This is a genomic window from Kribbella sp. NBC_01484 (assembly GCF_036227145.1).
Lineage (GTDB): Bacteria > Actinomycetota > Actinomycetes > Propionibacteriales > Kribbellaceae > Kribbella.
This window is the reverse complement of the sequence record NZ_CP109437.1, coordinates 8,383,126-8,439,617: the sequence shown is the minus strand read 5'-3', so window position 1 is coordinate 8,439,617 and position 56,492 is coordinate 8,383,126. Positions and strand designations below refer to the sequence as shown.

Sequence of the window (56,492 nt, the reverse complement as noted above, 5' to 3'; positions counted from 1 at the left end):
GTCCCGGACCTGTCCCGGGCCCAGGAGAGCTGGGGTTGGGTCCTCAATCGGCTGGGCTGGAAGGACGGTGACGGCTGGCCCGGCGGGATGACCTGGGCGGCTCCCGACGGCAGCTATGTCGTGGTCGAGCAGAGCCCGGCGATGTCGGCCGGCGAGCACGACCGGCTCCGGCCCGGGATGAACCATCTCGCCCTGAACGCGGCCGACCGGGCCGAGGTCGACGCGATCGTCGCAGAGGCGGGCCGGCATGGCTGGACGCTGATGTTCGCCGACCGGCACCCGTACGCCGGCGGCCCGCAGCATTACGCCGCCTTCCTGCACAACACCGACGGCTACGAACTCGAGATCGTCGCTCCCGATTAGCAGGTGAGACTACTGATGCCTTGAGTGACGGTTGGGATTACCCATATGACATGGTTACTCCAGGCAAGCAGTGGTCGCGGGGCAAGGTGGAAGGACGGTGCTCGTGACGGAGAAGCCTGACGGGGGAAACACGCCCGGATCGGCTTCGCGCTCCGCGCGGACGACAGAATCAGCACCGGAGCTCCTGGAGGCGCGGATCCGGGGTCTCCAGCATGCGCTCGGGCAGCTGCTGGACAACGCACACCGGCTGACGTACGCCGAGCATCAGCGGGCCGTGCAGCTGCATCGTCAGCTACAGGAGCAGACCGCGATCGCCCGGCGCGAGTCGCGCTCGCTCGTCGACGCCAAGACCGCGGAGGCGCTGTCCACCGCCGAGCCGAAGGCCCGCCTGCTCGCGGACCGGCTCGCGCCCGGTCTGGCCGCGATCCCGCCGAACGACGCCCGCTGGCGTTCGCGTCAACTGGTCGGCGCCGGAGTCTCGTCGTACGTGCGGGTCGGCGAGCTGGACGGCGGTACGCCGGTCGTCGCGCCGCTGCTGCGGACGAACGGCTGGAAGGTGACTGCGGATCGCAACGAGTTCGCCCGCAGACTCCTGCAGAGCGTGGCGTTGCGGCTGGTCGCGGCCGCCGAACCCTTCCGGCTCAGGATCGATGCGTACGACCCGCGGCTGACCGGCATGATGGGCCTGCTCGGTCACCTGACCACGAAGTATCCGCAATTGGTGCCTAGGGCAACACACACCCCGGAGCAGCTGCACGCCGTGCTGTCCGGGCTGGTCGACGTCTCGTCGCTGCGGGCCAGCCGGCAGGCACAGCTCGGGCACGAGCGGTTCGAGGATCTGATCCGGGAGACCGGGCGGGTCACCGAGCCGTATCGGCTGATCATCCTGTTCGACTACCCGACCGGCATCGACACGCTCGCCCAGCGCGACCTGCTCCGGCTGGCCGCGACCGCCGGCCGGCGCGGCATCTGCTTCCTGGTCCATCACGACCCCTCGACGTCCGCCGAGCTGGACGTCGACACCAAACAGTTGCTCGATCTCCTCGATCCGGTGGCCATCACCAGCGAGAAGGTCGAGGTCGCGCAACTGCCCGGCGTCCCCGCGAAGCTGGATGCGCCGTTCGACGCGAACATTGCCGCCGGCATCTGTGACGTGGTGGCCGAGCTCGCGGAGATCGCCGTACTCCCGACCATCGACTTCGAGCGGACCCTGCCGGACCGGTCGACCTGGTGGCAACCGGTCACGGACGAGATCGGCACGGTGATCGGGTACGACGATCGCACGCCGGCGCTGGTGCGGTTGCGCAGCGGCAACCCGGCCCTCCCGCACGTCCTCGTCGGCGGCGCCGTCGGCCAGGGCAAGTCGAACCTGCTGCTCGTGATGATCCACGGTCTCGCCGCGCGCTACGACCCGGCGGATCTGGAGATGTACCTGCTCGACTTCAAGCATGGTGTCGAGTTCTCCGCGCTCGGTCCGGCCGGGGAGCGCGAGCATTGGCTGCCGCAGGTGCGGGTGCTCGGTGTGCACAGCGATCGCGCGTTCGGTCTCGCCGTACTGCGTCATCTGTCCGACGAACTGGCGCGGCGCAGCGAGATCTTCAAGTCGCACGGCAACGTCGCCGACATCGCGGAGCTTGCCCCCGGCCCCGGTCGGCCGCCGCGGATCCTGGTCGTCCTCGACGAATTCCAGGTGCTGCTCGAGGACGACGACGAGCTCGCGGACGAGGCGGCCAAGTTGCTCGAGCGGTTGGTCCGGCTGGGACGCGCGTACGGCGTGCATGTCGTACTGGCGACGCAGACGATCGAGGGCGTCAAGCGGCTGGCGACGCGGCGGGACTCGATCTTCGGCCAGGTTCCGTACCGCATCGCGCTGAAGACGACGCCGGCCGACTCGCAGGCGATCCTGCGGAGCGGGAACACGGCGGCGGCCGAGCTGCAGTTCCGCGGCGAGGCGGTACTGAACGCGAACTTCGGCTCGCCGGACGACAACCAGCATGTGCTGGTCAGCTTCGCGGACAAGGCGGTGCTGGACTCGCTGCGGCGTGAGTTGTGGCAGCGCGCGGGTACGGCGGTCCACCCGCCGCGGATCTTCCATCTCGCCGAGCCGGCGCGGTTGACGGACACGGCGGCCGCGGTGAGGCCCGAGCTTGGGCGGCCGTGGACCGGGTTGCCGATCGCGGTGACGGAGGAGCCGGTCCAGGTCGAAGTACGGCCCGAGCCGGGTGCCGGCGTACTCGTGCTCGGTGACGGCCCGGTCGACGCACTCGGCGTACTGAGTGGGCTCGCGTTGTCGACGGCGGCCGCGGCTGTGGATCCGCCGCGGTTCGTGTTCCTGGACGGGACGGACTCGTCGCCGGCTGTTGCTGAGGGCAAGGATGCGCTGGTGCAGGCATTGCGGCAGCTCGGGTGCGAGGTCGAGACGGTCGACAAGCACGCCGACATCGTGCCGCGGCTGTTCTCGCTGCGGGAGTCGGTACGCAACGGCCACCTTGGTGAGACCTATCTGCTCGGGTTCGGGTTCCATGGCGTGCCTCGGATGCAGCTGCATGCGGAGGGATTCTTCGAGAGCCCGGCGAACGCGCTGCAGGACATCGTGCGCGACGGACCCGCGCAGGGGCTCATCACCTTCGGGTGGTGGAACCGGCTGCACGTGTGCACCGAGCAGCTCGGGTACGGGCGCGCCAACGTGGCGACTCATCTGTTCCTCCGGCACCCGCAGGACGGCGTACGCGCGGTGGCCGGTCCGCTGGTGCGATGGGCTTCGGAGCCACACCGGGGTCTGCTGTGGGACGGACTGCATCCTGAGGCCCAGGTCGTCGTACCGTTTGCCGCACTGCGATCCGACGAGGTGGATCGCGCGGTGGAGTTGGTACGGCGATGAAAACTGAAGCGCAGGAGTGGGCTGAGTACGCGCGGGCGCTGCGGACGGTCGCCGGAGCCCGTGCGGACGCGCAGCAGGCGCAGGACCGGCTGACGGCACACAAGTCGAAGGCTGAGGCCACTGCGATGGCGGAGGCCGACGCCATGGCTGAGCGCGGGCGGCAGTTGGAGCTCCGGCTGAACGCACTGGCCGAGAAGGCCGCTGCGAGTCTGCAGCGAGCCGGACTGCCGGCGGAGGGGAAGCGGGCGAACCATGCGTTGCCCGAGATCCGCGTACTGAACGACATCGAGACCGTCGCGGCCGGGATCACCAAACAGCTGAGTGACACCGTTGAGCAGTTGGAGGAGGTCCGTGCAGCGGCCCGGGCCGAGCAGGAGCGACGGAAGCGACGTACCATCAGCGCGGCCTTGATGCTGGTCGGGTTCGTAGTGGTGTGGGTGGTGACCGGGTCGTTCCTGGCCGGAGTGGAGACGGCCGCGATCGCCGCCGTCACGATGCTGGCCGCGTCGCGGGCGCTCGGCCTGCCGCGGCTGCCGGGCGCACGGTGGTGGGGCTGGGGTGGTGCGGTCGCGGTCGTCGTCGCGATGGCGGCCGGTCTGCCGTGGTGGCTCGCGATCGCCGTACCGGTGATCGTGTCCGGTACGGCGATCGTGCTGCCGAAGAAGCGCAACTAGTTTGGGAGTGGGTTAGGTGTCCGACGTACAGCGACTCAAGGAACAGCTGCACCAGGTCTCGATGGAGGCCAAGCAGGCAGCGGGGGGCCTGGCCGGGTTCAAGCTACGGTTCACCCAGCACAGTCAGCTGGTGGAGAGCCTGATCGCCGGTACGGCGACCGGCGTCGACCGGGACATCACGGAGATCCTGGACGCGGCCGGCAAAGCGGTCGAACAGGCCGCCGAGGCGCTGGAGATCGCGTCGGCCGGATGCAAGAGCTACGCCGACCAGATCTGACCGGTCGTGCCGTCTGAGCTGCAACGGGTCGCTCGGGGCCTGGTGGATTGCCTCGACGAGGTGCCTGCCGTGGTCGCCCATCTGCAACGCACCGCCGCCCGCTGCCGCGAGAACGCCCAGGTTGCGCTGTTGGCCTCCCAGGGCCGGGCGACCGCCGCCGCTCAGCAACTGGACGCGGCCGCCCGCGCCTGCGAGGCCGCCGCCCACTACCTCTCCCTGGCCCCGCCGAAGGCCCGGGCCTGGGCCGAACACCTCATCGGCGACGGCTTCACCACCAGCCGCCCGTCAGCCAACTCCGCCGACCGCAACAAGACCACCGGCGGCACCGGCGGCACCGGCGACATCGCCGAACGAGACTCCCAAGGCCGCACCAAACGCCTCACGGCCACCTTCGAAGACCTCGAGGTTGCCGAAGACAACGAACCGCCTCTCATCACGGTCGCCCGCAAGGCCTTCGAGAAGTTCCGCAAACGTCATGAGAAGGACGAGGACGAACGCGACCTCCCCGAGGACCCGCTGGAGATCGAGATCACCGTCGCCGAAACCGGCGAGCCGCAGATCGACGAGCGCGACGAAAAGGAAGAGGAGAAGCGCGAAGAGCGCCTCCTCCAAGGCTTCGAAATCACCGTAGACCTCGCTGAACCCATAAAGAACCTCCTGGCCGCCATGGCCGGATCCGCTGGCCGGAAGTGGCAACACGCCACCCTCACCATCACCACAGACCGCGTAGAAGCCACCTTCGACTACCCCGACGACAAGCACCCGATCGTGGTCGACATCGAACTGCCGGAGGTCGACGAGCCGGCCTTCGACCCCGCCTTCGATCAGCGCCCGCTGACGGTGGACTTCGCGCCTCTCGTGTTCGATCCGCACAATTCGTTCAATCCGAAGGAGCGGCTGATCGCGGACCGGCTCGCCGGGGAAGGATGGCGCGTCGACGCCAGGCCGCCGGACCACACCCGGGACAAGGTGAAGAATCCGGATGTCATGGTGCGCAAGGGCAGGCACGATTCGGGCGTGATCATCGAGTTCAAGACCCCGCAGAGTGGTAGCTCCAATGCGATCAAGCGGAACATCCACGAGGCCAGCGAGCAGGCTGGGGAGCTGGGCGAGATTCTGATCGACGGTCGACCGGTGCGGCTGTCCGAGGACGTTGCCTGGCGGTCATTCCGGAGGGCGTGCGGCCAGCCAGGTTCGACGGTCGCACGCGTTGTTCATGTCATTCTCGGTGACGGGCGTTTGGTCACCTACACAAAGGAGCAGTGATGTCCACCAGCGACACCATCTTCCTGGCCTCGCGTGAGCCCCTTGACAGAACGGCCGGCTGGTTGGCGGATGTCCTGGGACTGGAACGGCTGGATGATCCGGAGTTGAAGGAGAACGAGCACTTCTTCCGGGGGCGTGCACGGACCGCCGACGGGAACGTACTGCTCGTGGTCGGGCCGAACATTTATGGCGAAGTCGATCCGGAGCCCGAAGACGTCTCGGCGATCGACCATTACACAGGTGTGGTCGACGTACGCCTCTCGGGCCGGAAGAACGAAGAGGCACAGGCCCGGGAAGCCCGTGCCGTGTTCGATGAGCTAGCTGCGACCCGGCCCGACGTGGCCCTGGTCCTGGACCACGCGATGTCCTGGATCGTGGCGGCGTACTTGCCCGGTGCCGGGACCTACGCTTTCCCGCCTCGCACCTCCCTCGACGCCGACGCCATCGACACCTGGCGCCCTTGGGTCGTCACCTGAGGCCGAGCGGCTGATGTCGGTCGCCTGACCTCCCGATGCTGCTTGTGCACAACCCCGACATCCCTGAGCAGAAAATTTCTGCGGAATCGCGTCATGAAGTGGGGAGGAGGCCGTCACTACCTGTGAACGCATTCTCACAGGGAAGTGGATGTGATTGACGTGAAGGGTTGTTCTTCGAGGTTGCTGATGGGAACTGCACCGATCCAGGCCCGGAGCGTTGGCTGCCGGGCGAGCGGCTCTGGGAGGTAGCGCCGAAATGAGTCCTCGTCGCTTCCGGCTGATCCGCCATCATGACGTCTCCGGTGTCAGTGGCACCGGTCCGGTCGCCGAGGGCGTGCAGTTCACCGACGGGGCGGTCGCGCTCCGCTGGTACGGCGACTATCCGACCACGACCGTCTGGGACGGGATCGAGTCCGTCGTCGCCATCCATGGTCACGGCGGAGCCACCGAGGTCGAGTGGATCGACCCGGACCCAGGCCCCGATCCCGACCTGAAACTGCCACCCCGCGAAGTCCTCCCACCCCGACCGTGGCCGGATCTGCACTCCGCCACCGAGCCACAGGATCCCGACCCCCTGCACAGCGATCGTGAACTCGGTTCGTACGGCGGTGCGCCGCCGGCCGGGTCGTCGTCGTACCGGGTGTTCCGCTGAGCCGGCCCGGGTCCGGCGCCGCGGACCCGGACTGATCGTGAGCGGGCCGGTGCCGAACCTCCCGCACGGTGCCGCCCACCCACTGACCTCGGGCGAAGGCCGTGTCTGACGGTCCCGCGCCTACTGCGCGGCACTCGGCACGGCACCTCGCCGCACTGGCGCAAAGGCCACGATGCTCCGCATCGAGACCTTCGCTCCAGCACGCCGATGCACCATGCCGAGCACCTGCTCGCTACGGCGTGGGACCATCAGACACGGCCAGTCGTATCGCGAGTCCGGCTCGGCCCGAGCCCGCCCTGGGGTCAGCTGTACTCCATGGTCTGGACCAGATCGAGGTTGTAGAACGCGCCCGGTCCGTCGCACAGTTCCATCATCTTGGCCGAGAACTCGGTCGTGTCGGCCCGCTGCGAGTTCGCCATCGCCTCTTCGTACGAGCTGAACTCGACGATGGCGAAGTAGCGCCCCGGCTCGTCCCGGTCGGCGCAGGTGATCCCGCGGACGGGGGCGGGACCGTCGCCCTCGGCTGCCCGGTTCTTGCTGAACTGTTCCATCAGCGCCGCGATCTCGTCCGGCTTCGACGTCCGGTACTCGATGATCTGAACGAAACCAGCCATTTCTCCCCCTTGTCCATGGCACCAATTCTGAGGTGCCTCCTGCTGCCGACACTGCGCCCGGATCGCCCGCGCCGCAAGGGGTCGACGCTTACGGTGACGTGACGCTGGCGCGAGATCACGGCGCGTCGATTCTGCCGTCCGCAGAGGTGGCTGGGTTTTGTCCGCCGGGCCTGATTGGCTTGCCTGCATGGAGATTCTGATCCTCGGTGGGACAGCATGGCTCGGTCGCGAGATCGCTACGCAGGCGTTGGCGCGCGGGCATTCCGTCACCTGCGTGGCCCGTGGTGAGAGTGGCGCGATCGCGGACGGCGCCACGCTGATCGCCACCGATCGCAGCCGTCCGGATGCGTACGACGCTGTGCCCGAGCAGGACTGGGACGCGGTGTTCGAGGTGTCCTGGCAGCCGGGGTTCGTGCGCGGCGCGCTGGCGGCCTTCGGTGCGCGGGCCAAGCATTGGACGTACGTGTCGTCGGGCAACGCGTACGAGAAGTTCGACACGCCGGGTGCCGACGAGTCCGCCGTACTGCGGGAGCCGACGGAGCTGGACGTGGCCGAGCGGGAGCAGTACGGGGAGGCGAAAGTTGCGAGCGAACTGGCCTCGCGGGAGGTTGTCGGGGACCGGCTGGTGATCGCGCGGGCCGGGCTGATCGGTGGGCCGGGGGACACGAGCGATCGGGCCGGGGCGTGGGTGGCGCGCGCGGCCCGGGCGCCGGAGGAGCCGCTGCTCGTGCCGGACACGCCTGACCTGCCGACGTCCGTGATCGACGTCCGCGATCTCGCCGCCTGGTTGCTGGACTGCGCGACCGAAGGGCGGACCGGGACGTTCAACGCCGTCGGCCCGGTCGTGCCGTTCGGGGAGTGGATCGAGCTCGTGCGCGAAGTGGGCGGCCACACCGGACCGGTCGTGCTCGCACCGCAGACGTGGTTGGAGGAGCAGAAGGTCGAGCAGTACATGGGTCCGGATTCGTTGGCGATGTGGCTGACCGAGCCCGGGTATGAGGGCTGGTCGAACCGCAGCGGCGCGGCGGCGCTCGCGGCCGGGCTCACGCATCGCTCGCGGCGGGACTTCCTCGTGGACACGCTGGCCTGGGAGCGGGAGCTCGGTCTGGACCGGGGGCGCCGCGCCGGCCTGAGCCCTGCGAAGGAGAAGGAGTTGATCGAGTCGCTGCCGGAGTAGACAGTGGGCGGATGCGGTTGGTGCTGATCTCGGACACTCATCTGCCGGGGCGGGCGAAGAAGCTGCCTGAGCCGGTCTGGGAAGCGGTCGAGCGCGCCGACGTGGTCATCCATGCCGGGGACTGGGTGAGCGTCGCGTTGCTGGACGAGTTGGAGTCTCGTGCGGCCCGGTTGGTCGGGTGCTGGGGCAACAACGACGGCCCGGAGTTGCGGGCGCGGTTGCCGGAGGTCGCGCGGGTGACGCTCGACGGGTTGTCGGTCGCGGTCGTGCACGAGACCGGGCCGGCCAAGGGACGCGAGGAGCGCTGCGAGAAGGACTATCCGGGCGTGGATCTCCTGGTGTTCGGCCACAGTCACATCCCGTGGGACACGACGGCTCCCGGTGGATTGCGGCTACTGAACCCTGGGTCGCCGACGGATCGGCGCCGGCAGCCGTACTGCACCTACCAGACGGCGACGATCACCGCCGGCAGCCTGAAAGAAGTTGCTCTTCACAACCTTTGAGATGGTTGCGGCCGACAACGACTCTCGGCCGGCCGTGCGGGAGCATACGCCGTACCACCGAGTTACGGCGTACCCGCACGACCGGCCGAGCGTCGTGCCTGAGTCAGGCGTTCGCTGCTTCCTTGGCTCGGGTCTTGAGCCGGTCGCGCACCTCTTCCGGCGTGTAGGCGCGACGCTTCCGCTCGCCTCGCGCGACCACCACGCCCGTCGCGGCCACGCCGACGAGCCCCGCAAGTCCTACCACCTTCCATACCTTCATGCGGTCTAACCTAGCGATGTGGACAGCCGGATTGCACTGGATGACGCTACGGAACTGACACGAACAGGTGACATTTGGCTGTTCCGTGGTGACAAAGCCGCCGACCGCGCCATCCAGCTGACGACGAACAGCCCGATCAACCACGTCGGCATGGCGATCGTGATCGAGGATCTGCCGCCGCTGATGTGGCACGCCGAGCTGGGTCGGTCACTGCCGGACGTGTGGAGCGGCACGCACCACCGCGGTGTGCAATTGCACGACCTGCGGGACGCGGTCCTGGTGTGGGCGCGCAAGTACGGCCAGCGGGCCTGGCTGCGGCAGCTCGAGCACCCCGTCACGCGGGAGATGGAGGACGCCGTACTGCGGACTGTCGCCCGGCTGGACGGTACGCCGTTCCCGTCGACGGCTCGCCTGGCGACCAGGTGGGTGCGGGGCCGGGTGCCGGCGTTCCGGCGCGGATCGCGGGAGCTCGAGCTGGAGTCGGCGTACTGCGCCGAGGTGGTGGCGGTGACGTACGAGGAGATGGGGTTGCTGTCCGGGCGGCGGCCCAACTGGTACGACCCGGGACGCTTCTGGAGCGGAGACGAACTCGAGTTGGCCGATGGCGCCCGGCTGGGCGACGAGATCGCGGTGGAGATCCCCGACGAATGAGGTCGGGTCGCTGACGCCGATTCCGGATCGGACGGAAACTGTCGGTGACGTGTGATTGGGTTGTTCCAGTCGGTCATCGAGCCGGAGGAGGCCCGCGGATGTATGCCGTCATCGACACCGAGACGACCGGCCTGCTGCCGAGTCATCGGCATCGGGTGATCGAGGTCGCCGTCGTGCTGCTGGACGCCCGCGGGCAGGTCGAGCACGAATGGGTGACGCTGCTGAACCCGCAGCGCGATCTCGGTCCGCAGCACATTCACGGGATCCTGACCGCCGATGTGCTCGCCGCGCCGGAGTTCGCGGATGTCGCGCGGCCGTTGGGTGAGCTGCTGGCGGGCCGGATGGTTGTCGGGCACAACGTCGAGTTCGATCTCGGGTTTCTGCGGGCGGAGTTCGCCCGGCTGGGTGTCGCCGTACCGCTGATCACCGAGCGGTCGATGTGCACGATGGCGTTGGCCGGTTATCTCTACCCGGGCGCGAAGCGGACGCTCGGTGCGTGTTGTGCGGCGGCGGGCATCTCGATCGAGGGGTGGCACTCGGCGCTGGCCGACACGCGGGCCACGGCCGAGCTGTTCGGCCGGTATCTGAACGCCTTTCCGTCACCGCCGCCGTGGCAGTGGGCTTATGAGGAAGTCAGTCGATTGCGGTGGCCGGCGTTGCCCTCGAGCAACGTCGCGCCGACCGTGCGGCCGGTGCATGCCGGCGGGCGGCATGGCTGGATGAGCAGGCTCGTCGATCAGTTGCCGCGCGTCCCCGAGCCGCCGCAGGCCGACTCGTATCTCGCGCTGCTCGACATGATCCTCGCCAATCGGGAGATCACCGCGGCGGATGCGGATCAGCTCGTCCAGGTCGCGACCGACCTCGGCCTGACGCGTTCGCAGGTGCACGACTTACATCAGTACTACGTCTCGGCGCTGGCGGAGGCGTCGTGGGGCGGAGGCGAGATCACCGCGCATCAGCGGAGCGATCTCGACCAGGTGGCGGTGATGCTCGGGCGCCGGGCTTCCGATGTGGACGAGGCGCTGGTGCGGGCGAGCGACGGGCGGTACGCCGTACCGGCGCGTCCTGGGGCGAGGGGCTTCCCACGGGGGAGCACGATGGTCTTCACTGGCGACATGGTCGAGCCACGCGAGGTTTGGTGGGACCGGGCGGTGGCGGCCGGGTTCGTGCCGCAGGAGGTGGTTCGCCCGGACACGACGTTCGTCGTAGCCGCCGATGTGGACAGCCTGTCAGTGAAGGCACGCGCCGCCCGTGAGCTGAACATCCCGATCATCTCTGCAGAAGACTTCCGCCGCTTCCTGCCCGTCCAAACCGAACGCAAGGCCGGCTAGCGTCCACCGGCAACCGGGCAGCGCGACCGCTGATGCGGCCCGTTAGGGTGCTCGGGTGGAGCTTGCGGAGTTGGGACGGCGGATTTACGCGGCTGCTCATCTGACCGGGGAGTTCGTGTTGCGGTCGGGGCAGACGACCAGCGAGTACTTCGACAAGTACCGGTTCGAGGCGGATCCGGTGTTGCTGGATGCTGTGGCCGAGGCGATGGTGCCGCTGGTGCCGGCTGACACCGAGGTGCTGGCGGGGTTGGAGATGGGCGGGATCCCGGTCGTGACCGCGCTCGGCCGGCACACCGGGTTGCCGTGCGCTTTCGTCCGCAAGCAGGCCAAGCCCTACGGGACGCGCCGCCTGGCCGAGGGCGCCGAGACCGCGGGCCGGCGGGTCACGATCATCGAGGACGTCGTCACCACCGGCGGCCAGATCGTGCTCTCCGCCAACGACCTCCGCGCTCTGGGCGCTCACATCACCGATGCCCTGTGCGTCATCAACCGCAACTCGACCACCCCGGCCCCGCTGACCGAAGCGGGCCTGACGCTGACCGCGCTGCTCACCCCAGAACACCTCGGCTAGCGCCGGCGCCACTCCTGCGGCGTCATGCCGTACGCCTGGCGGAACCGGCGGGTGAAGTGCGCGGCGTCGAGGAACCCCCAGCCGGCAGCGATCGAGGCGATGGGGCGGCGCCTGCTCGCCGGTTCGGCGAGCTGGCGAGCGGCGCCCTTGAGGCGCTCGCTGATCAGCCACTGCTCGAGGCTGAGGTGGTGCTCGGCGAACAGCCTGTAGAGGTAGCGGAGCGAGATGTTGTGCTCCGCCGCGATGCGGGTGGGGCTGAGCCCTGGATCGGCGAGACGGCGGCGCGCGTACCAGGTGATGCGAGCGAACAGTACGTCGCTCATCGCCGGCGGCTGGGTGTCGCGAGCCGCGGCCGAGGTCAGCAGGGCGCGGACGAGTTGCGTGGTGGCCGTGCCGACCAGGTCGGCCGACGGTGTTCCGTGCAACGACTCGAGGATGCTCGGCAGCACCGTGAGATGGTGCAGCACGAGGTCGTAGAGCGGGCTGCTGGGCAAGCGTTGAGCGGCCGCGCGGACCGATTCGACACTCAGCCCGAGGTCGGCGTAGTCGATCTGGAAGGCCTGCGACGCACCATGCTCACTCCAGGCGAAGTCGTACGGCGCGGTCAGATCGACCAGCATCAGGTCGCCGGTGCGGACGCGCTGATCGACGTCACCCTGGCTGAAGACGCCAGACCCGATCACCTGCACGGCGAGGGCCAGGCGCTCCGGGCCTCCGATCCGGACGTGCTTCGGCGTCCGGACCAGGCGCATCCCGGATCCCTCGTTGCGGAACAGGTCCGGCGTGCCGAGTTGCCAGAAGTCCATCCTGGCGTGCACATCGCCGTGTGGATCCTCGTGCTCGACACGGGCCGGCACACTCGCCGACATCATCGCGGCGTAGAACGCTTCGGGCCGGTCCCGCCGTGGTAGCGCGGCGGTGTCGAGCAACACGGCCATGCCCACCCCCTAGACCCTGGAGTCTGGTGGGCGAACTGTGCAGACACAGCCCAGATCCGTGCAGGCACATCCTACGGAGCGCGCCGTACGGACAGCTACGGTTTCGGCCAACATCCCCGACGGAAGGGACGCGATCATGCCTGCTGACACCGTCGTACTGGTGCACGGATTCTGGGTGACGCCGCGGAGCTGGGAGCACTGGATCACCCACTACGAAGCGCGCGGGTTCCGGGTGCTGGCGCCGGGCTACCCGGGGTTCGAGGTCGAGGTGGAGGCACTCAACGCGGACCCGGACCCGATTCGGAAAGTGACCGTGCCGGCGATCATCGAGCACCTGGAGTCGGTGATCCGCGAACTGGACACGCCGCCGATCATCATCGGGCACTCGGCCGGCGGGGCGTTCACGCAGATCCTGCTCGACCACGGCTTCGGAGCCGCCGGGGTGGCGCTGAACTCGGCGCCCACCGAGGGCGTCCGGGTGGTGCCGTTCTCGCAGGTGAAGTCGACGTTCCCGGTGCTGAGGAGCCCGGCGAACCGGCACAAGGCGATCCCGCTGTCGTACGACGAGTGGAAGTACGCGTTCACGAACACGTTCGGCGAGGAGGAGGCGCGGGCGCTGTACGAGCGCTACGCGATCCCCGCGAACGGCGGGATCCTGTGGGGGAGCGTGCTGTCGAACTTCCAGCCCGGTCACCAGGACACCTGGGTCGACTACCACAACGACGCGCGCGCGCCGCTGCTGTTCGTGTCCGGCTCCGAGGACCACATCATGCCGCCGGAGATCCAGCGCTCCAACGCCAAGCATTACAAGTCGCAGACCATCACCGAGATCCGCGAGTACGACGGGTACGCGCATCTGCTGCCGGCCCAGGCTGGGTGGGAGAAGATCGCGGACGAGGTGCTGGACTGGGCAGTGAAGCATTCGTGAGCCAGGCGCGCATCACCCACATCGGCGGCCCGACGACGCTGATCGAGGTCGACGGGTGGCGGCTGCTCACCGACCCGACCTTCGACCCGCCGGGGCGGCACTACAGCTTCGGCTGGGGTTCGGGCTCACGCAAACTGACCGGGCCGGCGATCGCGGTCGACGAGCTGCCGCCGATCGACGCCGTACTGCTGACGCACGACCACCACGCCGACAATCTGGACGACACCGGCCGGGCTCTCCTGCCCAGGGCGGGCGCCGTGGTCACCACCGCGGCTGGTGCTTCGCGGCTCGGCGGCGCGACGATCGGCCTGGTGCCGTGGTCGGTTCACACGCTGCGGGAGCCTGGACGGCCACCGCTCGAGATCACCGCGACGCCGTGTCGCCACGGGCCGCCGTTCAGCCGCCGGATCACCGGCGACGTGATCGGCTTCGCCTTGCGCTGGCCGGGGCAGGAACACGGCGCGCTGTGGATCTCCGGGGACTCTGTGCTGTACGACGGAATCCGGCAGGTCGGCGGCCGATGCGAGGTCGGCACTGTACTGCTGCACCTCGGCGCCGTGCAGTTCGGCATCAGCGGGCCGGTTCGGTACACGATGACCGGTCGCGACGGCGTGGAGCTGTGTTCGCTGCTGCGGCCGCGCACGATCGTCCCGGTCCACTACGAGGGCTGGAGTCACTTCCGGCAAGGCCGCGCCGGCATCGAGTCGGCGTTCTCGTCGGCGCAGGCGGACCTCACCTGGCTGGAGATCGGGACGCCAGGAACCCTGCAGGTCTAGGGACCTGCGGCGTCACTCGTTGTCGTCGGTTTCGCGTTCGATCTCGAAGCGGAGTTGCTTGCCGGAGCGGATGCGTTCGATGGCGGAGAGGCAGGCTTCTTCGCTCATGTCGACGCCGATCTCGGCGAGTTTGTGGCGCAGCACGCGAGCGGCGTCCTCGGCCGACCGGGCACTGGTCTCGTTGATCGCCTCGATCGTGGTCGCGGTGAGCATCTCGCGGATGTCCGGGTGAACCTTGTGGATCTCGTGCGTGATTCTGAACTCGGTCATCGCGACTCGCTCTCTCGTTCGCCCCCGCGGGCCGGTTTTACTCGACACCAGAGTAGTGTCCCGGCGCCGGTCAGGCGCGCTAAGCGAGCACGCGATTTACGAAACCTTCAAGGCGTGTCGCGAGCCGCTCGGCCCGCACCTCGGGGCCGGCGGTTTCGCCTTGTGGTACGTCGAGTTCGCGCAGGCCGCGGACGTAGAGCGAACAGGCCAGGTCCGCACAGATGTACGTACCGACCGTGTTGCCCGCCCGGCCGGCCGTGCCGGCCCGGCGGGCGGCGAACAGGGCGACGTCGGTGAGGTGGTGTGCGGTGTTGCACAGGTCGCACAGCCCGGCGCCGCGCCGCGCCGCACCCGAGGCCTGGGTGTTCACTGCGATGCCGGTCACGCCGGCCTCGCGCCGGACCACCAGATAACCGCGGTTGGGCGCCTTCGGGTCGCGCCAGCCGAGGTAGTCCAGCGACTCCCAGGGGAGTTCGGTGAACCGGGACGGCAGCGTCATCGCCTTGATCTGGCTCTTGGACGAGTTGACGAACGAGCGCCTGATCTCGTCGGCGCTGAGCGGTTCCACGACGGTCCCTCCGATCTTTCGACCACCTATGAGACCCGGTACCGTCGTACGCCCGCAACCGAATAACCCGTTGCTGCAGGCAACGGTCGGCTCCCGGCGCGGCCCGCGGTCCGGGTCCGCGGCCCGGACACGCCCTACCCGGGGTAGACATCTGGGTGCGATAGGTGAAAGCTGGACGGTGAAAACTTCAACTACTCTCCTTGGAGGATTCCGGTATGTCCAACGAGTACGCCGCCCTGTCCGGTGACTACACGATCGACACGGCGCACAGCCGGGTCGGCTTCGTCGCCCGGCACGCGATGGTGACGAAGGTGCGGGGGTCGTTCGACGAGTTCGAGGGCTCGATCCACATCGACGGGGAGACCCCGGAGAAGTCGTCCGGGAAGGTGACGATCCAGGCCAAGAGCATCAACACGCGGAACAGCCAGCGCGACGACCACCTGCGCAGCAACGACTTCCTGGACATGGACAACCAGCCCGAGATCACGTTCGCGTCCACCGGCATCCGGCAGACCGGTGACGCGGAGTTCGTGGTGTCCGGGGACCTGTCCATCCGTGGTGTCACGAAGCCGGTCGAGATCGCGTTCGAGTACACCGGCACGGCGACCGACCCGTTCGGCAACGAGCGCGTCGGCCTCGAGGGCTCCGTGGTGATCAACCGCAAGGACTTCGGCGTCAGCTGGAACGCGGCGCTCGAGGGCGGCGGCGTCCTGGTCAGCGAGAAGGTCACCCTGGAGATCGAGGTCTCCGCGATCAAGAACGGCTGAACCGGCGACAGATCCCGCGCCCGCCCGCCGGCGGCCGCGGGATCTTTTCGTCCACCAGCAAGCCCAGCCGTCAGTGGTACGCCGGGTTTGTGGCAGTGCGATCACGATCGGGTGTGGTGGGGATTCCGGGGGAGTGACCTGGGCAGACTCGGGGTGAGTGCCGGCTAGGTCGAGGGGTCCGCCGATGATCGACACGAGACTGAGGCGTTGGTTGCGTCCGTTGTTCGGGCGCCGCCGCGACGGTCGGCGTACGCCGGAGCTGTTCCGGCCGCGCGGGACGAGTTCGCGGGTCAGCCGGCTGGCAGCCCGGTACGACGCCGACGTGGACGCGGCGCTGCAGCGGCTGTGGCCGAAGGTGCGGATCTACCACGATCGTGAGTTCACCCGGGACCGGGCCGATTTCCTGCTGGTCGTGCGCGGGCGCGGGGTGATGGTCGAGACCAAGGTGAAGAGCGATCCCGGAGTGTTCCGGGGGTCGACGTTGCCGCCGCTGCTGGATCGCTTGGAGCGGGACGGCCGGCGGCTGGTCGTCGTACTCAATCAAGGCGATCCGACGCCGGCCCGCGAACTGATAGCGAGCAGGCTCGGTGACAAGGGCTGCGTGGTCGTGTGGTCGGGTCCTGAGCACGACGCCGAGTTGCGTGGTGCGGTCGAGGGACTACTGCAGCAGATGGTCCGCCACCGCTGACGGACGCAGCAGTGCGGAGAGCTGAACTCTCTGCGCTGCGGGGCTCCGGTCGCGAGGTGTGCCGGCTGGCAGCGATCCGGAGACGATGTGCGGCCCGCGGGAGTCAGCAGGCGTTGGGGGTGGTCGTGCCGCCGTCGACGACCCACCGGCCCTGCAGTGGCTGGACGCGCATCTGGTCCAGCCAGCGCGTCGGCGTGGAGGCCGGCAGGACCGCGCGGCCGTTCGCGTCGACGGTTCGGGCTGCGGTGGTGTCGTAGCAGGCGCTGACGATGACGCCGTTCGACGCCAGGGTGCGTTTGGCCCACAGGACTGTGGTGATGCCGGTGTTGTGGAGCCTCTTGGTGCGGTAGTACTTCGCCTGGACGCTGATCGCCTGGAACACCCTCGCCGTCATCACCGGCGCGAGCTGCTTGGTCTTGCCGCCGCCGCTGCGCATCATCTGATCCAGCGCGACCCGGTAGTCGTAGTACGCGCGGACGACCGGGTCATCCGCGCCGGCCAGGTCCGTCTGCCCGGCCACCTCGTCGGTGAGGGCATGCTTGGACGCCTTCTTGGCGCCGGGGGCCGAGGCGGCGGCGCCGGACGCGGTGTCGGTGCCGCAGCCGGCGAGCATCAAAACCGGGATCAGCGTGGCGGTCACCGCCAGGTTTCGACTGCGCATGGTGTCCGAACCTCCTGTTGGACGCGGCATCGCCGCTCGCGCCGTCGGGCACCCCCGTTGTGCACTGGGAGCCGTGCACGCCATCCGGCACTGACCGTGTAACGTCAAAATTCGGATCGTGGTCACTGTGACCTGGATCACAATCGACCCCTACCGGGGTACTGCCCGCGACCTGGCTCCCTGGCCGGATGTGCCGGGCGCCGCTGATTCCTAGCCTCGATCTCAGGACTTGAGAGCCGAGGAGAGATCATGACGGACACGCTGCACACCGGCCGGACCACACCGGATCGACCGCTATCCGGGCAGCCGGGTGCGCGCCGGCTACGGCGTCTGGCCAGGTCGATCGCGTACGACGTACTGCTGGTGCCGGTCGGCGTACGGACGATGGCCGACGCGGTGCTCGGCGAGGCGAGGACAGCAGTTCGGCGTTGGCGGAGGTTGGGCCGGCTGCTGAGCCAGGAGTCGGCGGCTGGAGCGTCGCCGGTTGGAGTGGGACGGGTGTTCGGGTACGGGCTGCTCAGTTCGGTGCTGGGGCTGATGAGCTGGTTTCTGCTGATGCTCGCGGTGACGGCGGTGGTGCGCGGGCCGTTCTACGGGTTCGTGGAGGACGGGCCGTTCGGGCCCGGGACGTGGGGCGGGCCGACGAAGGCGGGGGCCTGGGCGGTGCACGCGGCGGTATCGCTGCCGGCGATCGTGGTGTTCCTGCTCGCGTTGCGCGGGATCGCGTGGCTTCAGGCGGCGCTGGTTCGGGGGCTCGACGAGACGACGACCCGACGGTGGGTGCTCCCGGCAACTATCGCTCTGACGGCCGGAGGACTCCTGTTCTTCTGGTCCTGGCTGCAGCAGCTGTGAACTAGGGTCCAACCGTGACAGGTGAGCTGGGGATGCCGAACCGGTGGCCGCGTGGGCGGTGGGCGTGGGTCGCCGGGCTCGGCGTCGCGGCGTTGCTGGTGCTGACAGTCATGGATCTGAGTCAGCACTACTACGTGTCGCTTGGTGCAGTACTGGCGCTGGCGATGGCGCGAGCGCTCAGCCTGGGCCTGGCCTGGCTGCGGCCACGGGCGGCGCTGGTCGTATCGCTTGCGACCACGGCGATCACGGCGGCGGTGACGACACCGGTCAGCACGGACGAGCCGTGGCCGTGGGGGACCACCGCGGCGTTCGGGCAGTCGTTCGTCCTGGCGATCGTCGGTGCGCGCGGACTCGGACGTCGTGAGCTGGTGGGCTGGTGGGCCGCCACCCAGGTCGTCGGCCTGGTGGCCACGGTCCTCGCACCCGACCGAGGCGGCTGGGCCGGCTTGGTCGCCATGGCGGTGATGTCCGCGATCGCGGTCGTCGTCGGCGATCTGATCCACTCGCGATCGGAGACGAACCGGCAGCTGGCCAAGCAGGAGAACATCAGCCGGACCGAGCGAGCCGAGCGGTCGCGGCTGCAGGAGCGGGCCAGGATCGCCCGCGAGTTGCATGACGTCGTCGCGCATCACCTGTCGGTCGTGGTAGTCCGTGCGGACAGTGCACCGCATCGGTTGCCTGACATGCGGGACGACGTACGCGCGGAGTTCGCCGACATCGCCGATGCGGCGCGGGCGTCGCTGACGGAGATGCGACAGGTGTTGCGACTGTTGCGAGAGCCGGTGGAGCACCCGCCGCTGGGGGAGTTGGGACCGCAGCCGGGGCTGGATCAGGTGGCGGAGCTGGTCGCGAGTACGCGGCGGGCCGGAGCGGATGTGCGGTTGGAAGCAGAGGTTCCGACCGGACTCGATCCCGCGGTCGAGTTGACGGCGTACCGGGTCGTGCAGGAGGCGCTGAGCAACGCTGTCCGGCACGCGCCGGGATCTGTTGTGCGAGTGGATGTTCAGCGGGTCGGCGATGCCCTCGAGGTCAAGGTGACCAACGGGATGGCGCGCGAAGCGGTGCCGGCCGGTCAGGAGAGCGGGCACGGGTTGGTGGGGATGCGCGAGCGGGTTGCGCTCGTGGAGGGGACGGTGAACGCCGGTCCGACCCCCGAAGGCGGTTATCTGGTGGCGGTGTCGATACCGATCGGGACGGAGGTGGCGAGTGGCGATCACGGTGCTGGTGGTTGACGACCAGGAGATGGTGCGGGCCGGGTTCAGCGCGTTGCTGAACGCGCAGGCCGATCTCGAGGTCGTCGGACAGGCCGGCGACGGCGCCGAAGCGGTTGAACTGGCGGCCGAACTGCATCCGGACGTGATCCTGATGGACGTGCGGATGCCGGTCATGGACGGCCTCGCCGCGACCCGCCGGATCCTCGCGACCGCAGCGTCCGGGGACTCGCCGCGCGTCGTCATGCTCACGACCTTCGACCTCGACGACTACGTGTACGCCGCACTCCGGGCCGGCGCGAGCGGCTTCCTGCTGAAGCACTCGACCCCCGACGAGCTGGCGGCGGCGGTCCGGATCGTCGCCGCCGGCGATGCGCTGCTGGCGCCCTCGGTCACGCGCCGGCTGGTCGAGGATTTCGCCCGCGCACAACCCGTCGTACCGATCACGCCGGTCCACCTCACACCGCGCGAGACCGACGTACTGCGGCTGGTCGCGAGGGGACTGTCGAACCGGCAGATCGCGGCCGAGCTCGTGCTGGCGGAGCAGACGGTGAAGACGCATGTCAGCAACATCCTGACCAAACTCGATCTGCGCGATCGTGCCCAGGCAGTGGTCTACGCCTACGAAGCGGGCGTCGTCGTCCCGGGTCCGCGACACTAGAGCGATGGACGTTCTGGAACGCGTGCGCGGCCTGTGCCTGGGGATGCCCGAGGCGACCGAGCGGCCGAGTCACGGCGAGCCGACCTGGTTCGTGCGCGACAAGAAGGTGTTCGTGATGTACGCCGATCAGCACCATGACGACCGGGTCGCGGTCTGGATGGCGGCGCCGCCCGGTGTCCAGGAGTCGCTGGTCGCGGCTGATCCCGAGCACTTCTTCCGGCCGCCGTACGTCGGTCATCGCGGCTGGCTCGGCGTCTACCTGGACGTCGAGGTCGACTGGGACCACTTCGAGGACCTGGTCGAGGGCGCGTACCGGCAGATCGCCCCCAAGACCCTGATCGCCCGTCTGGACGAGCCCTAGGCGGGTCAGTCGTTCAGCGGGACCGAGGTCTGTGGCAGGCGGGGCAGCTCCAGACTCCAGCCTGGCGCGTAGTCGGGTCGCTCCCAGTCCCACGCCCGGATCTGGGCGGCACTGCGGCGCCCGAAGATCGCCCGGAACAGCTCGTACGACGACGTCCGCACGACAGCTGCCGGACCGCCGGAGCCGGCCGAGTACGTGCCGTCCGGAGTGATGACCGTCAGTGGTCCGGGGGAGTCCAGCATCCAGTCGAGGGTGGCACTCCAGACCTCGGCCGGTGGACGCCCACTTCCGATCGCACCATGCAGATCCGCCTCGTGCGCGCTCGCGTCGACGTACGGATTGCAGACGAGCGGATGAGACGTCGTGCCGCTGACCACCAGCCGCTCGAGCGCAGGCCCCGCAGTGGCCCATTCGTCCAGGACGGCGTCGATCGGCAGATTGCGCCGGAATTCCACTTGGACCGCCGTCCAGGGCGGTCGTGGCGCACCGGCGAGGTTGCCCGCCACGAAGTCCGCCGAGACGCCCACCAGGTGGGAGACGAGGTTGTGCACACTCCACTGCGGGCAAGCGGGTACCTGCCGATCGAGATCGGCGGGGGCGAGGCCGCGGACCGCGGCCGTCACTCGTTCCCGGCTCGCGTGGTACAGCTCCGCGCTGGTTTTCGCGTCCATCACGCTTTCATTGGACCGGTAGGGTGACGCGGTGGGCAAGGGTGAAGCTGGACCGGTCGGGCAGAGATTGGCGATCACGCTGGCGTTCGGCAGTTCGGCCGCCGTGATGGTGCTGGAGCTCGTCTCGTTGCGGCTGGTGGCGCCGTACATCGGGCTGACGCTGGAGACGAACACAGCGGTCATCGGAGTCGCACTGGCCGCCATCGCGACCGGAGCCGCCCTCGGCGGACGGTTCGCGGACATGGTTTCGCCGAGCCGGACTCTGGGTCCATTGATCCTCTTCGCCGGCGCGCTGGTGATGCTGATCCTCCCCGTCGTCCGCTGGACCGGTGAGGCGCTCCGGCAAGACGCCAGCAACTATGTGTTCCTGGTGCTCGCGGTGACCCTGTTCGCACCGGCCGCATTGCTCGCGGCTGTGACGCCGATGGTGACGAAGCTGCGGCTGGCGAGTCTGGCTCAGACCGGCACCGTGGTCGGCCGGCTGTCCGCCTATGCGACTGTCGGTGGGATCGTGGGCACGGTGCTGACCGGGTTCGTGTTCGTGGCGAAGACCCCGATCAGCACGATCGTGCTCAGCCTCGGTGGGCTGCTGGTCGTCGCCGGAGCCGCGTTGACCGTCGTACTGCGAGGTGCTCGAGCAGCTGTGAAGCCGGTGGCGCTCGCACTGGTCGGTGCCACGCTGACTCTGGTCGCACCACGACCCTGTGAGGTCGAGACGGCGTACCACTGCGCCCGGGTCGTTGCGGACCCCAATCGTGAGGGCGGACGGACGCTGTACCTGGACCAGCTCAGGCACTCGTACGTCGACCTGAACGACCCGACCTATCTGGAGTTCGACTACATCAAGAACTTCGCTGCCGCGATCAACGGCAACTGGCCGGCCAAACAACCGCTGGACGCGCTGCATGTGGGCGGTGGCGGGCTGACCATGCCGCGGTACCTGACCGCGACCCGTCCGGACACCAAGAATCAGGTGTACGAGATCGACGGCGCAGTGGTCGAGCTGGACAAGAAAGAGCTCGGAGTGCGGACCGGACCGGATCTCTCGGTCACTGTCCGGGACGGCCGGCTCGGAGTCCGGGACGAGGCGACGGACAGCAAGGACCTCGTCATCATGGACGCCTTCAGTGGACTGTCCGTCCCTTGGCATCTGACCACGCGTGAGCTGGTCGCGGACGTCAAGCGGGTGCTGCGGCCGGACGGCGTCTACCTGGTCAATGTGATCGATCACGGGAAGGCCCTGTTCGCCAAGTCCGAGGTCAAGACACTGCAGGCGGAGTTCGCGCATGTGGCCGTGATCGCCACGACAGACGAGTTCGCCGGGCGGACCGGCGGCAACTTCGTGCTGCTGGCTGCGGACCGGCCGATCGACGTCGCCGCGATCGAGGCCGGCGTCGGACCGGGCATGGAGGTGCGGGACCAACTGACGGATTTCGTCGGCGACGCACCGGTGCTCACCGATGACTACGCCCCCGTCGATCAACTCCTCACGCCCTACGCGAGCTGAGACACGGCTCCGGGGAGTTGTGATCTGACGCCGGGGCTTGTTGCATGAGGTCATGGACCCACGCGCAGGCCAGCCCGCTCAGCCCGAGGACCTCGTCGACATCGCCGCGTTGCTCAAGGCGTACGACGACATCACCCCGGACGTGCAGAACCCAGCTCAGAAGGTCGTCTTCGGTACGTCGGGACACCGCGGCTCGAGCCTGGACGGTGCCTTCAACGAGGCACACATCCTGGCCATCACCCAGGCCATCTGCGAGTACCGGGCCGGTGAAGGGACCACTGGTCCGCTCCTGGTCGGCCGGGACAGCCATGGCCTCTCTGAGCCGGCCTGGCGCACGGTGCTCGAAGTACTCGCGGGCAACGACGTGCAGACCCTGGTCGACAGCGCGGACCGGCTCACGCCGACCCCTGCCGTGTCACACGCGATCCTGCGGCTCAACCGCGGTGCCGGCGCCGGTGCGGACGGCATCGTCATCACTCCGTCGCACAACCCGCCCCGCGACGGCGGCATCAAGTACAACCCGCCGCATGGCGGCCCGGCGGACTCGGACGCGACCGGCTGGATCGCGGCCCGGGCCAACGAGCTGATCGCCGGCGGCAACCGGGAGGTACGGCGCAAGCCGTTCGAGCAGGCCCGTCAGCACGCGGGGGAGTACGACTTCGTCGGCCACTACGTCGACGACCTGCCCTCCGTGCTCAACCTGGACGCGATCCGCACCGCCGGCGTGCACATCGGGGCGGACCCGCTCGGTGGGGCGAGCGTGGACTACTGGGCGGCGATCGCCGAGCGGCACCAGCTCGACCTGACGGTCGTGAACCCGAGAATCGACCCGACCTGGTCGTTCATGACGCTGGACCACGACGGCAAGATCCGGATGGACTGCTCCTCGCCGTACGCGATGGCCTCGCTGGTGGCTCAGCGAGACAAGTACGACGTGGCCACCGGGAACGACGCCGACGCGGACCGGCACGGCATCGTCACCCCGGACGCCGGCCTGATGAACCCGAACCACTACCTGGCCGTCGCCATCTCCTACCTGTTCGCCAACCGGCAGTGGGGTCCGGACGTGGCGGTCGGCAAGACGCTGGTGTCGTCGTCACTGATCGACCGCGTGGTCGCGGACCTGGGCCGACGACTGTGGGAGGTCCCGGTCGGCTTCAAGTGGTTCGTACCCGGGCTGATCGACGGCTCGGTCGGCTTCGGCGGTGAGGAGTCGGCCGGAGCGAGCTTCCTGCGCTTCGACGGCACGGTGTGGACCACGGACAAGGACGGGATCCTGCTGGCGTTGCTGGCGAGTGAGATCACCGCGGTGACCGGTGAGACGCCGTCACAGGCCCACGCCAAGCTGATCGAGCGGTTCGGTGCATCGGCGTACTCGCGGGTGGACGCGCCCGCCACGCGTGAGGAGAAGGCCAAACTGGCGGCCTTGTCTGCGGACGCGGTCACAGCGACGGAGCTGGCCGGTGAGCCGATCGTGGACCGGCTGACGAGTGCACCGGGCAACGGGGCGCCGATCGGTGGGCTGAAGGTCACCACCGAGTCGGCCTGGTTCGCGGCGCGCCCGTCCGGCACCGAGGACCTCTACAAGATCTACGGCGAGTCCTTCAAAGGCGCCGACCACCTGGAGCAGGTCTTCGAGCAGGCCCGCGAGGTGGTGTCGGCAGCCCTCGCTTAGCGCACGAAGGCGTCGAGCAACCGATCTAGATCCGCGGCGGGGTCGTTGGTGAGCCCGCTGTGGATCGGTCCGGGGTGTACGACGGTACTGCGGGGCGCGGCGAGCCAGCGGAAGCGCTCACCGATCCGGGTGGCCGCGGCAGGCCCACCGTCCGGGTCACCGGCGCAGATCGCGCGGATCTGCTCGAGTGACGCGCAGACCACGTCCACGTCGACCGCAGGGTCCAGAGCCTTCAATCGCGACGGCTCCACGTCCCAGGCCGCGCCCAGGAAGTCCATTGCGCGGCAGTAGAGCACCGCACCCACGTTGACGAACTCACCACGCTGGATCCGCGGCGCCGCCCGCAGGATCACATAGTCGAAGGGGACGAGGTCAGTGCTCATCGTGTACCTCCTGGCAGCCAAGCGGACCGGTCGTCCAGGCGGGCGGTCAGATGGCCGAGATATCTCTCGCGGTCACCGTCATCGATCCACTCGTCGGGCACGAGCCCGATCACCTCGGTCAGCAACGCCGGCGTGATCGCGGCTGCCAGCTCCGCATCCACCGCCGGTACGCCGGGTGCCGCGATGGAGAACACGTGGTCCGAGGCGTCGTACGGGAGGCCGGCGAACTTCTCCGCGGACATCCAGGAGTGGTGGAAGTACAACGCGGCTCCGTGGTCGATCAGCCAGAGGTTCTTGTGCCAGACCAGCATGTTCGTGTTCCGCCAGGACCGGTCGACGTTGGCGACGAACGCGTCCAGCCAGAGGATCCGGGCCATCCCGTCGTCGCCGGGGTTGCCGGCCGAGCCGTCGTACCCGAAGGAGCCCGGCAGGAAGTCGACGGCGAGGTTCAGGCCGGCGCTGCGGATCAGCAGTTCCTGGATCTCGAAGTCCGGCTCGGACTTGCCGATCGCGGGGTCGAGCTGGATCAGTTTCAGCTCCGGGACGCGCAGGCCGAGGCGGCGGAACAGCTCGCCGACGATCACTTCGGCGACCAGCGCCTTCGGGCCCTGCCCGGCGCCGTGGAACTTGATCACGTAGGTGCCGAGATCGTTGCCTTCGACAACACCAGGGAGCGAACCGCCCTCGCGCAACGGCAGCACGTAGCGGGTCGCGGTGACGATCGGCAGACTCACGCCGCAGAGCCTAGCCGCCGCCGGTTTCGTCCCGGGTACCGGCCGAGGGTGAGGCATCCTTCGTTCGGAGTCGAGGAAGAGCTGTTGCTGGTGTCCGCCACCGGTGATCCGCTCCCACGCAGCACAGCGGTCGTGGCGGACCTGGAGGACGTCGAGCTCGAGCTGACGCGAGCCATGGTCGAGATCAACACTCCGGTCTGTGACACGTCGACCGAGCTCCGTGTGCACCTGACAGAGATGCGCTCCAAGCTCGCCAAGGCCGCCGCCGAGGAGGGCGCTCGGCTGCTGGCGATCGGGGTACTTCCGCACGGGGAGGCGGCTCAGCCGATCACGAAGAAGCCCCGCTACCAGGAGCTGGCCGAGAAGTGGGGGCTGCTGGCGCGCGAGCAGAGTGTCTGTGGTTGTCATGTGCATGTCGACGTCCCTGACCGGGACGGAGCCACCAGGGTCAGCAACCACCTGCGGCCGTGGCTGCCGGCACTCCTCGCACTCACCGCGAACTCACCGATCTATCTGCAACAGGACACCGGCTTCGCGAGTTGGCGCTGGTTGATGACGACACGCTGGCCATGTGCCGGCCCACCGCCGTACCTGGAGTCGGTCGAGCACTATGACGCGCTGGTGGCGATGCACCTGGCGGCAGGCACGTTCATCGACGAACGGATGGTCTATTGGGATATCCGGCCGTCCACGCATCTGCCGACAGTCGAGGTCCGGGTCAGCGACGTCCCACTCACCATTGACGAGACGGTGCTGCTGGCCACGCTGATCCGTGCGCTGGTGATGACTGCGCTGGACGACGGCGGCCGGGGCCCGAAGCTCGAGCCGGAGGTACTGCGGGCCGCCTACTGGCTGGCGGCGCGCGATGGACTCACCGGTGGCGGGTTGGATGTGCGCGGCGGCGAGCCACTGCCCATGGCCCAGGTCGTCGAGCGACTGCGACGGCACGTGGAGCCTGCGCTTCAGCAGCTCGACGCGGTGGACCTGGTGAACGACGGCATCCAGCGCGCACTGGTGGACGGGAACGGCGCAGTCAAACAACGCAAGGCCTTCCGTGAGGGCAAGGACGTCCTCGCCCTCACGGAAGTCACGCCTTAATTCCGCAAGAAGTCCTCGAGTCCGTGCAGGTCGTCGGTGTTGATGTAGTCGACGCCGGCCGCGGACAGCTCGCCCCACAGTGCTTCGCGGGCGGCACCTGGCGTGTCTGGGGTCTCCCAGAAGCGCACCCGGTAGCCGGCGTGGTGCGCGGTCTCCACGATGTCGTGCAGCTTGGTCTTCTCGGCCTCCGGCATCGGGCCGACGCCGTTCCAGGTGAAGACGTTCGTCCAGTTGTCACTCACCAGCGGCATCAGCGACGCCGGCATCCCCGACTGCAGATCGCCGAGGCGGCCGTCGTACCCGGCGTAGCGGACCTTCTGCGCCTTCAGTACGTCGAGCGGCCGGTTGCCGCTGATCACCGACGTCACCGCGCCCTCGAGCACCCGCCCGTTCATGAAGACCGTGCTGATCCCGCGGTACTTCTGCAGTGCCTCGTCGACAGCGGCGTACGTCGACGGCCCGTCGCTCTTGATGTCGATCAGCAACTGGAAGTCGCGACCGTGCTGGTACACCTGCCCGTGGTTCTCCCGAACCCGGTCGGCCAGCGGCTTCAGGTACAGGCTCTCCAGAGTCCGGCCCGGTACGGCGTCGTCCAGGTCATGCGCGACCCGCAGCTCACCGTCGTCGGGGCTGCCGCAGGAATACCTGTGCCCTCGTGAAGGTAGCCGAGAAAAGGCCGGCCGGTGACCGCCGCGTGTCGCCGGACGACTACGGAACGGAGTTGATCCGCCGGACGGACTGGCTCTCGGCCGTGACGCTGCCGTCCTTGAACGCCTTGTCGACCGTGCCTTCGGTACGGCGGGTGAGCGTGAGGTCGATCTGGCACGCAGGCGCCGCCGCCCCCGGAGTCGGTGTGGTCGCCGCGGCCTTGATCGAGCCGCGGGCGATCGTGGCCGAGGTGCGGCCCGGCTCCAGCTCCAGGCTGCCGGGCCGGATGCACTGGCCGGTCCAGGTGAGGATCGACGGCAACTGCGACGGCTCGCTCTCGAACCGTACGACGATGTCGCGGCGGCGCGAGGACGTCGTGCCGGCTACGGGGGCGACGAGGCGGACCCGCTCGGGCAGTCGCACCGTCGACCGGGGTGCCGAGTCGTTGTCCTTACCCCGTTCGAGGTCGAACGTGATTTCGGTGCCCGGCGCAACCACACCGTCGAGGCGGTTGCTGTAGTCGGTCACCCCCGCGGCCCGGCGATGCCGCAGTCCGACGTCCTTGCCGCCGCCCGACGCGGTGATCTGCTCGCCGTCACCGAGCTCGACGAAGGTGAGCGTGCCGACCCGTAACGACGCACTCACGTCGGCGGCGTCAGTTCCTTCGGGCAGCGTGACAACGAGGTTGGCGGTGATCCCGCTGGTCCGGATGTCTTTCGACTCGACGGTCGAACAACCGGTGAGGACAAGGACGACTACCAGGGCGGCGATTCGCTTCACAGCGAGCGAAGCTAACACCGCCGAGGGTTAGCCGAGGCCCGTACAACTACTCATACTGCAGGGCCTCCAAGGGATTCAGCTTGGCTGCGCGGCGAGCTGGCCAGATGGCGGCGAAGATCCCGACCACCACCGAGACGACGGCGAAGATCACCAACTGGCCGACCGGCACGGTGAACGAGATCTCCTCCAATCGCGCGGCCAGCAGCGAGGCGAGCAGCAGGCCGAGGATGATTCCGATCACCGCGCCGATCAGCGCCGTAATCACGCTCTCTTGCCGGATCATCCGCTTCACCTGGCCACGGGTCAGCCCGATCGCACGCAGCATGCCGAGTTCGCGGGTCCGCTCGAACACGGTCAGCACCAGAGTGTTGACGATGCCGAACAGGCTGACCAGCACCGACAGCGCCAGCAACACGTAGAGCACGTTCAGCAAGCTCCTGATGCTGTCGGTCTGGGCTTTCTTGAACTCCTCGATGGTCACTGCCTTGGCGTTCGGGAACCCACTCAGGGCGGCGTTCAGCGTGGCGGTGTTCTCCGGGGTGACCCCACCCTGCATGTTCAGGAAGGTGTAGATGTTCTGGGGTTGCGAGGTCATGGTGTCGAAGGTGGTCGTCGAGATCGTCACGTTCCCGAACGGCGACCCGCCGGCCGGCGGCTTGAAGATCCCGCGCACCTTGAAGGGCAGCGTCTTGCCGGTCGCCGCCTGCAGTGTGATGGCCGAGCCAAGGGTGAGCCCGTGCTCGTCGGCATAGTCGGCATCGACGATCGCGCCGTCCGGGTCCAGCTCGGACAGCGATGCCTGTGAGCCGGCTCGCCAGTCGAACCTGAGCAGCTGGGACGCGGTCTGGTCGATGGCGGTGATCGGGATCGTCTTGTCGAACGCCTTGGCCTGTCCGCCGCGGACACTGGTCACCTCACCCACCGACGGGACCTGGGCCACCGTGGTTGCCACGGCCGGCGGCAACGGGCTGAAGTTGTTCTGCGCGGTGATCGCGTAGTCCGAGCTGGAGATCCGGTCGACCGCGTCCTCGAATGGTTTGATGATCCCGGCGCCGAGGGTGGCGACCAGGGTGACCAGCGCCAGCCCGATCATCAGCGCCGCCGCGGTCGACGCGGTCCGGTGCGGATCGCGCCGGCTGTTCTGCCCACCGATGGTCACGGCCGGCCCATCCGGGAGTACGCGGGGGAACTCAGGGTGCCGGCCGAAGAGACGTCGTATCGCCCAGAGCGGGACCAGAATGAACGGCCAGATCAGGGCCGTCAGTACGACGACCGACCAGCGCGCGATCGGATCCGACACGGCCGCCAGCGGCCGCACGAGTCGCGAGGAGAAGGCGGCGATCCCGAGGAACAGCAGCAGCACTCCGGCGCCGAGGAGCCACAACAAGGTGCTTGTCGACAATCCGTTGGCGAACAGGCCGACCACCACCAGCGCGACTCCGGCGACGGCGAGCAGCACGGCGGCCACCGGGCGGTAGCGATGAAGCCTCCCGGGCGCGAGGGTCGCGCCTTCGCGGACCGCTGCGATCGGTGGCACCCGGGTCGCCCGCCACGCCGGGCGCAGGCTCGCGAGGACAGTGACCACGACACCGACCACCAGGGCGACGATGATCGTCCGGGTCTCGAAGACCAGCCCGTTGTTCGGCAGCGTGAAGCCGATCGCGTCGAAGAGCTTGAACAGCCCGGTCGCGATCGCCAGCCCGAGGAAGAGCCCGGCGACGGCCGCGACGAAACCGGTGACGAGTGCCTCCAGGACCACCGTGCCGAGGATCTGCCGGCGGGAGGCGCCGAGGGTGCGGAGGGTGGCGAACTCGCGGGTGCGCTGGGCAATCGTGATCGACAGCGAGTTCGCGATCACGAACGAGCCGACGAACAAGGCGATGGCGCCGAACACCAGCAGGAACGTCTGCAGGAAGTTGAGGAAGCTCGTCGTCCCGGCGGCATCCTCGGCCGCCTGGTCGTCGGCGGTGCGGACCTGGGTCGCCGGGGGCAGGATGGGCCGGACCGCGTCGACGAGCTGTTGCGGGCTGGTTCCGGACTTGGCGGCGATCAGGATCTGGTCGAGCTTGCCGGGCTTGCCGAACAACTGCTGCGCCGTGCCCAGGTCGAAGCCGGCCAGCGTGGCGCCGCCGATCGACGACACCGCGCCGAACTCGACCAGTCCGGAGATCCGCATCCGCTGGGCCGGGCCACGCGCCTGGACGCCGATCGTGTCACCGGCCGCGAAACCCTTCTTCTGCGCGGCTTGCGTGTCGATCACCACTTCGCCCGGCGCCGGCCAGGATCCCGACACCAGGGTCAGCGAGTTGAACTGCGGCAGCGCGGGATCGACGCTGAAGCCGAGGTTCGGCGCGCCGCCGAAGACGATCGCTTTGCCGTCCTTGCCGATCAGCTGTGCCTCGCCGCCGACCGCACCGCCGGCCGCGCCGACCTCGGGCAGGTCGCGGACCTTCTGCAGCAGGTCCGCCGAGAACGACGGTGCCGTCGCCGTCCCGTCCTGGGTCGCGTCGAGCGCGGACTTCCCGGTGATCGCGGCGTCGGTGTTCTTGTAGTTCTCGGTGAAGATCGAGTCGAACGCGGACGTGATCGAGTCCGTCAGCACGTAGGTGCCCGAGATCAGCGCGACCCCGAGGACGACGCCGATCGCGGTGAGCGCCGTACGCAGCTTGCGGGCCAGCAGACCCTGCAACGCGAACTTGATCACTGCAGGTCCAGGGTGTCGATGATCTGCAGGATCTCGTGCTGGTTGGACCGGCCGGTCTCCTTCACGATCTCCCCGTCGGCCAGGTAGAGCACCCGGTCGGCCATCGCGGCCGCTTTGGCGTCGTGCGTCACCATCACGGTGGTCTGGCCGTACTCGTCGACCGACGACCGCATCAGCGTGAGGATCTCGCCGCTCGTCCGGGAGTCGAGGTTGCCGGTCGGCTCGTCGGCGAACACCACGGTCGGCCGCGACACCAGGGCCCGTGCGATCGCGACCCGCTGTTGCTGGCCGCCGGACAGTTCGGCCGGCCGGTGCTCGAGGCGGTCGGCGAGGCCGACCCGTGTGACCAGACCGTCGAAGAACTCCTGGTCCGGCTTCGTGCCGGCGATCGTCAGCGGCAGCAGGATGTTGTCCCGGGCGGTGAGCATCGGCAGCAGGTTGAAGAACTGGAAGATGAACCCGATGTGCTGACGGCGCAGCTTGGTCAGCGCGTCGTCACCGAGGGTGGTGATCTCGATGCCGTCGATCTTGACCGAGCCTGATGTCGGCCGATCCAGGCCGGCCAGGATGTGCATCAGCGTCGATTTGCCCGAACCAGACGGTCCCATCACCGCCGTGAGCTGACCGGGCTCGATCTGCACACCGACGCCGCGCAGCGCGTGAACCGCGGTATCTCCTTCGCCATAAACTCGTACGAGGTCCGTGGCGTCCACGACCTCGGTGACATCGGTAACTGTCCCCTCCATTGCCGATCGCCCTCCCTGGCTGATCAGCGGCCACCCCAGACGGCCGATTTGCAACTTCCACCGAGTCTGCTCGCGTTCGCGCGGTATCGATAGGGGGTTTTCCCCGGATCGACCCCTGACCGCCGCAGATCCGGGCTCAGATCCAGCCGCGGCGGGCGGCGTGGAAGCCGAGCTGGAGGCGGGTGTCGGCGGACACCAGGTCCATCAGTGCGCGGACGCGTCGCTGGACGGTGCGCATGGAGAGATTGAGCTGATTGGCGACCGCCTGGTCGGTCAGGCCGGCGAGCAGGAGCCCGAGGATGCGGGCGTCCAGCTCCGGCAGGCCGTCGGTCGGGCCCTCGACCATCCCGTTCGTGCCCAGCACCAGGGGGAGGCCGTCACGCCAGACGCGGTCGAAGAGGGCGAGCAGTGCGTCGAGCATGCCGCTGCTGTGCACGATCAGCGCGCCGATGCTGCCTCCGGCCCCGGACAGCAGCGGTACCAAGGCGATCCGGCGGTCCACGATCAGCAACCGCATCGGCAGCTCCTGCACGACGCGGACCTCTTCGCCCGCCCTCAGCGAGTCGGACGCGGCCGCGAAGAACCCGGGCCGGTCGAACGCACTCCGCTCGATCACCACCCGGTAGCGCACGCCCCTGGTGACCGCGGCGTCCTCCTCTTTGTTCTCCTCCGGCGGCACGACCGCGATCTGCGCCTTGACGAACCCGAGCACCTCCTCGCGCGCCGACATCTGCAGTTGCGCGAACCGCTGACCGACCGCCTTGACCCCGCGGACGACGTCCACCACGTCACTGATCGAACGCTCGGCGTCCGTACCCCGGTAGACCTCGGCCAGCGACTCGATCTCGCGTTGCGCCCGCCGCAACTCCTCCTCGCGTTGCACGGCCAGGGCGGCCAGGGCGACCGACGGTGGCGAGGCGACGTACCGGTCGTCGCCGCTGCTGGACCGGGCGGCCAGGCCGAGCGTCTCCAGCGCGGTCAGGGCGCGTGCCGCCTCGACCGGGTGGCAGCCGAGCCGGGTCGCGAGCTCGGCGACGTCGTACGACGGCACCTCGACAAGGGCGCGGTACGCGAGTTCTTCGGAGTCATCCAGTCCGAGCACGTCGAGCACGATGCCTCCCAGCAGACGACGGTGTGGCGGCCGGACCCTGGCGGGTTGGCGAATTGTCGCAATCTTGCCAGGAGAGACCCGTCCTTCGCTGGCGGGTTTTGCGATGGACTACCCGTCAACCGTCCCGAAGGTGGTTCTCCCCATGCATCTGGTCCGTAAAGCCTTGGTCGGCGCGACTGTTACCGCCCTCCTCGCGATCACCACCCTTCCGGCCACCGCTGGTCCGCCGGGCGCCACTGGTCAACCCACGCTGCCGGTCCAGGTCGACAGCGCGAAGCTCGTCACGCTGCTCACCGGTGACAAGGTGCAGGTCACCCCGGCTGGCTCCGGACGCAGCAGTGTGCGGTTCGTCCCCGCCGACTCCGCCCACGCCGGCTACGAGACCCGAACTGTCGGCAAGGACCTGTACGTCGTACCCGACAGCGCGGCCCGGCTGGTCAACAGCGGCAAGGTGGATCAGGCACTCTTCAACGTGAGCGGTCTGATCCGGCAGGGGTACGACGACGCGTCCACCAGCCAGATCCCCGTCATCGCGACCTACAAGCCGACCGCCGGGGCCGCACAGCAGACCGTGCCCGCCGGATCCACGCGCACCCGGACGCTCTCCTCCGTCGGCGCGAGCGCGCTGCGGACCGACAAGGCACACGCACACGACACCTGGCAGTCGCTCCCGACCGGTCGTGACGTCCAGAAGCTCTGGCTCGACGCGAAGGTCCACAAGACCCTCGACCAAAGCGTCCCGTACGTCGGCGCGCCCGAGGCCTGGCAGGCCGGGTACGACGGAACCGGTACGACGGTCGCCGTCCTCGACTCGGGTGTCGACGCGGAGCACCCGGACCTCGTCGGCGCGATCAAGGCCCAGCAGAACTTCACCGACAGCCCGGACGTCGCCGACCACGACGGCCACGGCACGCACACCTCGTCGACGGTGGCCGGTCGCGGCGTCGCGTCCAACGGCAGGAACAAGGGTGTCGCACCGGGCGCACAACTGCTGTCCGGCAAGGTCCTGAACGACTCCGGCAGTGGTGACCTGTCCTGGATCATCGCCGGCATGGAATGGGCCGTCGCCGAGGGCGCCGACGTGATCAGCATGAGCATCGGTACGTCGGAACCCGTCGACTGCACCGACCCGATGGCGGCCGCGGTCGACCGGATCAGCGCATCGTCAGGCGTTCTGTTCGTTGTTGCCGCTGGCAACCTTGGCGGACCGGCCGAGGCGATCAGCAGCCCGGGGTGTGCGGCCTCGGCGATGACGGTGGCGGCCACCGACCTGACCCAGACGACCGCGGACTTCTCCAGCCGTGGACCCGTGCTGGCCAACCACGCGGTCAAGCCCGACATCGCGGCGCCTGGTGTGGACATCACCGCGGCACGGGCGGGCGGTCGCGGCGATTCGGCGTACATCGACATGAGCGGCACCTCGATGGCGACGCCGCACGTGGCCGGCGCGGCGGCGATCCTGAAGCAGCAGCACCCCGACTGGAAGGGGCAGCAACTGAAAGCGGCCCTGCAGAACTCGGTGCGCTCGGAGAGCAAGGTCGGGATCTACGAGCAGGGCGCCGGTGAACTCGACGTCGCCCAGGCCGTCACGCAGCAGGTGACCGGTCCGGGCACGGTCGACCTCGGCACGTTCGCCTGGCCGCACACGCCGGAGCAGAAGCTCACCAAGCAGCTGACCTACCACAACAGCGGCACCGAGCCGGTGACGTTGACGCTGACCGCCGATGCGCGGGGCAACAACGGCAAGGCGCTACCGGCGGGACTGATCAGCTTCGACCCGTCGGCGACGGTCGCCGCCGGTGCGACGGTGGATGTTCCGATGACGATCGACCCGAGCGCTGCCCTGGACCCCGGGGCCTATGGCGCGGTCAGCGCGCGAGTGGTTGCTACGGGCAACGACGGGCGCACGGTGGTGACACCGCTCGGCTTCTACCTCGAGCCGCAGTACGTCGATGTGACCTTCAAGTTGATCGACCGTGACGGCAAGCCCGCCGCGTCGATCACCTCGCTCGATGTCTTCGACCTCGACAGTATCGCGGCGCAGCGTGTCGGCTTCGACGGCGCGGACCAGACGCTGCACCTGCGGGCGGGCACGTACTCACTGGCCGCGACGATCGCGCACGACGACGCGAACGGACTCGTCGATTCGTACGCGTTCCTCGGCGACCCGGAGATCACGCTGACGAAGAACACCACGATCACGTACGACGCCCGGACGGCGGCCGAGGCGAAGGTGACGACCCAGCGTCCGACCGAACGGAAGGGCGGCAGCCTGACCTATGGCCGGATTGTCGACAACTGGATCCTCGCGTCGAGCCGCGGCTACGGCACGCAGGTGAAGTCGATCTACCTCGGGACGACACCGAAGGCTCGCCGCGGCACCTTCGAGGTGGTCGAGGGCTGGCAGTACGGATCACCGGCCGGCGCGAAGTCGCCGTACCTCTACAGCTTGGCGTTCACGCATGAGCAGCAGGTGAAGGGCAGGCCCGACCATCGGGTCCGGGACCGGGACCTGGCAACGATCGACGCGACGTACTACGCGCCGGGCAAGGCCTACAACTATTCCGAGTACGTCGACGTGTGGCGACCGTGGAGCATCAACTTGATCCCGACCGGCGACCGGGGGACCGTGGCGGCGCCGACCCGGGTGCAGCACCTGGTCACGGCCGAACGGGACACGAAGGTCTCGCAGATGGTCGGTCATGCGGACGCGATGGCGTGGCCGTTCGCGACCCTGATGACGTCGACGGCGACGGCGTACAAGGCCGGCAGCCGGCACAGCGAGAGCTGGTTCAAGGCGGGGTTGCGGCCGGGGCTGGTGACCGACCAGACGACCGGGCTGAAGTACGCGCCGGCGGCGCGGGACGGGAACACGGTCTGGAGCAATTTCGCGAGTTGGTCGGATACCGAACCGGGACATTTCTCGCGCCAGGGATTCCTCGATCTGGGCGGCACCGAGCTGCTCGCGGACGGGGTGTCGCTGGGGGAGTACGGCTACTACGGCCAGGGAGTCTGGGACGTGCCGGCGGCGGCAACGAATCTGGAGCTGGTCTACGACCTGATCCGGTGGCAGCGAGGCGACTACAAGTGGGAGTCGCCGAACACCGTCGAGACCCGGTGGAACTGGAAGAGCTCCGCAGCGGACGCGGGTAAGCCGTTGCCGCTGCTCTTCCCCGACTACGACCTCGCCGTCGACCTGAACGACCGCGCACCGCGGATCCCGGCGTTCCCGGTCAGCATCACCGCTGAGTCAGGCCAGTGGTACAAACCCGGCCGCTTCACGTCGGCTCGCGTCTGGACGTCGTACGACGACGGCACGACCTGGAATCAGACTCCGGTGGTGAACCTCGGCACCAAAGCCGTGGCCCTGGTCAACAACTCCAAGGCGACGACGTTCGTCACCCTGAAGGTCGAACTGACGGACTCCAACGGGAAGTCCGTCACGCAGACACTGACCCGTTTCTACGGAATCCGCTAGACAACGAGAGCACCCCCGGCCTGGTCGGCCGGGGGTGCTCTTCAGCTGAGTTAGTGGCGTCGGACCGGGAAGCGCCTCACGGCGCGTGGCCGCTCGTAGCGGCTAATTTTGGGACCCGGGGCTTGCACCGGCCCGACACCTCGAACAGTATAACCGGCGCTCAAACCCCTTGTCCTGTAGGGATCTCGGGCTTCAAGACGCCATAGCATCCGAAGCCGGGACGCGCAACTACCAGAGTTGCCCGGCGCGTTCGGACCGGGCCGCGGTCTGCAGCTGATCCGCCATTTCGACGAGCTTCGAGGCCGACAGCACCCGGTCGTGACCGTCGTCGGCGAGGTGTGCCCGGCCGGTCGCGACGATCCGCGCGAACGCGGCCGCCCGGTCCAGGGTCGTCGCGAAGTCCCCGGTCGCGACACCCCGCAGTACGGCGTCGACCATGTCCCGCACCTCGGTCGGACCCGGCGGCTCCGCGACACCCGCGACCACCGCGTGCACCTCGGCGTACTTGCGACCGGCCGCGAACTCGCGGGAGACCTCTTCGGCGTTGGTGTGCACCCACGATCGCAGCAGGTACAGCCGCCACAACGCGCCCGGCAGGGAGTCCGACGGCGAGTCGGACCATAGTTCGGCGAGTTCGTCCAGGCCGTAGTCGTCGGCCAGTTTGACCACCCGCGCGTGGACCTCGGTGTCTTCGGAGTTGCGGACGCCACGCACCAGCAATTCGGCGGTCCGGTGCGCCACCTCGGTGACCGCAGCCGGATCGGCGGCGCCGGGCAGCGACTCGAACAGCTTGTTGCCGGGCAGGATCGGCCGGCGCGGATTGGGGGTCGTCACGGCGTCTATGGTGCCTGACCTGGCCAACCCTCGCACGCCGACCGAGGTTTCCCCCGTGACTGCCATCGGACCCGGGACCTTCCCGGGCGATCCGGTCGAGGTCATCATCGAAGGAGAGGAGCGTCTGCCGGCCGCACGAGAGGGATCCACGATGCCGGAACTGAGCGTTGCACCGCACGGGCTGCACCACGTCACGGCGATCGCCGAGGACCCGCAGCGGAACGTCGACTTCTACACCACCGTGCTGGGGTTGCGGCTGGTCAAACGGACCGTCAACTTCGACGCGCCGGACACCTATCACCTCTACTACGGAGACGAGTCGGGGCAGCCGTCCACGTTGCTGACCTTCTTCCCCTGGCCAGGCGTCCAGGGCGGCCGGCAGGGGACCGGTCTGACCACGGCGACGGCCTTCAGCATCCCGCCGGAGGCTGTCGGCTGGTGGCAGCGGCGGCTGAAGGACCTCGGCGTGGACGCGGACGACCCGGTGGCGCTTTCGGACGAGGAGGTGCTGAGGCTTCGCGATCCGGACGGGCTGGTGATCGAGCTGGTCGCCTCCGACGGTGACTCGCGATCAGGGTGGGACGGCGCGGCCGCCGTACCGGCCGACGACGCCATCCGTGGTCTGTACTCGATTACTATGACCGAGCAGCAGCTCGACCCGACCGCGGAGATGCTCGCCGGCCTGCTCAGCATGGAGTTCACCCACAACACCGCGGACCGGACCCGGTTCGTCATGACCGGCGGTGCGGACGGCACTGCCGTGGACGTCCTTCCCAGCAAGGACGATCGGGGACTGCAGGCGGCCGGTACGGTGCACCATGTCGCGTTCCGGGCGCCTGACCGGGAGACGCAGGCGAGGTGGCGCGAGGAGCTGATCGAGGCCGGGATCCAGGTCACCGAGATCCTCGACCGGCAGTACTTCACCTCGATCTACTTCCGGGAGCCCGGCGGGGTGTTGCTCGAGATCGCGACCGACCAGCCCGGATTCACCGTGGACGAGCCGCTGCTGGAGCTCGGCCGCCACCTCAAGCTGCCGCCCTGGCTCGAACCGGACCGCGAGCAGATCGAGGCATCGCTGCCGGGCATCCGGCTGCCTTCGGAAGCTGCGGGGTGATGGACCCGGCCCTGCGGCGGCCGCACGTCTGGGAACCGGGGACGGGTCGTCCGCCGCTGTTGCTGCTGCACGGGACCGGCGGGAACGAGTACGACCTGCTCGGACTGCGGGAGTACCTGATCCCGGATGCCCCGGTGCTGGCGCCGCGCGGGACGGTGCTGGAGAACGGCATGCCCCGCTTCTTCCGCAGGCTCCGCGAGGGCGTGTTCGACGAGGACGATCTGCGGGCGCGGGCCGACGAGCTCGCCGCGTTCCTCGCCGCGGCCGAGCAGCAGTACGGCGTGACGCCCGGATCCTGGGTGGCGATCGGGTTCTCGAACGGCGCGAACATCGCGTCCGCGCTGCTCCTGCGCCACCCGGAGGCGCTCAGCGGGGCGGTGCTGCTGGCGGCGATGGTGCCGTTCCAGCAGGACGAGCCCGGGGAGGTCCTCACCGGCAAACGCGTGCTGATCGTGAACGGCGACCGCGACCCGATGGCGACACCCGACCAGACACGGACGCTCGCCGCCCAGCTCCGCGCCCGCGGCGCGGACGTCGACATCCGCCCCTTCCCCGGCGGCCACACCATCGACCCCGGCCAGTTACCCCACGTCAAACAATTCCTCGAGGCCTTCGTCAGTCCGCGACCTGGATGACGATCCCCGTCCTCCGATTCAGGGGCGAGGGGCCTGCTCGAGTGGGTTGGCGGCCATCCTGACGCCCAGGTCGTTGCGGATGGCGGCGGCGGCTGAGCTGTCCGGCTTGCGGCTCGCCTGGTCCTGGAAGCACTTCAGGAACTCGTCGGCCAGACTGAGCCGCGGGTACCGCGCCAGCACCTCGTTCCGGAAGCTGACCGGGAAGTCCGCCTCGCCACGCCCCACGATGTCGAAGCCGGTGGATCTCACCATCAGGAAACCCTCCGGGTCCTCCTGCGGATCCACGTCGGGCCACATGTGCCGGACGATCACCTCCGACACGCGCGTACGCCGCTGCACCGGCCAGCCGGCACCTGCCGCGAACACCCACGCCACACTTCCGCCGGCCACTTCGAACGGCACCCGGTGGCTGTCGAAGTCCTCGACCAGGCCCAGGTCGTGGAGCAGGGACGCGACGAAGAGCACCTCGGCATCGAAGTCGACACCCCGCGCTGTGCCGAGAGCCGCCGCCCAGAAGTAGACCCGCAGCGAGTGGTTCACCAGTGCGGGCGAGCAGTACGCCGTAGTCACCTCTACGGCGTTCGTGCACGCCGGAGAGTCGGGAACGAGAAGGTCGGCCAGGCGCATGGTGTTCATGATCGCAGCCGACCGGCGTGTGGACGCATACCTCAGTACTCTCGGCGTATGGCAGGTGCTGGGAAGGCCAACGGCAAGCTGGCCAAGAACTTGATCAAATACAGCGTGCGGTACGGGCCGTTCGTGATCGAGGCGGTCAAGCACGGGCGCGAACCGGCCCAGCAGGCGGTCCAGGCCGCCTGGGCGAAGCGGGCGGCCCGGCGGAAGGCGAGTGAGCACGCTCTCACCGTGCGCGAGGGATCCTTGCTGAAGGTGATCAAGGACGGGGAGCCGATCTTCTTCGTCTTCTCCGGCGACGCGATCGTGACGACATACCCGCCGGTGCCGCAGAGCGCCTATCCGGAACTCCTGCGCCACTCCGACCTCGACCAGCGGGTGACCGCCGACGAGATCGCCGCGCGCAAGCCGAAGGTCGCTCCCCGCCTCCCCAAGATCCGCCGCCGCTGACCCCGCCCCGCCCCGCCCCGCCCCGGCGGTAGGCGGCCGGCTTGCGCATTTGGTGGGTTGACGTCCCATGTGGTGGGTTGCCGTACCGGAATCCGGGGCGCCAACCCACCATCTCGGACGTCAACCCACCAAAGGGGACGCTCGGGACATGTCCGCGCCGACACACAGCACCGGGCGGGGACCGGGGCCGGCGGGTTGAGACCGGTCGTGGTGGGGGCCGGTGGGCTGGGACAGGTCGTGGTGGGGTGGGACAGCTCGGTTGGGGCCGGAAGTGGTGGGGTGGGACGGGTCGTGGCGGGTTGGGACATGGAATTGCCTGTCTCGGCCCACCAGGACCTGTCTCAGGTCGCCAGAGGTGGACCGGTCCGCGGGGAACGAGCCCGCTGGAACCGCCCGGCCCAGCCTCGGCACACCCGCCACCGTGGCTCATTGCCTCCTTGCCCACCCCGGGACAACGCGCCTATCCCGACCGGGACACCCGGCCGACGATCACCCATACATCGAGCAAGAGAGCCGGTTGACCCCTCATATCGTGTCGGCGGGGAGCGTTCGATCGGCGGGGATGGCTGGGGTCGGACGGGTGAGAAGGTTGACGCGGGCGTAACATGCCGGACCCGGTGGGGCAACAGGCGGACCGCACAGTGGAAGGACGTTTCCACGAGGGAGGGCGTCCGCATGCTCTGGAAGATCAGGACCGAACTCGCCGACCGGCCCGGTGCGCTGGCCGAACTCGCTGCACGGTGTGGTGCGGACGACATCAACATCCTCAGCCTCGAGGTGTTCACCGCCGAGACCGGCGCCGTCGACGAACTGGTGGTCAACACCGGGGTCGGCTGGACCGCTGACGACCTGGCCGCGCTCGCCGCCGAGGCCGGTTGCCTGCGTACGACGGTCCGCCCGTGCCAGGCCGACGTACTGAGTGATGCCCCCACCCGCTACCTGCGCGCCGTACTGCGGCTGATCGACGACCCGATGTCCGTCGACGACGAGCTCGGCAACCTGCAGGGGTTCGAGGAGTACACGCCCGCCGAGTGGGCCCGGGCCGACGCGCTGGTGGAGATCGCCGGCCGGCTCACCGAGCGGTTCGACGGGTCCGTGGTCGAGGGCCCGCGCCCCGGCAGCGCCGTACCCGAGTTGCGCAAGGCGACCGTCGAGGACGCCGAGGCCGTGGTCGCGATGCACGAGCGGTGCTCGTACGAGAGCCGCACCCGGCGGTACCACGTGCCGATGCCGAAGCTGACCACCCGCACCGCGCGGCATCTGTCCGCGCCGGCCGGTGGGGTGTCGGTCGTCGCCGCCGTCGGTGACGCCGTGATAGGGATGGCGACGGCCGCGCCGTGGGAGGAGCTCGGGAGTACGACGATGGAGGTCGCCGTACTCGTCGAGGACGGCTGGCAGGGACAGGGCCTCGGACTGCGGTTGCTGCGTCAGGTGGTCAGTGACGCGCGCGTGCTCGGCGCCGACCGGGTCGTCTGCATGGTGCAGCCGGAGAACCACGCGATGCTGCGCACTCTCGAGCGCCTGCGGATGCGGTCACGGGTGGTTCGGGACGGCGACAGCCTGATGGTCACCGTCGCGCTGTCGGACCAGAGCCTGTCGCATGCGGTGGATCGGCCACCAGTGCAATATCGTCAGACACGTGCCACCCCTTCCCACCGGTCGCAATCCACACGGTCTGCTGGTCAGCCTGCCCGCGAGCACGCGCTCGCCGCTCTATCAGCTCTTCAGCCGCATTCTGATCGCGCTGGGGCTGCTGACCGTGATGGTGCTCATCGTGGTGGTCGACCGTAGCGGCTACCGGGACAGCTACGACGGTCGCGTCGGTCTGATCGACAGCATCTACTACGCCACTGTCACACTCACCACGACCGGGTACGGCGACATCACTCCGGTGACGCCCGCCGCCCGGCTGGTGAACGCCTTCATCGTCACCCCGCTGCGGATCGCGTTCCTGGTGGTACTGGTCGGCACGACACTGGAAGTCCTGGCCAACGAGGGTCGCCGGATCATGCGGGACACACGATGGAGGAAGCGCATGAAGGACCACACCGTCGTGGTGGGCTACGGCACCAAGGGCCGCTCCGCCGTCCAGACGCTGATCAGCAACGGGGTCAAGCGGGACAGCATCGTGGTGATCGACCCGCGGGCCCAGGCGATCGGGGACGCGGGCAACGACCAGATGGCAGCCTTCCACGGCGACGCGACGAACCGGACCGTGCTGCGCCGGGCCGAGGTGATGACGGCCCGCGAGGTGATCGTGACGACCGACCGCGACGACTCGGCGGTGCTCGTCACGCTGGCGGTGCGGCAACTGAACCCGAACGCGCACGTCGTGGTCGCGGTCCGCGAGGAGGACAACGTGCCGCTGCTGCGGCAGAGCGGTGCGGACGCGGTCGTCACGTCATCCGAGGCGGTCGGCCGGCTACTCGGGCTGACCTCGGTCAGCCCGAACCTGGGTGAAGTGATGGAGGACCTGCTCACGTACGGCGAGGGCCTCGAGGTGGCCGAACGCCCGGTCCTCGGTCGCGAGGTCGGCAAGCCGCCGTCCGCCGTCCCGGACCGCGTCGTGTCGGTCGTCCGCGACGGCAAGGTGCACCGCTACTACGACGCCAACGTCTCGGTCCTGGCCGCCGGCGACAAACTCATCGTCGTCCGCCCCGCCAAGGAAACCCCCTGGGCCGAACGCCCCGGCGCGGACGAGGGCGACGAGTAGCCCTTCCGCGACACCGATCGTGTGCTTAGAGTCGGACTGCTTGGGGACCGTTTCAGCAGGGGGCAAGCATGAGGTGGCTCCTCGGTTGGGCGTATCTGCCGGACATCGTCACCAAGCCGGGCCGGGCGTATCTCGACGGAGTCATCCTCAACTGGGAGTCGGTCCCGGGCGCGTCGACCGCGTTCGCGGGCCGGTACGACGAGGGCAAGACGGCGACGCACGAGGTCGGGCACTGGCTCAACCTGGAGCACACCTTCTTCGGTGGGTGCAATGCCAAGGGCGACTTCGTCGCCGACACCCCGGCGGAGAAGACGCCGACCTCGGGCTGCCCGGCCGGCAAGGACACCTGCACGGCACCCGGTGACGACCCGATCCACAACTACATGGACTACTCCTACGACTCCTGCTACAACCAGTTCACTCCCGGCCAGGCTCAGCGGATGGCGGACGCCTGGCTGCTGTACCGCGCCTGATCGCCGTCCTCCCGGACCGTGGCCCCGCTGACGGGTCACGGTCCGGTTGCGTGTGGTGGTCGTTGCCGGCCTGAGGTTGACCGCGCGGCGCCGGCGTCCTAATGTCTGGCCTGTAAACGATTACAAGAACGATTACAGGAGGCCGGCGTGAGTCGTCCGACGATCGCGGAGGTGGCTCGGGCAGCCGGGGTCTCGGTGGCGTCGGTGTCGCGCGTACTGAACGGGCTACCCGCGACCGAGGAGATGGTCGAGCGGGTGCAGCGGGCGGTGCAGGAGCTCGGGTATGTGCCGGACTCCCGAGCACGATCGCTCAAGGTCGGGCGCACGTTCCAGTTGACGCTGGCGGTCGCCGACGTCGGTAACCCGGTCTACGTGACGATGATGCGGGCGGTCGAGGAGGTCGTGTCCGCGGCCGGTTATCGGCTGGTGGTGACGACGACCGGGCCGGATGTGGTGGACGAGGTCGCGCTGGTTCGCGGGATGGCCCGCGGGTACGCCGACGGTCTGGTGATCAGCCCGCTGCGCGTCGACGAGGACCTGATCAAGTCGATCCGCGAGTGTGAGGTGCCGGTGGTCGTCGCCGGTAACGTCCCCGCCAAGGCAGGCGTCGACACGATCCGCGCCAACTCTCCGAAGGGCATCCTGCTGGCGGTCGAGCACCTGACGGCCAAGGGACGCAGGCGGATCGCCTTCGTCAACGGCCCGGCGGACACGGTGCCGGGCACGGCCCGGGCGAAGGGCTTCGCCGACGCCATGAAGGAGTTCAAGCTGACGTCGGCCGGTGAGATCGAGGCTGCCGACTTCACCTTCGCCGCCGGACGCGACGCGGGGAAGAAGCTGTTCAAGAAGCGCGGTCCTGACGCGGTGGTTTGTGCCAACGACCTGCTCGCCGTCGGAGTCATGCACGAGCTCGCCGCCTACGGACTCGACGTTCCGAGCGACGTGGCGGTGGTCGGGATGGACGACAGCGAACTCGCCGAGCAGTGCTTCCCGCCATTGACGAGTGTGAACCTCGGGTCGGCCGAACGTGGCCGCCGGGCGGCTGAGTTGCTGTTGGCAAGGATCGAGGACTCCACCCGGACCCCGCGGCGGATCGTCGTACAGCCGTCGTTGAGCGTGCGGAGGTCCACATGACCGTGTTGAATGCCGCGCCTCCGGCGCGGGGGTCATGGGGCTTTTACTCCCGCCCTTCCCTCGTCGCTTCAGTCGCTTCGCTCCCTACGCTCCTCAGTCCAGGGCGGAAGGCCCCATGACCGCCACACTGACCGCGCCGACCCCCACGCCGGTGAAGAAGACCACCAGGCCGAAGCAGAATCGCGAGGCGATCTTCCTTTTCCTGCCGGCGCTGCTGCCGGTCCTGCTGCTCAGCGTCTACCCGCTGATCCGCGGCATCGCGCTCGGGTTCACCGACGCGCGCGCGGGGCTCAACGTCGAGACGAACTTCATCGGCTTCGACAACTTCTCCAAGCTGCTGCACAACGGCCTGTTCTGGGACTCGTTCCGGATCGGCATCATCTGGACCCTGTCGGTCACGATCCTGCAGTTCGTCGCCGCGCTCGGCCTCGCCCTGCTGCTCAACACGACCATCAGGTTCCGTGGCGTCGCCCGGACCATCGCCCTGATCCCGTGGGCGATGCCGCCGGTGGTGGTCGCGATCATGTGGCGCCTGCTGCTGCACCCGACCAACGGCCCGGTCAACGAGATCCTGCAGAACCTGCACCTCACCGACCACCCGATCAACTTCCTCGGCAACTTCAGTACGGCGTTGCCCGCGGTGATCGTGGTCGGCATCTGGGTCGGCATGCCGATGACCACGGTGACTCTGCTGGCCGGCCTGCAAGGCATCGACCGCACGCTGTACGAGGCTGCCGCGGTTGACGGCGCGAGCGCCTGGAGCCAGTTCTGGAACATCACGCTGCCGCAGCTGCGGACCGTGATCGTCGCGATCACCAGCCTGGACCTGATCTGGAACTTCAACTCGTTCGGCCTGGTCTACGTGCTCACCGCGGGCGGTCCGGGCGGCAAGACGATGCTGCCGATGCTGTTCGCCTACAACGAGGCGTTCCGGTACGGGAACTTCGGCATGGCCGCCGCGATGGGTGACGTGATGGTCGTCATCATCATCTTGTTCCTCGCCTTCTACCTGCGGAACCGGCTGAGGAGCGAGGCATGAGAACACGACCGGCCGCCCGCGCCCTCCAGTACGTCGCTGTCCTGTGCTACCTGATCTTCCTCGGCTTCCCGCTGCTCTGGCTGATCTCCAGCTCGCTGAAGTCGCCGCAGGAGTTCGCGAGCATCACGCCGTCGCTGCTGCCGAAGAACGCCGACTTCTCCAACTACACGGACGCGCTGAGCGAACAGGGCCTGGTCCGGGGACTCGGCAACAGCCTGCAGATCTCGATCCTCACCACGATCCTGGTGCTGATCGTGGCGCTGCCGGTGTCCTACGCCCTGGCCCGCTTCCGCAGCCGGCTGCGGCCGGTCACGAACGGCTGGATCCTGGTCAGCCAGGTGTTCCCGGTGATCCTGATCGTGATCCCGCTGTTCATGATTCTGCGGCCGCTGCACCTGACCAACACGATCCCCGGTGTGGTGATCGTCTACATGGTCTGGTCGCTGCCGTTCGCGTTGTGGATGCTGCAGGGGTACGTCGCCGCCGTACCGCGGGAGCTGGAGGAGGCGGCGTCGGTGGACGGCGCGAGCCGGGTCCGCACCATCGTGTCGATCGTGATGCCGCTGCTGCGACCGGGGCTGATCGCGACCGCGATGTTCACGTTCATCTCGGCGTGGAACGAGTTCTTCTTCGCCCTGGTCCTGCTCCAGGACCCGCAACTCAAGACGCTGCCGCTGGTCCTGGCGCGCTTCGTCGGTGCTGAAGGTCAGGTCCAGTTCGGTCCGCTCGCGGCGGCGTCCGTCCTGGCCACTGTCCCCAGCTTGGTCTTCTTCGCCTTCCTGCAGCGCCGGCTGACTTCCGGCCTGTTGAGCGGCGCAGTCAAGGGCTAGCCCCTTCCCCTGAGGAGAACACATGAGGAAAGCAGTAACCGCCCTGGCGGCGGCGGGCGCACTGGTGGCGCTCGCGGCGTGTGGGGGCAACAGTGACAACAGCTCCGGTGACTCGGGGTCCTCGACCGAGAAGGTGACGCTGAAGTTCCAGAGTCTCGCCTTCCAGAAGACCACTGTCGCCGCGACCAAGAAGATCGTCGCGGACTGGAACGCCGCCAACCCGAACACCCAGGTCGAGTACGTCCAGGGCAGCTGGGACTCGGTGCACGACCAGCTGGTGACTCAGTTCCAGGGCGGCACGGCGCCGGACATCATTCACGACGAGTCCGCCGACATCACCGGCTTCATCAACCAGGGTTACCTGGCGGACCTCTCGCCGTACCTGAGCCAGGAAACGAAGGACGCGGTCCCTCAAGGCGTCTGGGACACCGTGTCGAGCGACGGCAAGGTGTACGCCGCTCCGACACTCCTGCAGTCGTACGTCGTGTTCGCCAACTCGGCGGCGCTCAAGACGGCCGGGATCACGGCGACCGGTGACTCGCTCAGCTGGGACGACCTGGCCGCGGACGCGAAGAAGCTGACCGCCGGCGGCAAGCACGGCCTGGGCTGGGGCCTGAAGAGCCCGACCGCGACCGTGCTGAACCTGGGCATGAACTTCGACGCGCAGTTCTTCGAGGGCACCGGCAAGGACGCGACGGCGAAGATCGGCGACCCCGAGCTCGAGGTGCCGAAGCGGATCCACGCGATGGCGTACGACGACAAGTCGATCGACCCGACCTCGCTGACCCAGAGCAGCTCCGACGTCCTGCCCGGGTTCTACGCCGGCAAGTACGCGATGGTTGTCGGTGGCAACTTCGCCGCGCAGCAGATCCTCGAGGAGGCGCCGAAGGGCTTCCAGTGGGAGGTGCTGCCGCCGCTGAAGGGCAACGGCATCAAGCAGGCGGCGAACCCGCAGACGCTGTCGGTGCCGGCCGAGGGCAAGCACATCGAGCAGTCCGCGAAGTTCATCGACTACTTCATGAAGGCCGAGAACCTGGCCACGGTCGGGCAGGGTGACTGGCTGATCCCGACCACCCCGGCGGCCCGGGACGCGATCCTGAACTCGACCGGCGGCAAGAACGGCTGGGAGCAGACGCTGGCCAGCGGCAACGACCTGACCAAGGCGCCGTTCCAGAGCGTGGAGAACTACCCGAAGTGGAAGGACCAGATCGCGACGCCGGCGCTGCAGGAGTACCTGGCGAACAAGACCGACCTGGCGACCCTGGGCAAGAAACTGAGTGATGGATGGGGTCAGGTCAACCAGTGACGCCGGAAGGAATCAGTACCGCGCTGGAACGGAAGGCGACAGGTGCCCTCGTCGGCTCCGCGGTCGGTGACGCGATCGGTGGGGCCGTCGAGGGCTGGACCCCGGCGGCGATCCGGGAGCGGCACGGCGGCTGGGTGACCGGCATTGTCCGACCCTGGTACGACGACTGGCGCACCGCGCGCCCGATCGCGCCGTACCACAAGGGCGACGGGCACATCACCGACGACACGTTGATGACGCACGCCCTGGTCGAGGTGTACGACGAACGCCGTACCCACCTGGACGCGTACGCGATCGCCGAGTCGCTGGTCCCGAAGATGCTGACCGGGCCCCGGTGGGTGCCGGAGCTGGAGACCGAGGCGCTGCTGCTGCAGCGGGTGTTCCTGGCCGAGAAGTGGCTGGTCGCCCGGTTGCACTACGGGCACGTCGATCCGCGCGAGGCCGGCGTCGGCAACATCGTCAACTGCGGTGCGGCGATGTACGTGGCGCCGGTCGGCATCGCCAACGCGGGCGACCCGGCGGGTGCGTACGCCGAGGCGATCGAGCTCGCGGGTGCGCATCAGTCGAGCTACGGGCGGGAGGCGGCCGGGGTGTTCGCGGCCGCCGTCGCCGCCGCGATGGCGCCGGGCGCAACGGCCGCTTCGGCGGTCGGCGCGGCGCTGGCACTGGCCAAGGACGGCACTCGGAGGGCCGTCGAGGCGGTGGCCGCGGCGGCCGACGGGGTGACCGACTGGGAGCAGGCGATTCCCCTGCTCCGCCAGGCGATCGAGCCCTACGACACGGTCGGCCCGGACTATCGCGACCAGTCGATGGACGCGCGGCGGCCGAGCCGGACGAAGGCGATCGAGGAACTGCCGGTGGCCCTCGGCTTCGTGCTCGTGTCCGAGGGCGACGTACGCCGGGCTGTCCTGGGCGGCACGAACTACGGCCGGGACGCGGACTCGATCGCGTCGATGGCCGGTGCGATCACGGGTGCCCTCAGCGGACTGAGCGGCGTACCCGCAGACTGGGCAGCCGACATCGCCGCGGCCAGCAAGACCGATCTGGTGGAGCCGGGGCGCGTGATGGCCTCGGTGGCCCTGGACATCCGCGCGGCCGACGCCGAGCGGTGGGCCCGGCGCGTGGCCGCGTTGGATGCCCTGGTCTGATGTCAGCTGCCGTACGCCTCGAGCTCCACGATCCGCGAGTAGCCATGGTCGTTGGAGTCGCGGCTGACGAGTTGGACCGCGTCCACCGCGCGGGGCTCGAAGGTCACCGTAACCTTGCCGAGCACGTTGCCGCGGACCTCGCCGACCGTCGTCCAGGTGGCGCCCGTGCGGACCTGGATGTCGAAGTCGCGGATCCCCATCACGGCCGCCGGGTAGCGGGCCGAGTCGAGGGTCTGGAGGACGACTCGGCCGATCGTCGTCGCCTGGAGGAAGTCGACGCCGTACGTGTCCGGGAAGACGCCCTTGGTGGCGTCGTGCCAGCCGCTGGCACCCCACTGCGCGGAGTCGGAGTTGCCGTCGACGCCACCGCACAACCGCATGTCGCCGTTGGTGGAGGACGCGACCGCCTGCTCTCCGAGCAGCGCGTCGTCCCGCTGCGGCACGGGCTTGATCGCGACCGGCACCTTCAGGTGCTCGCGGCCGACGCTCAGGTCGACGGTGTGCGTTGCGGGCGTGGTTCCACGCGGGACGGTGATCTCGAGTGGAGCGGTGACGAGCTGACCGACGGGCAGGTAGCTGGAGAACTGGTGCCGGGACAGGGTCAGCGCGGAGTCGGCCGACACCCGCATGTCGGCGACGGTCGGGTTCCGGCCGGTGTTCGTCATCCCGAGGCTGAGCTTCCCGGACGGGAAGCAGGGGAGTGGAACGACCTCGACCAGTTGGGGCGTGGCGCTGATGTCGATGGCGTTGTTGTTGCTGATGGCAACTGCTCCGACGGGGAGCAGGAGGACGAGCAGGGCGGCGCGATTCATAGTCGGTTCCGTTCAGGCCAGATGGGTACCGGGACGGCCGTCCTCGACGACCAGGGTGGCGCGGGTGGACGCCGTACCGCCGGGTGTGGTGACGCGGTCGACGATGCGGAACTCGGACGTCCACCGGGTGCTGTCGAGGCGGCAGCTGAGGTAGCCGCGCTGGACGTTCTGGAACTTCACGTGCGGGTTCTCGGTGAGCAGCGCCCGGCCGGTGGCGTCGGCGTCGACACCGTCCTTGCCGGACGAGATCGACGTCGTGACGAACTCGGTCCCGACCGCAGGGGTCGAGGGATCGGCGAAGTTCACCCGCAGATCGGACGCGACACTGCGGTGCAGGTCCCCGGTCAGTACGACGAAGTTGCGCACGCCGCGATCGCGGACGCCGGACAGGACCCGGTCGCGGGACGCGGTGTACCCGTTCCAGGTGTCCATCGGCAGCTCCTGCTCCGGTCCGGTCATCCGGTCGAGCTGGGCCATGGCGACCTGTTGGGCGACGACGTTCCATCGGGCACTGGAATCGCCGAGCGTGTCGAGCAGCCAGCGTTCCTGGGTGGCGCCGGTGATGGTCCGCGCAGGATCGGTCGACACCTCGTCCGGCGGCAGCCAGCCGCCCGTACTGGTCTGGTCGTCGCGGAACTGCCGCGTGTCCAGCACGCTCAGGTCGGCGGTCCGGCCGTAACGGAGATGACGGTACAGCTGGATGGACGGACCGTCGGCGGACTGGTCCAGGCGCAACGGCATGTGTTCCCAGTACGCGCGGAAGCCGTTGGCTCGGCGGACCAGGAAGTCGTCGTGCGGCAGCCCGTCCTCGGAGACGTAATCGGCCCAGTTGCCCTCGACCTCGTGGTCGTCGAGCGTGACGATCCACGGCGACGCGGCGTGCGCGGCCTGCAGGTCGGGGTCGGTCTTGTGCAGTGCATAGCGCGCCCGGTACTCGTCCAGCGTGAAGATCTCGCCGGCGAAGTCGACCGGGACCGTCTGGTTGCGGACGCCGGCGGTCGGACCGACGCCGACCTCGTAGATGTAGTCGCCGAGGAACAGCACGACGTCGTGGTCCCGGCGTACGACGTCCTGATACGCGGTGTAGAAGCCGTCGTAGAAGGCTTGGCAGGACGCGACCGCCATCGTTACCGCGGGCTGGTCCGACGGTGCCGGCGCGGTCCGCGTGCGGCCGACCGGACTGATCTGCCCGGCCGCGCGGAAGCGGTAGAAGTAGTGCTGCCACGGACGGAGCCCGCGGACGTCGACGTGCACGGTGTGGGCGTACTCCGGGCGCGCGTGAGCGGTGCCCCGTCGTACGACGCTGCGGAACATCTCGTCCTCGGCGACCTCCCACTCGACCTTCACCGCGCGGTCGTCCATCCCGCCGAACGGTTCGAGCGGACCCGGCGCGAGGCGGGTCCAGATCACCACAGCGTCGGGGAGCGGATCGCCCGAGGCGACGCCGAGCGTGAACAGCGGCCGCTTGTCGGTGCGATGCGGTATTGCTGTCGTAGCGAGATCAGGGAGGTTGCCGGTGAGCGCGAGCGCGGCGGCGCCGGTCGCGGTGAGGAAGCTGCGGCGAGTAGCCATGGCAGGCAGTATCAGGCTGTGGTGAGACGACTAACCAGGTGTGTGTTTCGCCTGGCGCAACAGGGGAAGGAAGAAGCCCGATGAGACTGACCTGGGTGCAGCCGGAGGACTTGCTGCCGCACCAACTGGTCCAATCCCGGTCCGAAGGTGTCGACGTCACCGACGTCCAGGCGCGCTGGCTGACCGCCGGCGGCACGACCGACGCCCCGGCGTCGGGCGCCACCGACGAGCCGGCCGCACCCGAGCTGCGGGCACTGGCCAGGGAGCTGCTCGACGAGCTGGACGCGCGGACGGCGGCCTGGCATGAGCCGGTGATCCCCGACCTGCTGTCGCTAGGTCAGCCGGTCGACCTCGAGCAGCGGACGCTCTACGCCTGGCTCGGCCGCGCGGCCGGGAATCTGCTCGGCAAGGTGGTGGAGAAGATCCCGCGCGAGGGTATCCGGGAGATCCTGGAGACGTCGGGCCAGTGGCCGCTGACGCAGTACATCACCGCCATCGGCGTACCGGACGAGGTGCAGCGACGCTGGCCGTGGAACCGGCGGTCGGAGCCGACCAGCCTGCGCGAGGTCATCGACGGGATGCCCGAGGACGACGACCTCAACTTCGCGATCCTGGCGTTGCAGCTGCTGGAGCGGCACGGGTCGGAGCTGACCACCGAGGATGTGGCGCAGGCGTGGCTGAACGACCTTCCGGCCGGACGCGTGTTCACTGCCGAACGTGTTGCCTACCGCAACCTTCTCGACGGCGTCGAACCCGCGCGGGCCGCGCTGGTCGGCAATCCGTTCCGCGAGTGGATCGGCGCGCAGATCCGGACCGACGCCTACGGCTGGGCGCATCCCGGTGACCGCTCGGCCGCGGCCCGGCTCGCGCTGGTCGACGCCCGGCTGAGCCACACCGGTGCCGGTGTCGACGGCGCGCTCTGGGTCGCGGCGATGTCGGCCGCCGCGCTGGTGCTGGACTCGCCACGCGAAGTCGCGGTCGCCGGTCTCGATGTGGTGAGCCCAGACGGGGCGATCGCACGGGCCGTCTGGTTCGGGCTGGCCCTCGAGGACGTCAAGCTGGACGACGCGCTCGACGCCCTGCATGCGGAGTACGGCGACCTGCACTGGGTGCACGCGGTCAACAACACCGCGCTCACTGCCTACGCGCTGACTGCCCCGGACTTCGCCACCGCGGTCGGTCGCGCAGTGATGGGCGGGTGGGACACCGACTCGGTCGGCGCGACCGTTGGTGCGGTGTTTGGCGCGGTGCGCGGAGTTCCGGCAGAGTGGTCCACACCACTTGCGAACCGGATCGCCACGAGCCTTCCGGGAATGGATCAGATCGCATTCACCGAGCTGGCACGACGGACTGTGGAGGTGGCCCGGGGTGGAGCCTGAGGTTGTCGTTGTGGGCAGCGCGAACGTGGATCTGGTGCTCCCGGTCCAGCGGATCCCGCGCCCCGGCGAAACGGTGCTCGCGGGAGGCATGACCCGGGGGCCGGGCGGCAAGGGCGCCAACCAGGCGGTCGCGTCCGCGCGGGCCGGTGCCCGCACGGCGATGGTCGCCGCTCTTGGCGACGACGACGGCGGTGCCCTGCTCCGGGACGCCCTCGGCAGCTCCGGCGTCGACCTCTCCCTGGTCTCGGCCACGGCCACCCCGACCGGTACGGCGATCATCACGGTCGACGACAGCGGGGAGAACTCGATCGTCGTCGCCCCCGGCGCGAACGGCGAACTGTCCTTGTCCGCGGCCGCGACGGCGGTCGTCGGTGTGGCGAAGATCGTTCTTGCCCAGCTGGAGATCCCGTTCCCGACCGTCCAGGCGGCGGCTGCGGCGAGCTCGTACTTCATCCTCAACGCAGCCCCGGCCGCCGAGTTGGCCGACGAGTTGCTGGCCGATGTCGACCTGCTGGTGGTGAACGAGACCGAGGCCGAGGCGATCGCCGGCGCTGACCGGTCCGCGCTGCTGAAGAAGGTGCCGGCGGCGGTCGTCACCCTGGGTGCGGCCGGCGCGGTGATCCTGACGCGCGGTGACGACGAGATCGAGGTGCCCGGCGTACCGGTCGACGTGGTCGACACCACGGCCGCGGGTGACACGTTCTGTGGGGTGCTCGCGGCAACATTGGCTTCCGTGTCAGCTACCGGCGCGATCACGACCAGCGACCTGACGAATGCGGTCCGACGCGCTAACGTTGCTGCTTCATTGAGTGTTCAGGCAGCGGGGGCGATCTCCTCGGTGCCTCACGGGGAAGCTATCGACGCGCGTTATGCGGAGGTGTACCTGTGAATCCGCTCGAACCGCGGCCGATCGATCTACCCGCCATAGTGGATCTCGGCCTCCGGGTCGACCCGTCCTTCCTCGACGACGCCAAGATCCTCGGCGCCCCGGACGACCCGGCCGACCTGCCGCGGTGGCGCGCCAAGCTCGCGGAGTGGCTCGCCAGCGCCTACGAGCGCACGCCGTACGACGGCTCGCACTACGAGGTCCCCGGTCGGGAGTGGACCCAGACGGCGTACTCGGTGGCGCTCGTCTGGCTCTGGGACGACCAGCTGTACGACGTGGAGACCGGGACGTTCACGCCGGACAAGTTCGTCCAGCACGGCGTCGACGACTTCGGTGGGTACGACGCGGTCGTGCTGTGGCATGCGTATCCGGTGATCGGGATCGACTCGCGCAACCAGTTCGACTTCTACCGGGACGTGCCGGGGCTGCGGGAGTTGGTCGACGATCTGCACCGGCTCGGGTTGAAGGTGTTCTTCGACTACAACCCGTGGGATGTCGGCACCCGGCGAGCGGCCCGGTCGGACGCCGAGGAGTTCGCCGCGATGGTGACCGACTACGCCGTCGACGGGGTCTTCCTGGACACCTTGAAGGAGGGCGACCCGGCCTTCACCCGCGCGCTTCGTGCGGCGAATCCGGCGATCGCCCTCGAGGGCGAGTCGCGGTTGCCGATGGCAAGGATCGGGGATCACGCGCTGTCCTGGGCGCAGTGGTTCGCTGACACGCACACGCCGGGGGTTCTGCGGGCGCACCTGTTCGAGCGCCGGCACATGATGCACCACACCCGCCGGTGGAACCGGGACCACAGCGACGAGCTGCAGTCCGCCTGGGTCAACGGCGTCGGCATGCTGGTCTGGGAGTCGGTGTTCTCCGCCTGGGTCGGCTGGAACGCCCGCGACCGCGCGACCCTGCGCCGGATGGTCGCCGCGCAGCGCGCGTTCGCGCCGGTGCTGATCAACGGCGACTGGATCCAGCTGACCCCGGAGATCCCGGACAAGGCCCGGGAGCACGGCGTCTACGGTTCGCGGTTCGACCTGGCCGACATCACCTTCTGGACGCTGATCAACCGCGACGAGGAGGACTTCGAAGGCATCGTGCTGCGCTCGGAGGACCAGGTCGGCGACTGGTACGACGTGACGTCCGGGGTGCCGATCACCTCCGACGACGACGGCGTCCATCTGGTCGTGCCGGGGCGTGGCGTCGCCGGGATCATCCGGGTCGGCGCCACCGCGGGCTCGTCCTGCCGGGCGACCGCGCGCCGGCTGGGCACGATGCCGCGGCCGCACGTGAAGGACTCGGCGTTCCCGATGGCACCGGCCGAGCGGGTCGCGGTCCCGGCGGTCTCCGGTGACGCGTCCCTCGGCCCGGTGGTCGTCGTACCGGCGGGGGAGCGGGAGCTGACCGTCCGGCACCGGCGGCGCGAGACCGGGTTGTACGACCAGGCGCCGTACGTGGAGGAGTGGAAGCCACTGCCGCCGCGGCTGCACGACATCCGGACGGTCAAGCGTGAGGTGTCGCTGCCGGGGATCTCGGTCGCGATCACCGAGGTGACGAACGCGCAGTACGCCGAGTTCCTGGCCGCGACCGGGTACCGGCCGCGGATCGCCAACCGGTTCCTGCAGCACTGGGTGGATGGTGCGCCCGTCGCCGGGACCGAGGAGCACCCGGTGACGTACGTCGATCTGCCGGACGCGCGGGCGTACGCGGCGTGGCGGGGTGGGCGGTTGCCGACGGAGGACGAGTGGCAGGTCGCCGCGCTCGAGGCAGACTTCGCCCGTGCCGAGCCGCTGGTGTGGAACCTGACCGAGAGCGAGCATCGCGACGGGCGCAGCCGGTTCTGCATTCTCAAGGGCGGTTCGCACTATGTTGCCGAGGGCTCCGATTGGTACGCCGACGGTGGGCCGCAGGAGCCGGACGTGAGCTTCAAGCTGGTGCTGACCGGTGGTGGTCTCGATCGCTCCGAGGCCATCGGTTTCAGGTGCGCGGGATGAGACCTGCTCCGCTCGATGGTGTGAAGGTGCTCGAGGCGGCGACGCTGTTCGCGGGACCGCTGGCGGCGACGTTCCTGGGGGACTTCGGGGCCGACGTCACGAAGATCGAGCATCCGTCCCGGCCGGATGCCGCGCGGACCCATGGCGCGTCGAAGGACGGGGTCGGGTTGTGGTTCAAGACCCTCGGCCGGAACAAGCGGCTCGCGACCCTCGACCTGTCCCGCGGTCGCGATGTATTCCTCGAACTGGTTCGCTCGCACGATGTGCTCGTCGAGAACTTCCGGCCGGGGACCTTGGAGCGCTGGGGTCTCGGGCCTGACATATTGCTCGAGGCGAACCCGCGGCTGGTGATCGCGCGGGTGACCGCGTTCGGTCAGGTCGGGCCGTGGTCGGGACGGCCCGGGTTCGGGTCACTGGCGGAGGCGATGAGCGGGTTCGCGGCGGTCACCGGTGAGCCGGACGGGCCGCCGACGCTGCCGCCGTTCGGGCTGGCGGACGGGATCACCGCGCTCGCGACGGCGTACGCGGTGCTGGTCGCGCTGCGCGAGCGGGATCGGTCCGGGGCCGGGCAGGTGATCGACCTGGCGATCATCGAGCCGATCCTGATGATGCTGGGTGGCGGGATCACGGCGTACCAGCAGACCGGGTACGTCCAGCCCCGGCTCGGGAACCGCTCGTCGAACAACGCGCCGCGCAACGTCTACCAGACCGCGGACGGCCGGTGGGTCGCGGTGTCCACGAGCTCGCAGAGCATCGCCGAGCGGGTGGTGACGTTGGTCGGCAGGGCCGATCTGGTCGCCCAGCCGTGGTTCGCGACCGGGCGGGAGCGCGCTGAGCACGCCGACGAACTGGACGAGGCGGTCGGGTCGTGGATCGCGGAGCGGTCGCTGGACGAGGTGATGGCTGAGTTCGAGAAGGCCGAGGCCGCGGTCGGACCGGTGCACGACATCCGCGGCATCATGACCGATCCGCAGTACGCCGCTCTCGGCACGATCGTTGCCGTGGACGACGATGAGCTCGGCGGTCCCGTGCAGATGCAGAACGTGCTGTTCCGGCTGTCCGAATCGCCGGGGTCGATTCGGTGGGCCGGCCGGCCACATGGCGCGAACACCGACGAGGTGCTCGCCGAGATCGGTGTCACGCCGGAGCAGCTCGCAGCGTTGCGGGCCGCGGGCGTGGTCTGACCCGTTCGCTTGAGGGGGCGTTAGGTGCTGACGGCACTGTATGTTCCGGCCAACCGGCCGGACCGGTTCGCGAAGGCGGTTGCCGCGGGCCCCGATGTGGTGGTGTTCGACCTGGAGGACGCCGTACCGGTCGACGACAAGGCGGGCGCGCGCGGCTGGGCGGTCGCGTGGATCGCCGCGAACGCCCACGGGCCGGTGGAAGTTCGGGTGAATGCGCCGGGGACGCCGTGGATCGAGGACGATCTGGCCGCGGTGGCCGCCGTACCGTCGGTGCGGATCCGGCTGCCGAAGGTGGAGGGCGCGGCCGACGTATGCGCCGTCCTGGAAAAGGTGCCGACGGCAAGGATCACCGCGCTGATCGAGTCGCCGCTCGGGCTGGAGAAGGCGTTCGAGATCGCCACCGCGGATCCGCGAGTGGTCGCGGTCGCGCTCGGCGAGGCGGATCTGTCCA

General features: G+C 68.9%; 58 protein-coding genes (2 of these 58 only partly in view). 40 read left to right on the top strand and 18 right to left on the bottom strand.

Annotated elements, in window-relative coordinates:
- The 7 genes from OG555_RS40740 to OG555_RS40710 form a co-directional block, all read left to right on the top strand.
- Window positions 1–363 carry the 3' portion of a VOC family protein gene (locus tag OG555_RS40740; RefSeq protein WP_329479201.1) on the top strand. The gene continues 33 nt to the left of window position 1, outside the view, so only the last 363 of its 396 coding nucleotides appear in the window; its start codon lies beyond the left edge, outside the window; the stop codon is at window positions 361–363.
- Window positions 364–466: 103 nt separating this feature from the next.
- Window positions 467–3,244: an FtsK/SpoIIIE domain-containing protein gene (locus OG555_RS40735; protein WP_329479200.1), complete on the top strand. Its 2,778-nt coding sequence runs from the start codon at window positions 467–469 to the stop codon at window positions 3,242–3,244.
- The gene (locus tag OG555_RS40730) at window positions 3,241–3,918 is read left to right on the top strand and encodes a hypothetical protein (protein WP_329479199.1); all 678 of its coding nucleotides are present in this window, start codon (window positions 3,241–3,243) and stop codon (window positions 3,916–3,918) included. The genes OG555_RS40735 and OG555_RS40730 overlap by 4 nt, the downstream gene beginning before the upstream one ends.
- Window positions 3,919–3,934: 16 nt before the next feature.
- Entirely contained in the window at window positions 3,935–4,195 is a 261-nt protein-coding gene (locus tag OG555_RS40725; protein ID WP_328519649.1) for a hypothetical protein, read from the top strand.
- Between the two features lie 69 nt (window positions 4,196–4,264).
- Window positions 4,265–5,461, top strand: a complete 1,197-nt coding sequence (locus OG555_RS40720; RefSeq protein ID WP_329479198.1) for a hypothetical protein — start codon at window positions 4,265–4,267, stop codon at window positions 5,459–5,461.
- The gene (locus OG555_RS40715) at window positions 5,461–5,937 is read left to right on the top strand and encodes a hypothetical protein (protein WP_329479197.1); all 477 of its coding nucleotides are present in this window, start codon (window positions 5,461–5,463) and stop codon (window positions 5,935–5,937) included. Before OG555_RS40720 ends, OG555_RS40715 begins: the two co-directional genes overlap by 1 nt.
- A 256-nt stretch (window positions 5,938–6,193) precedes the next feature.
- The gene (locus OG555_RS40710; RefSeq protein WP_329479196.1) at window positions 6,194–6,589 is read left to right on the top strand and encodes a hypothetical protein; all 396 of its coding nucleotides are present in this window, start codon (window positions 6,194–6,196) and stop codon (window positions 6,587–6,589) included.
- 302 nt (window positions 6,590–6,891) lie between these two features.
- Here the strand turns inward: OG555_RS40710 and OG555_RS40705 are convergent, their stop codons facing one another.
- Window positions 6,892–7,203, bottom strand: a complete 312-nt coding sequence (locus tag OG555_RS40705) for a hypothetical protein (protein ID WP_329479195.1) — start codon at window positions 7,201–7,203, stop codon at window positions 6,892–6,894.
- Window positions 7,204–7,390: 187 nt separating this feature from the next.
- Here OG555_RS40705 and OG555_RS40700 point away from each other — a divergent pair, with 187 nt between their 5' ends.
- Both OG555_RS40700 and OG555_RS40695 read left to right on the top strand, forming a co-directional pair.
- The gene (locus OG555_RS40700) at window positions 7,391–8,380 is read left to right on the top strand and encodes an NAD-dependent epimerase/dehydratase family protein (RefSeq protein WP_329479194.1); all 990 of its coding nucleotides are present in this window, start codon (window positions 7,391–7,393) and stop codon (window positions 8,378–8,380) included.
- Window positions 8,381–8,391: 11 nt separating this feature from the next.
- Complete coding sequence (locus OG555_RS40695) at window positions 8,392–8,883, top strand: metallophosphoesterase family protein (protein ID WP_329479193.1); 492 nt, start codon at window positions 8,392–8,394, stop codon at window positions 8,881–8,883.
- A 103-nt stretch (window positions 8,884–8,986) separates the two neighbouring features.
- On the opposite strand, the gene OG555_RS40690 is transcribed toward OG555_RS40695, so the two are convergent.
- Window positions 8,987–9,142 (bottom strand): hypothetical protein, encoded by a 156-nt coding sequence (locus OG555_RS40690; protein ID WP_328519657.1) that lies wholly within the window; start codon window positions 9,140–9,142, stop codon window positions 8,987–8,989.
- Window positions 9,143–9,160: 18 nt separating this feature from the next.
- Here OG555_RS40690 and OG555_RS40685 point away from each other — a divergent pair, with 18 nt between their 5' ends.
- From OG555_RS40685 to OG555_RS40675, 3 genes are all read left to right on the top strand, one after another.
- Window positions 9,161–9,793, top strand: a complete 633-nt coding sequence (locus OG555_RS40685; RefSeq protein ID WP_329479192.1) for a hypothetical protein — start codon at window positions 9,161–9,163, stop codon at window positions 9,791–9,793.
- Window positions 9,794–9,891: 98 nt separating this feature from the next.
- Entirely contained in the window at window positions 9,892–11,124 is a 1,233-nt protein-coding gene (locus OG555_RS40680) for an exonuclease domain-containing protein (RefSeq protein ID WP_329479191.1), read from the top strand.
- Window positions 11,125–11,179: 55 nt separating this feature from the next.
- A complete protein-coding gene (locus OG555_RS40675; protein WP_329479190.1) occupies window positions 11,180–11,695 on the top strand; it encodes an orotate phosphoribosyltransferase in 516 nt (171 codons plus the stop codon).
- Here the strand turns inward: OG555_RS40675 and OG555_RS40670 are convergent.
- Window positions 11,692–12,633 (bottom strand): helix-turn-helix domain-containing protein, encoded by a 942-nt coding sequence (locus tag OG555_RS40670; RefSeq protein WP_329479189.1) that lies wholly within the window; start codon window positions 12,631–12,633, stop codon window positions 11,692–11,694. The two genes, OG555_RS40675 and OG555_RS40670, sit on opposite strands and share 4 nt — an antisense overlap.
- A gap of 136 nt (window positions 12,634–12,769) precedes the next feature.
- On the opposite strand from OG555_RS40670, the gene OG555_RS40665 reads away from it, so the two are divergent.
- Together OG555_RS40665 and OG555_RS40660 are read left to right on the top strand one after the other, a co-directional pair.
- Window positions 12,770–13,561 (top strand): alpha/beta hydrolase, encoded by a 792-nt coding sequence (locus tag OG555_RS40665; protein ID WP_329479188.1) that lies wholly within the window; start codon window positions 12,770–12,772, stop codon window positions 13,559–13,561.
- Window positions 13,558–14,337 carry an MBL fold metallo-hydrolase gene (locus OG555_RS40660; protein WP_329479187.1) on the top strand — a complete coding sequence of 260 codons (780 nt, stop codon included), beginning with the start codon at window positions 13,558–13,560 and terminating at the stop codon, window positions 14,335–14,337. The genes OG555_RS40665 and OG555_RS40660 overlap by 4 nt, the downstream gene beginning before the upstream one ends.
- A 12-nt stretch (window positions 14,338–14,349) precedes the next feature.
- Here the strand turns inward: OG555_RS40660 and OG555_RS40655 are convergent, their stop codons facing one another.
- Window positions 14,350–14,607: a hypothetical protein gene (locus tag OG555_RS40655; RefSeq protein WP_329479186.1), complete on the bottom strand. Its 258-nt coding sequence runs from the start codon at window positions 14,605–14,607 to the stop codon at window positions 14,350–14,352.
- Window positions 14,608–14,686: 79 nt separating this feature from the next.
- Window positions 14,687–15,175 (bottom strand): FBP domain-containing protein, encoded by a 489-nt coding sequence (locus OG555_RS40650; RefSeq protein WP_329479185.1) that lies wholly within the window; start codon window positions 15,173–15,175, stop codon window positions 14,687–14,689.
- 215 nt (window positions 15,176–15,390) lie between these two features.
- On the opposite strand from OG555_RS40650, the gene OG555_RS40645 reads away from it, so the two are divergent.
- Window positions 15,391–15,942, top strand: coding sequence for a YceI family protein (locus OG555_RS40645; RefSeq protein ID WP_329479184.1), 552 nt, complete (start codon window positions 15,391–15,393; stop codon window positions 15,940–15,942).
- Window positions 15,943–16,126: 184 nt separating this feature from the next.
- On the top strand, window positions 16,127–16,630 hold the full coding sequence (locus OG555_RS40640) for a hypothetical protein (protein ID WP_329479183.1): 504 nt from the start codon (window positions 16,127–16,129) through the stop codon (window positions 16,628–16,630).
- 103 nt (window positions 16,631–16,733) lie between these two features.
- Here the strand turns inward: OG555_RS40640 and OG555_RS40635 are convergent, their stop codons facing one another.
- Window positions 16,734–17,291, bottom strand: coding sequence for a hypothetical protein (locus tag OG555_RS40635; protein ID WP_329479182.1), 558 nt, complete (start codon window positions 17,289–17,291; stop codon window positions 16,734–16,736).
- 249 nt (window positions 17,292–17,540) lie between these two features.
- Between OG555_RS40635 and OG555_RS40630 the strand changes: the two genes are divergently transcribed.
- The 4 genes from OG555_RS40630 to OG555_RS40615 are packed head-to-tail and all read left to right on the top strand — an operon-like array spanning window position 17,541 to window position 20,376.
- Window positions 17,541–18,143, top strand: a complete 603-nt coding sequence (locus OG555_RS40630) for a hypothetical protein (protein ID WP_329479181.1) — start codon at window positions 17,541–17,543, stop codon at window positions 18,141–18,143.
- A gap of 14 nt (window positions 18,144–18,157) precedes the next feature.
- Window positions 18,158–19,375 (top strand): sensor histidine kinase, encoded by a 1,218-nt coding sequence (locus OG555_RS40625; RefSeq protein WP_329479180.1) that lies wholly within the window; start codon window positions 18,158–18,160, stop codon window positions 19,373–19,375.
- On the top strand, window positions 19,350–20,015 hold the full coding sequence (locus OG555_RS40620) for a response regulator transcription factor (RefSeq protein ID WP_329479179.1): 666 nt from the start codon (window positions 19,350–19,352) through the stop codon (window positions 20,013–20,015). The genes OG555_RS40625 and OG555_RS40620 overlap by 26 nt, the downstream gene beginning before the upstream one ends.
- Before the next feature lie 4 nt (window positions 20,016–20,019).
- A complete protein-coding gene (locus tag OG555_RS40615; protein WP_329479178.1) occupies window positions 20,020–20,376 on the top strand; it encodes an MmcQ/YjbR family DNA-binding protein in 357 nt (118 codons plus the stop codon).
- A 5-nt stretch (window positions 20,377–20,381) separates the two neighbouring features.
- Here the strand turns inward: OG555_RS40615 and OG555_RS40610 are convergent, their stop codons facing one another.
- Window positions 20,382–21,047, bottom strand: a complete 666-nt coding sequence (locus OG555_RS40610) for a maleylpyruvate isomerase family mycothiol-dependent enzyme (RefSeq protein ID WP_329479177.1) — start codon at window positions 21,045–21,047, stop codon at window positions 20,382–20,384.
- Between the two features lie 31 nt (window positions 21,048–21,078).
- On the opposite strand from OG555_RS40610, the gene OG555_RS40605 reads away from it, so the two are divergent.
- Window positions 21,079–22,554, top strand: a complete 1,476-nt coding sequence (locus tag OG555_RS40605) for a fused MFS/spermidine synthase (RefSeq protein ID WP_329479175.1) — start codon at window positions 21,079–21,081, stop codon at window positions 22,552–22,554.
- 52 nt (window positions 22,555–22,606) lie between these two features.
- Window positions 22,607–24,229, top strand: coding sequence for a phosphoglucomutase (alpha-D-glucose-1,6-bisphosphate-dependent) (gene pgm / locus OG555_RS40600; protein ID WP_329479173.1), 1,623 nt, complete (start codon window positions 22,607–22,609; stop codon window positions 24,227–24,229).
- On the opposite strand, the gene OG555_RS40595 is transcribed toward pgm, so the two are convergent.
- Window positions 24,226–24,612 carry a DUF3037 domain-containing protein gene (locus OG555_RS40595; protein ID WP_328519675.1) on the bottom strand — a complete coding sequence of 129 codons (387 nt, stop codon included), beginning with the start codon at window positions 24,610–24,612 and terminating at the stop codon, window positions 24,226–24,228. The two genes, pgm and OG555_RS40595, sit on opposite strands and share 4 nt — an antisense overlap.
- Window positions 24,609–25,346: a HipA family kinase gene (locus OG555_RS40590; protein WP_329479171.1), complete on the bottom strand. Its 738-nt coding sequence runs from the start codon at window positions 25,344–25,346 to the stop codon at window positions 24,609–24,611. Before OG555_RS40590 ends, OG555_RS40595 begins: the two co-directional genes overlap by 4 nt.
- 48 nt (window positions 25,347–25,394) lie before the next feature.
- Here OG555_RS40590 and OG555_RS40585 point away from each other — a divergent pair, with 48 nt between their 5' ends.
- Window positions 25,395–26,444, top strand: coding sequence for a carboxylate-amine ligase (locus OG555_RS40585; RefSeq protein WP_329479169.1), 1,050 nt, complete (start codon window positions 25,395–25,397; stop codon window positions 26,442–26,444).
- Here OG555_RS40585 and OG555_RS40580 read toward each other — a convergent pair.
- From OG555_RS40580 to OG555_RS40560, 5 genes are all read right to left on the bottom strand, one after another.
- Entirely contained in the window at window positions 26,441–26,956 is a 516-nt protein-coding gene (locus OG555_RS40580; protein ID WP_329479167.1) for a hypothetical protein, read from the bottom strand. The genes OG555_RS40585 and OG555_RS40580 overlap by 4 nt on opposite strands.
- Before the next feature lie 196 nt (window positions 26,957–27,152).
- The gene (locus OG555_RS40575) at window positions 27,153–27,872 is read right to left on the bottom strand and encodes a hypothetical protein (protein ID WP_329479165.1); all 720 of its coding nucleotides are present in this window, start codon (window positions 27,870–27,872) and stop codon (window positions 27,153–27,155) included.
- 46 nt (window positions 27,873–27,918) lie between these two features.
- Window positions 27,919–30,576: an ABC transporter permease gene (locus OG555_RS40570; RefSeq protein WP_329479163.1), complete on the bottom strand. Its 2,658-nt coding sequence runs from the start codon at window positions 30,574–30,576 to the stop codon at window positions 27,919–27,921.
- Complete coding sequence (locus tag OG555_RS40565) at window positions 30,573–31,322, bottom strand: ABC transporter ATP-binding protein (protein ID WP_329479161.1); 750 nt, start codon at window positions 31,320–31,322, stop codon at window positions 30,573–30,575. The genes OG555_RS40570 and OG555_RS40565 overlap by 4 nt, the downstream gene beginning before the upstream one ends.
- Window positions 31,323–31,458: 136 nt before the next feature.
- Window positions 31,459–32,433, bottom strand: coding sequence for a hypothetical protein (locus OG555_RS40560; RefSeq protein WP_329479159.1), 975 nt, complete (start codon window positions 32,431–32,433; stop codon window positions 31,459–31,461).
- Between the two features lie 142 nt (window positions 32,434–32,575).
- Here OG555_RS40560 and OG555_RS40555 point away from each other — a divergent pair, with 142 nt between their 5' ends.
- Window positions 32,576–35,911, top strand: a complete 3,336-nt coding sequence (locus OG555_RS40555; RefSeq protein WP_329479156.1) for a S8 family serine peptidase — start codon at window positions 32,576–32,578, stop codon at window positions 35,909–35,911.
- Between the two features lie 228 nt (window positions 35,912–36,139).
- Here the strand turns inward: OG555_RS40555 and OG555_RS40550 are convergent, their stop codons facing one another.
- A complete protein-coding gene (locus OG555_RS40550; RefSeq protein WP_328519684.1) occupies window positions 36,140–36,745 on the bottom strand; it encodes a hypothetical protein in 606 nt (201 codons plus the stop codon).
- Window positions 36,746–36,800: 55 nt separating this feature from the next.
- Here OG555_RS40550 and OG555_RS40545 point away from each other — a divergent pair, with 55 nt between their 5' ends.
- Window positions 36,801–37,859 (top strand): ring-cleaving dioxygenase, encoded by a 1,059-nt coding sequence (locus tag OG555_RS40545; protein ID WP_329479155.1) that lies wholly within the window; start codon window positions 36,801–36,803, stop codon window positions 37,857–37,859.
- Window positions 37,859–38,494, top strand: coding sequence for an alpha/beta hydrolase (locus OG555_RS40540; protein WP_329479153.1), 636 nt, complete (start codon window positions 37,859–37,861; stop codon window positions 38,492–38,494). The genes OG555_RS40545 and OG555_RS40540 overlap by 1 nt, the downstream gene beginning before the upstream one ends.
- A gap of 18 nt (window positions 38,495–38,512) precedes the next feature.
- On the opposite strand, the gene OG555_RS40535 is transcribed toward OG555_RS40540, so the two are convergent.
- On the bottom strand, window positions 38,513–39,130 hold the full coding sequence (locus tag OG555_RS40535) for an HD domain-containing protein (protein ID WP_329479151.1): 618 nt from the start codon (window positions 39,128–39,130) through the stop codon (window positions 38,513–38,515).
- Between the two features lie 48 nt (window positions 39,131–39,178).
- Between OG555_RS40535 and OG555_RS40530 the strand changes: the two genes are divergently transcribed.
- The 9 genes from OG555_RS40530 (at window position 39,179) to OG555_RS40490 (ending at window position 48,220) form a co-directional block, all read left to right on the top strand.
- Window positions 39,179–39,577, top strand: a complete 399-nt coding sequence (locus tag OG555_RS40530) for a hypothetical protein (protein ID WP_329479149.1) — start codon at window positions 39,179–39,181, stop codon at window positions 39,575–39,577.
- 675 nt (window positions 39,578–40,252) lie between these two features.
- Window positions 40,253–41,368, top strand: coding sequence for a GNAT family N-acetyltransferase (locus OG555_RS40525; protein ID WP_329479147.1), 1,116 nt, complete (start codon window positions 40,253–40,255; stop codon window positions 41,366–41,368).
- On the top strand, window positions 41,340–42,290 hold the full coding sequence (locus tag OG555_RS40520; protein ID WP_329479145.1) for a potassium channel family protein: 951 nt from the start codon (window positions 41,340–41,342) through the stop codon (window positions 42,288–42,290). Before OG555_RS40525 ends, OG555_RS40520 begins: the two co-directional genes overlap by 29 nt.
- Before the next feature lie 68 nt (window positions 42,291–42,358).
- Window positions 42,359–42,763, top strand: a complete 405-nt coding sequence (locus tag OG555_RS40515) for a zinc metalloprotease (protein WP_329479142.1) — start codon at window positions 42,359–42,361, stop codon at window positions 42,761–42,763.
- Window positions 42,764–42,910: 147 nt separating this feature from the next.
- Window positions 42,911–43,897 carry a LacI family DNA-binding transcriptional regulator gene (locus OG555_RS40510; protein ID WP_329479139.1) on the top strand — a complete coding sequence of 329 codons (987 nt, stop codon included), beginning with the start codon at window positions 42,911–42,913 and terminating at the stop codon, window positions 43,895–43,897.
- 115 nt (window positions 43,898–44,012) lie between these two features.
- The gene (locus tag OG555_RS40505) at window positions 44,013–44,936 is read left to right on the top strand and encodes a carbohydrate ABC transporter permease (protein ID WP_329479137.1); all 924 of its coding nucleotides are present in this window, start codon (window positions 44,013–44,015) and stop codon (window positions 44,934–44,936) included.
- Window positions 44,933–45,766: a carbohydrate ABC transporter permease gene (locus OG555_RS40500; protein WP_329479135.1), complete on the top strand. Its 834-nt coding sequence runs from the start codon at window positions 44,933–44,935 to the stop codon at window positions 45,764–45,766. Before OG555_RS40505 ends, OG555_RS40500 begins: the two co-directional genes overlap by 4 nt.
- A 22-nt stretch (window positions 45,767–45,788) precedes the next feature.
- Window positions 45,789–47,072 carry an ABC transporter substrate-binding protein gene (locus OG555_RS40495; protein ID WP_329479132.1) on the top strand — a complete coding sequence of 428 codons (1,284 nt, stop codon included), beginning with the start codon at window positions 45,789–45,791 and terminating at the stop codon, window positions 47,070–47,072.
- On the top strand, window positions 47,069–48,220 hold the full coding sequence (locus OG555_RS40490; RefSeq protein ID WP_329479130.1) for an ADP-ribosylglycohydrolase family protein: 1,152 nt from the start codon (window positions 47,069–47,071) through the stop codon (window positions 48,218–48,220). The genes OG555_RS40495 and OG555_RS40490 overlap by 4 nt, the downstream gene beginning before the upstream one ends.
- A gap of 2 nt (window positions 48,221–48,222) precedes the next feature.
- On the opposite strand, the gene OG555_RS40485 is transcribed toward OG555_RS40490, so the two are convergent.
- Both OG555_RS40485 and OG555_RS40480 read right to left on the bottom strand, forming a co-directional pair.
- Window positions 48,223–49,032 carry a discoidin domain-containing protein gene (locus OG555_RS40485; RefSeq protein WP_329479127.1) on the bottom strand — a complete coding sequence of 270 codons (810 nt, stop codon included), beginning with the start codon at window positions 49,030–49,032 and terminating at the stop codon, window positions 48,223–48,225.
- 12 nt (window positions 49,033–49,044) lie between these two features.
- Window positions 49,045–50,604 carry an alkaline phosphatase D family protein gene (locus tag OG555_RS40480; RefSeq protein WP_329479126.1) on the bottom strand — a complete coding sequence of 520 codons (1,560 nt, stop codon included), beginning with the start codon at window positions 50,602–50,604 and terminating at the stop codon, window positions 49,045–49,047.
- A gap of 80 nt (window positions 50,605–50,684) precedes the next feature.
- Between OG555_RS40480 and OG555_RS40475 the strand changes: the two genes are divergently transcribed.
- The 5 genes in view from OG555_RS40475 to OG555_RS40455 are tightly spaced (at most 24 nt apart) and all read left to right on the top strand, a layout consistent with a single transcriptional unit that may run on beyond the window.
- Entirely contained in the window at window positions 50,685–51,983 is a 1,299-nt protein-coding gene (locus OG555_RS40475) for an ADP-ribosylglycohydrolase family protein (RefSeq protein WP_329479123.1), read from the top strand.
- Window positions 51,973–52,872 carry a ribokinase gene (locus OG555_RS40470; protein WP_329479120.1) on the top strand — a complete coding sequence of 300 codons (900 nt, stop codon included), beginning with the start codon at window positions 51,973–51,975 and terminating at the stop codon, window positions 52,870–52,872. Before OG555_RS40475 ends, OG555_RS40470 begins: the two co-directional genes overlap by 11 nt.
- Window positions 52,869–54,857 (top strand): SUMF1/EgtB/PvdO family nonheme iron enzyme, encoded by a 1,989-nt coding sequence (locus OG555_RS40465; protein WP_329479117.1) that lies wholly within the window; start codon window positions 52,869–52,871, stop codon window positions 54,855–54,857. Before OG555_RS40470 ends, OG555_RS40465 begins: the two co-directional genes overlap by 4 nt.
- The gene (locus OG555_RS40460) at window positions 54,854–56,041 is read left to right on the top strand and encodes a CaiB/BaiF CoA transferase family protein (RefSeq protein WP_329479114.1); all 1,188 of its coding nucleotides are present in this window, start codon (window positions 54,854–54,856) and stop codon (window positions 56,039–56,041) included. Before OG555_RS40465 ends, OG555_RS40460 begins: the two co-directional genes overlap by 4 nt.
- A 24-nt stretch (window positions 56,042–56,065) precedes the next feature.
- Window positions 56,066–56,492, top strand: the 5' portion of a protein-coding gene (locus OG555_RS40455) for an HpcH/HpaI aldolase/citrate lyase family protein (RefSeq protein WP_329479111.1). Its footprint extends 398 nt past the window's final position; the window shows 427 of its 825 coding nt (coding positions 1–427); the start codon lies at window positions 56,066–56,068; the stop codon falls past the right edge of the window.

Coding starts and splice junctions, on each gene's coding strand:
- OG555_RS40730 (WP_329479199.1), top strand. CDS start 3,241: ATGAAAACTGAAGCGCAGGAGTGGGCTGAGTACGCGCGGGCGCTGCGG.
- OG555_RS40715 (WP_329479197.1), top strand. CDS start 5,461: ATGTCCACCAGCGACACCATCTTCCTGGCCTCGCGTGAGCCCCTTGAC.
- OG555_RS40710 (WP_329479196.1), top strand. CDS start 6,194: ATGAGTCCTCGTCGCTTCCGGCTGATCCGCCATCATGACGTCTCCGGT.
- OG555_RS40705 (WP_329479195.1), bottom strand. CDS start 7,203: ATGGCTGGTTTCGTTCAGATCATCGAGTACCGGACGTCGAAGCCGGAC.
- OG555_RS40700 (WP_329479194.1), top strand. CDS start 7,391: ATGGAGATTCTGATCCTCGGTGGGACAGCATGGCTCGGTCGCGAGATC.
- OG555_RS40695 (WP_329479193.1), top strand. CDS start 8,392: ATGCGGTTGGTGCTGATCTCGGACACTCATCTGCCGGGGCGGGCGAAG.
- OG555_RS40690 (WP_328519657.1), bottom strand. CDS start 9,142: ATGAAGGTATGGAAGGTGGTAGGACTTGCGGGGCTCGTCGGCGTGGCC.
- OG555_RS40680 (WP_329479191.1), top strand. CDS start 9,892: ATGTATGCCGTCATCGACACCGAGACGACCGGCCTGCTGCCGAGTCAT.
- OG555_RS40670 (WP_329479189.1), bottom strand. CDS start 12,633: ATGGCCGTGTTGCTCGACACCGCCGCGCTACCACGGCGGGACCGGCCC.
- OG555_RS40665 (WP_329479188.1), top strand. CDS start 12,770: ATGCCTGCTGACACCGTCGTACTGGTGCACGGATTCTGGGTGACGCCG.
- OG555_RS40655 (WP_329479186.1), bottom strand. CDS start 14,607: ATGACCGAGTTCAGAATCACGCACGAGATCCACAAGGTTCACCCGGAC.
- OG555_RS40645 (WP_329479184.1), top strand. CDS start 15,391: ATGTCCAACGAGTACGCCGCCCTGTCCGGTGACTACACGATCGACACG.
- OG555_RS40640 (WP_329479183.1), top strand. CDS start 16,127: ATGATCGACACGAGACTGAGGCGTTGGTTGCGTCCGTTGTTCGGGCGC.
- OG555_RS40635 (WP_329479182.1), bottom strand. CDS start 17,291: ATGCGCAGTCGAAACCTGGCGGTGACCGCCACGCTGATCCCGGTTTTG.
- OG555_RS40630 (WP_329479181.1), top strand. CDS start 17,541: ATGACGGACACGCTGCACACCGGCCGGACCACACCGGATCGACCGCTA.
- OG555_RS40615 (WP_329479178.1), top strand. CDS start 20,020: ATGGACGTTCTGGAACGCGTGCGCGGCCTGTGCCTGGGGATGCCCGAG.
- OG555_RS40610 (WP_329479177.1), bottom strand. CDS start 21,047: ATGGACGCGAAAACCAGCGCGGAGCTGTACCACGCGAGCCGGGAACGA.
- pgm (WP_329479173.1), top strand. CDS start 22,607: ATGGACCCACGCGCAGGCCAGCCCGCTCAGCCCGAGGACCTCGTCGAC.
- OG555_RS40595 (WP_328519675.1), bottom strand. CDS start 24,612: ATGAGCACTGACCTCGTCCCCTTCGACTATGTGATCCTGCGGGCGGCG.
- OG555_RS40565 (WP_329479161.1), bottom strand. CDS start 31,322: ATGGAGGGGACAGTTACCGATGTCACCGAGGTCGTGGACGCCACGGAC.
- OG555_RS40555 (WP_329479156.1), top strand. CDS start 32,576: ATGCATCTGGTCCGTAAAGCCTTGGTCGGCGCGACTGTTACCGCCCTC.
- OG555_RS40540 (WP_329479153.1), top strand. CDS start 37,859: ATGGACCCGGCCCTGCGGCGGCCGCACGTCTGGGAACCGGGGACGGGT.
- OG555_RS40535 (WP_329479151.1), bottom strand. CDS start 39,130: ATGAACACCATGCGCCTGGCCGACCTTCTCGTTCCCGACTCTCCGGCG.
- OG555_RS40530 (WP_329479149.1), top strand. CDS start 39,179: ATGGCAGGTGCTGGGAAGGCCAACGGCAAGCTGGCCAAGAACTTGATC.
- OG555_RS40525 (WP_329479147.1), top strand. CDS start 40,253: ATGCTCTGGAAGATCAGGACCGAACTCGCCGACCGGCCCGGTGCGCTG.
- OG555_RS40520 (WP_329479145.1), top strand. CDS start 41,340: ATGGTGCTCATCGTGGTGGTCGACCGTAGCGGCTACCGGGACAGCTAC.
- OG555_RS40515 (WP_329479142.1), top strand. CDS start 42,359: ATGAGGTGGCTCCTCGGTTGGGCGTATCTGCCGGACATCGTCACCAAG.
- OG555_RS40505 (WP_329479137.1), top strand. CDS start 44,013: ATGACCGCCACACTGACCGCGCCGACCCCCACGCCGGTGAAGAAGACC.
- OG555_RS40500 (WP_329479135.1), top strand. CDS start 44,933: ATGAGAACACGACCGGCCGCCCGCGCCCTCCAGTACGTCGCTGTCCTG.
- OG555_RS40495 (WP_329479132.1), top strand. CDS start 45,789: ATGAGGAAAGCAGTAACCGCCCTGGCGGCGGCGGGCGCACTGGTGGCG.
- OG555_RS40485 (WP_329479127.1), bottom strand. CDS start 49,032: ATGAATCGCGCCGCCCTGCTCGTCCTCCTGCTCCCCGTCGGAGCAGTT.
- OG555_RS40480 (WP_329479126.1), bottom strand. CDS start 50,604: ATGGCTACTCGCCGCAGCTTCCTCACCGCGACCGGCGCCGCCGCGCTC.
- OG555_RS40475 (WP_329479123.1), top strand. CDS start 50,685: ATGAGACTGACCTGGGTGCAGCCGGAGGACTTGCTGCCGCACCAACTG.
- OG555_RS40460 (WP_329479114.1), top strand. CDS start 54,854: ATGAGACCTGCTCCGCTCGATGGTGTGAAGGTGCTCGAGGCGGCGACG.